This is a genomic window from Kitasatospora albolonga (genome assembly GCF_039535905.1).
In the GTDB taxonomy this organism is placed as follows: domain Bacteria; phylum Actinomycetota; class Actinomycetes; order Streptomycetales; family Streptomycetaceae; genus Kitasatospora; species Kitasatospora albolonga.
This window is the reverse complement of the sequence record NZ_BAAAYB010000039.1, coordinates 1-45,688: the sequence shown is the minus strand read 5'-3', so window position 1 is coordinate 45,688 and position 45,688 is coordinate 1. Positions and strand designations below refer to the sequence as shown.

37 protein-coding genes and 4 pseudogenes are annotated in these 45,688 nt (G+C 73.8%); 25 read left to right on the top strand and 16 right to left on the bottom strand.

Features of this window, described 5'->3' with window-relative positions; genetic code table 11:
• Window positions 1-86: 86 nt before the first annotated feature.
• Window positions 87-683 (bottom strand): hypothetical protein, encoded by a 597-nt coding sequence (locus tag ABD946_RS10690; protein ID WP_345282346.1) that lies wholly within the window; start codon window positions 681-683, stop codon window positions 87-89.
• Window positions 680-1,045: a DUF7507 domain-containing protein gene (locus ABD946_RS10685; protein ID WP_345282344.1), complete on the bottom strand. Its 366-nt coding sequence runs from the start codon at window positions 1,043-1,045 to the stop codon at window positions 680-682. The genes ABD946_RS10690 and ABD946_RS10685 overlap by 4 nt, the downstream gene beginning before the upstream one ends.
• 1,311 nt (window positions 1,046-2,356) lie before the next feature.
• Between ABD946_RS10685 and ABD946_RS10680 the strand changes: the two are divergent.
• Both ABD946_RS10680 and ABD946_RS10675 read left to right on the top strand, forming a co-directional pair.
• Window positions 2,357-3,201, top strand: a pseudogene (locus ABD946_RS10680) (alkaline phosphatase family protein).
• Window positions 3,202-3,315: 114 nt separating this feature from the next.
• Window positions 3,316-4,332 (top strand): annotated as a pseudogene (locus ABD946_RS10675) (TolB family protein).
• A gap of 21 nt (window positions 4,333-4,353) precedes the next feature.
• Here ABD946_RS10675 and ABD946_RS10670 read toward each other — a convergent pair.
• Together ABD946_RS10670 and ABD946_RS10665 are read right to left on the bottom strand one after the other, a co-directional pair.
• On the bottom strand, window positions 4,354-4,491 hold the full coding sequence (locus ABD946_RS10670) for a helix-turn-helix domain-containing protein (protein ID WP_345282350.1): 138 nt from the start codon (window positions 4,489-4,491) through the stop codon (window positions 4,354-4,356).
• Entirely contained in the window at window positions 4,461-5,306 is an 846-nt protein-coding gene (locus ABD946_RS10665; RefSeq protein WP_345282340.1) for an AraC family transcriptional regulator, read from the bottom strand. The genes ABD946_RS10670 and ABD946_RS10665 overlap by 31 nt, the downstream gene beginning before the upstream one ends.
• Window positions 5,307-6,041: 735 nt before the next feature.
• Here ABD946_RS10665 and ABD946_RS10660 point away from each other — a divergent pair.
• Complete coding sequence (locus tag ABD946_RS10660) at window positions 6,042-6,221, top strand: hypothetical protein (protein WP_345282338.1); 180 nt, start codon at window positions 6,042-6,044, stop codon at window positions 6,219-6,221.
• 492 nt (window positions 6,222-6,713) lie between these two features.
• Here ABD946_RS10660 and ABD946_RS10655 read toward each other — a convergent pair whose 3' ends face one another.
• Window positions 6,714-7,022, bottom strand: a complete 309-nt coding sequence (locus tag ABD946_RS10655) for a Rossmann-fold NAD(P)-binding domain-containing protein (RefSeq protein WP_345282336.1) — start codon at window positions 7,020-7,022, stop codon at window positions 6,714-6,716.
• Window positions 7,023-7,237: 215 nt separating this feature from the next.
• On the opposite strand from ABD946_RS10655, the gene ABD946_RS10650 reads away from it, so the two are divergent.
• The 4 genes from ABD946_RS10650 to ABD946_RS10635 all read left to right on the top strand — a co-directional run bounded on the left by ABD946_RS10650 (window position 7,238) and on the right by ABD946_RS10635 (window position 10,473).
• Window positions 7,238-7,540: a hypothetical protein gene (locus tag ABD946_RS10650; RefSeq protein ID WP_345282334.1), complete on the top strand. Its 303-nt coding sequence runs from the start codon at window positions 7,238-7,240 to the stop codon at window positions 7,538-7,540.
• Entirely contained in the window at window positions 7,521-8,438 is a 918-nt protein-coding gene (locus ABD946_RS10645; protein ID WP_345282332.1) for a serine/threonine-protein kinase, read from the top strand. Before ABD946_RS10650 ends, ABD946_RS10645 begins: the two co-directional genes overlap by 20 nt.
• 65 nt (window positions 8,439-8,503) lie before the next feature.
• Window positions 8,504-9,151, top strand: coding sequence for a helix-turn-helix domain-containing protein (locus tag ABD946_RS10640; RefSeq protein WP_345282331.1), 648 nt, complete (start codon window positions 8,504-8,506; stop codon window positions 9,149-9,151).
• Window positions 9,148-10,473 (top strand): MFS transporter, encoded by a 1,326-nt coding sequence (locus tag ABD946_RS10635; RefSeq protein WP_345282330.1) that lies wholly within the window; start codon window positions 9,148-9,150, stop codon window positions 10,471-10,473. Before ABD946_RS10640 ends, ABD946_RS10635 begins: the two co-directional genes overlap by 4 nt.
• 9 nt (window positions 10,474-10,482) lie before the next feature.
• On the opposite strand, the gene ABD946_RS10630 is transcribed toward ABD946_RS10635, so the two are convergent.
• A complete protein-coding gene (locus tag ABD946_RS10630) occupies window positions 10,483-13,782 on the bottom strand; it encodes a tetratricopeptide repeat protein (protein ID WP_345282328.1) in 3,300 nt (1,099 codons plus the stop codon).
• A gap of 107 nt (window positions 13,783-13,889) precedes the next feature.
• On the opposite strand from ABD946_RS10630, the gene ABD946_RS10625 reads away from it, so the two are divergent.
• Both ABD946_RS10625 and ABD946_RS10620 read left to right on the top strand, forming a co-directional pair.
• Entirely contained in the window at window positions 13,890-14,804 is a 915-nt protein-coding gene (locus ABD946_RS10625) for a hypothetical protein (protein ID WP_345282326.1), read from the top strand.
• A 73-nt stretch (window positions 14,805-14,877) separates the two neighbouring features.
• Window positions 14,878-15,258, top strand: coding sequence for a hypothetical protein (locus tag ABD946_RS10620; RefSeq protein ID WP_345282324.1), 381 nt, complete (start codon window positions 14,878-14,880; stop codon window positions 15,256-15,258).
• Here the strand turns inward: ABD946_RS10620 and ABD946_RS10615 are convergent.
• Window positions 15,251-16,816, bottom strand: a complete 1,566-nt coding sequence (locus ABD946_RS10615) for a dienelactone hydrolase family protein (protein WP_345282322.1) — start codon at window positions 16,814-16,816, stop codon at window positions 15,251-15,253. The genes ABD946_RS10620 and ABD946_RS10615 overlap by 8 nt on opposite strands.
• A 70-nt stretch (window positions 16,817-16,886) precedes the next feature.
• On the opposite strand from ABD946_RS10615, the gene ABD946_RS10610 reads away from it, so the two are divergent.
• Window positions 16,887-17,822: a MerR family transcriptional regulator gene (locus ABD946_RS10610; RefSeq protein WP_345282321.1), complete on the top strand. Its 936-nt coding sequence runs from the start codon at window positions 16,887-16,889 to the stop codon at window positions 17,820-17,822.
• A gap of 139 nt (window positions 17,823-17,961) precedes the next feature.
• Here the strand turns inward: ABD946_RS10610 and ABD946_RS10605 are convergent, their stop codons facing one another.
• Together ABD946_RS10605 and ABD946_RS10600 are read right to left on the bottom strand one after the other, a co-directional pair.
• The gene (locus ABD946_RS10605) at window positions 17,962-19,008 is read right to left on the bottom strand and encodes an acyltransferase family protein (protein WP_345282319.1); all 1,047 of its coding nucleotides are present in this window, start codon (window positions 19,006-19,008) and stop codon (window positions 17,962-17,964) included.
• Between the two features lie 62 nt (window positions 19,009-19,070).
• On the bottom strand, window positions 19,071-19,403 hold the full coding sequence (locus ABD946_RS10600; protein WP_345282317.1) for a hypothetical protein: 333 nt from the start codon (window positions 19,401-19,403) through the stop codon (window positions 19,071-19,073).
• 487 nt (window positions 19,404-19,890) lie between these two features.
• On the opposite strand from ABD946_RS10600, the gene ABD946_RS10595 reads away from it, so the two are divergent.
• The 3 genes from ABD946_RS10595 (at window position 19,891) to ABD946_RS10585 (ending at window position 23,806) form a co-directional block, all read left to right on the top strand.
• Window positions 19,891-22,497: a tetratricopeptide repeat protein gene (locus ABD946_RS10595; protein ID WP_345282316.1), complete on the top strand. Its 2,607-nt coding sequence runs from the start codon at window positions 19,891-19,893 to the stop codon at window positions 22,495-22,497.
• A gap of 139 nt (window positions 22,498-22,636) precedes the next feature.
• A complete protein-coding gene (locus ABD946_RS10590; protein ID WP_345282314.1) occupies window positions 22,637-23,410 on the top strand; it encodes an SDR family NAD(P)-dependent oxidoreductase in 774 nt (257 codons plus the stop codon).
• A gap of 51 nt (window positions 23,411-23,461) precedes the next feature.
• On the top strand, window positions 23,462-23,806 hold the full coding sequence (locus ABD946_RS10585) for a hypothetical protein (protein ID WP_345282312.1): 345 nt from the start codon (window positions 23,462-23,464) through the stop codon (window positions 23,804-23,806).
• A 21-nt stretch (window positions 23,807-23,827) separates the two neighbouring features.
• Here ABD946_RS10585 and ABD946_RS10580 read toward each other — a convergent pair whose 3' ends face one another.
• On the bottom strand, window positions 23,828-24,397 hold the full coding sequence (locus ABD946_RS10580) for a helix-turn-helix domain-containing protein (RefSeq protein WP_345282310.1): 570 nt from the start codon (window positions 24,395-24,397) through the stop codon (window positions 23,828-23,830).
• 153 nt (window positions 24,398-24,550) lie between these two features.
• Here ABD946_RS10580 and ABD946_RS10575 point away from each other — a divergent pair, with 153 nt between their 5' ends.
• The 5 genes from ABD946_RS10575 (at window position 24,551) to ABD946_RS10555 (ending at window position 28,962) form a co-directional block, all read left to right on the top strand.
• Window positions 24,551-25,321, top strand: a complete 771-nt coding sequence (locus ABD946_RS10575; protein WP_345282308.1) for an ABC transporter permease — start codon at window positions 24,551-24,553, stop codon at window positions 25,319-25,321.
• Window positions 25,318-26,046: an ABC transporter ATP-binding protein gene (locus ABD946_RS10570; RefSeq protein ID WP_345282306.1), complete on the top strand. Its 729-nt coding sequence runs from the start codon at window positions 25,318-25,320 to the stop codon at window positions 26,044-26,046. Before ABD946_RS10575 ends, ABD946_RS10570 begins: the two co-directional genes overlap by 4 nt.
• 28 nt (window positions 26,047-26,074) lie before the next feature.
• Window positions 26,075-27,064, top strand: coding sequence for an ABC transporter substrate-binding protein (locus ABD946_RS10565; protein WP_345282304.1), 990 nt, complete (start codon window positions 26,075-26,077; stop codon window positions 27,062-27,064).
• 32 nt (window positions 27,065-27,096) lie between these two features.
• Window positions 27,097-28,206 carry an aryl-sulfate sulfotransferase gene (locus ABD946_RS10560; RefSeq protein WP_345282302.1) on the top strand — a complete coding sequence of 370 codons (1,110 nt, stop codon included), beginning with the start codon at window positions 27,097-27,099 and terminating at the stop codon, window positions 28,204-28,206.
• Window positions 28,207-28,299: 93 nt separating this feature from the next.
• Window positions 28,300-28,962: a deoxynucleoside kinase gene (locus tag ABD946_RS10555; RefSeq protein WP_345282301.1), complete on the top strand. Its 663-nt coding sequence runs from the start codon at window positions 28,300-28,302 to the stop codon at window positions 28,960-28,962.
• A gap of 73 nt (window positions 28,963-29,035) precedes the next feature.
• Here the strand turns inward: ABD946_RS10555 and ABD946_RS10550 are convergent, their stop codons facing one another.
• Entirely contained in the window at window positions 29,036-30,295 is a 1,260-nt protein-coding gene (locus ABD946_RS10550) for an extracellular solute-binding protein (protein ID WP_345282299.1), read from the bottom strand.
• Window positions 30,292-31,170: a class II fructose-bisphosphate aldolase gene (locus ABD946_RS10545; protein WP_345282348.1), complete on the bottom strand. Its 879-nt coding sequence runs from the start codon at window positions 31,168-31,170 to the stop codon at window positions 30,292-30,294. Before ABD946_RS10545 ends, ABD946_RS10550 begins: the two co-directional genes overlap by 4 nt.
• 247 nt (window positions 31,171-31,417) lie before the next feature.
• Here ABD946_RS10545 and ABD946_RS10540 point away from each other — a divergent pair, with 247 nt between their 5' ends.
• From ABD946_RS10540 to ABD946_RS10525, 4 genes are all read left to right on the top strand, one after another.
• Window positions 31,418-33,964 (top strand): phosphocholine-specific phospholipase C, encoded by a 2,547-nt coding sequence (locus ABD946_RS10540; protein ID WP_345282297.1) that lies wholly within the window; start codon window positions 31,418-31,420, stop codon window positions 33,962-33,964.
• A 190-nt stretch (window positions 33,965-34,154) separates the two neighbouring features.
• The gene (locus ABD946_RS10535; RefSeq protein WP_345282296.1) at window positions 34,155-37,277 is read left to right on the top strand and encodes a TIM-barrel domain-containing protein; all 3,123 of its coding nucleotides are present in this window, start codon (window positions 34,155-34,157) and stop codon (window positions 37,275-37,277) included.
• A gap of 114 nt (window positions 37,278-37,391) precedes the next feature.
• Entirely contained in the window at window positions 37,392-39,347 is a 1,956-nt protein-coding gene (locus tag ABD946_RS10530; RefSeq protein WP_345282294.1) for a family 20 glycosylhydrolase, read from the top strand.
• 61 nt (window positions 39,348-39,408) lie between these two features.
• Window positions 39,409-40,629, top strand: coding sequence for an aminotransferase class V-fold PLP-dependent enzyme (locus tag ABD946_RS10525; protein ID WP_345282292.1), 1,221 nt, complete (start codon window positions 39,409-39,411; stop codon window positions 40,627-40,629).
• On the opposite strand, the gene ABD946_RS10520 is transcribed toward ABD946_RS10525, so the two are convergent.
• Window positions 40,626-41,810 carry a cytochrome P450 family protein gene (locus tag ABD946_RS10520; protein ID WP_345282290.1) on the bottom strand — a complete coding sequence of 395 codons (1,185 nt, stop codon included), beginning with the start codon at window positions 41,808-41,810 and terminating at the stop codon, window positions 40,626-40,628. The two genes, ABD946_RS10525 and ABD946_RS10520, sit on opposite strands and share 4 nt — an antisense overlap.
• A gap of 146 nt (window positions 41,811-41,956) precedes the next feature.
• On the opposite strand from ABD946_RS10520, the gene ABD946_RS10515 reads away from it, so the two are divergent.
• Window positions 41,957-42,514, top strand: coding sequence for a GNAT family N-acetyltransferase (locus ABD946_RS10515; protein WP_345282288.1), 558 nt, complete (start codon window positions 41,957-41,959; stop codon window positions 42,512-42,514).
• A gap of 118 nt (window positions 42,515-42,632) precedes the next feature.
• On the opposite strand, the pseudogene ABD946_RS10510 reads toward ABD946_RS10515, so the two are convergent.
• Window positions 42,633-43,261 (bottom strand): annotated as a pseudogene (locus tag ABD946_RS10510) (carbonic anhydrase).
• 67 nt (window positions 43,262-43,328) lie between these two features.
• Here ABD946_RS10510 and ABD946_RS10505 point away from each other — a divergent pair.
• Together ABD946_RS10505 and ABD946_RS42610 are read left to right on the top strand one after the other, a co-directional pair.
• Window positions 43,329-44,207 (top strand): hypothetical protein, encoded by an 879-nt coding sequence (locus tag ABD946_RS10505; protein WP_345282286.1) that lies wholly within the window; start codon window positions 43,329-43,331, stop codon window positions 44,205-44,207.
• Complete coding sequence (locus tag ABD946_RS42610; protein WP_425558581.1) at window positions 44,162-44,296, top strand: barstar family protein; 135 nt, start codon at window positions 44,162-44,164, stop codon at window positions 44,294-44,296. Before ABD946_RS10505 ends, ABD946_RS42610 begins: the two co-directional genes overlap by 46 nt.
• Window positions 44,297-44,481: 185 nt before the next feature.
• Here ABD946_RS42610 and ABD946_RS10500 read toward each other — a convergent pair.
• Together ABD946_RS10500 and ABD946_RS10495 are read right to left on the bottom strand one after the other, a co-directional pair.
• Window positions 44,482-44,912 (bottom strand): annotated as a pseudogene (locus ABD946_RS10500) (hypothetical protein); the annotation flags it as partial.
• 539 nt (window positions 44,913-45,451) lie between these two features.
• Window positions 45,452-45,688 (bottom strand): hypothetical protein (locus tag ABD946_RS10495; protein ID WP_345282284.1); only part of this gene is annotated, 237 nt, incomplete at its 5' end.

The following is a 45,688-nucleotide window of genomic DNA, read 5'->3' as shown; positions in this document are numbered from 1 at the left end:
GCGCGGCGCCCTTGTTGGTGACGGTGATCTCGTAGACCGCCTCCCACTGGCCGCCGCTGGTCGGCTTGCCCGAGACCAGGGTCTTCTCACTGGTGACGGCCGCGACCGGGCTGCAGGCGCCCTTGCTGGAGGTGGTGCCGCCGGAGGTGGCGCTGGCCTCGTTCCGGGTTCCGGTGCCGCTCTCCCCCGCGTCCAGGGTGGCAGTCGGTGGACTTGGAGGTGGCCTGGCCCGGGTCCACGGTGTACCGCACCGTCACCCGCCAGACGTGGGTGGCCGGGGCGGCCTCGGGTACCGGCCGCGATGGCCTGGTTCTGGGCCACCTTGACCTGGCCGCGCCCGTCCCAGCCGGCCACCGGCTCAGCCCGCCCGGGGTGGTGTTGGTGACGGAGGCGGAGGTGACGGTCAGTCCGGTCCGTACTTGAGGGCGTCGTGAGGTCGTAGGTGGTGCCGAGCCCGCGTTGCCGACCTTCAGCTCGTACTGGGTCTCAGTAGGTGCCGGGGCTGCCGGGCACCGGGGCGGGCGCCTTGGTGACGGTCTTGTCCAGGGTGACCCGGACGGGGCGGGCCCGGCCGGGATGGTGACCTGGCGCTGCGGGGTGGTGACCTCGGTGCCGTTGGGGTCCTTGCCCTTGGCGGTGGCGTGGTTGGTGACGCTGCCCGCCGTGGCGTCGGCGGCGGTCACGGTGTAGGTGGCGGTGCAGGTGGTGCTCTCGCCGACAGCAGGGTGGTCTTGGCGCAGCTGACCGCTCCCGGCGCGGTGATCTTGTCGTCCGCGACGGTGATCGAGCTCACGGTGATGTTGCCGGTGTTGGTGACGGTGTAGCCGTAGGAGATGGTCTCGCCGGGGTTGGCCTTGCCGTCGCCGTTGGTGTCGTTCAGCTTGCCGGTCTTGGCGATGTCGAGCTTGGGGTCGGCCTTCGGCTCGAAGGTGAAGCCGACCACGCCGTAGCCGATCTCCTCGATCGAACTCTCCCGGCCCTGCACGACGGAGAAGGTCCGGGTGGTCGGGGCGATGGAGGTGATGTCGATGGTGTCGACGTCCATGTCCGGGCAGGGCATCGCGACATTGCCCCAGCCGGTGCCGGAGCTAGGGTTCCGCCCGGGGATGTCGTTGGCCGTACTGGGTGCAGGTGCCGTTGGCCCAGTCGGTGGCCGGGTTGGCCGAGTCCGAGACCCGGCGGCGCGGCGACCTGGATGGAGTCGCCGTAGTTGACGTCGCCGTAGGTGGCGGTGGCGTAGATCGAGGCCCGCTTCAGCTGGGCGCCCGAGTAGGGGGTGACGCCGAGGTCGAAGGTGTTGCTGACGGCGGTGCCGTTCATCCGGGCCCACTGGTCGCAGAGCGCCACCTGCGTCATCGGCGCGCTCGGCGAGGAGTAGACGACGGCCAGCGCCCAGCCGCCGAAGCCGCGGCTGCCGTAGTTGGTGTAGTAGGGCGTGTCGCCGAAGCCGTAGCTGCCCGAACCCCCGGCCCGGGACCAGGGCGGTGACGTCGCGGTAGGCCTGGTGGTTGTGCCGTAGGTGCCGTTGTTGTACAGCACGTTGTCCACGCCGTCGGCGGTCAGCCGCTGGTAGTCGGCCGCCGGGGTGCGCATCTGGAAGGTGTCCGGGTTGGCGTAGTACGGGCTGCCGGCGCGTAGTACTGGCTGCCGTAGACGTAGGCCATCGCCTTGACCACCGTCGCGTCGGCCGGAAGCACCAGATCGGCGCGCGAGGAGTCGTTGCGGGTGGTTGTAGGCGTAGTTGGTGGACTACCCGGTGAGGTTGTCGAACGTTGGCCGGGCCCTTGCCGTTCTGGAACAGCAGGCCGTTGCCGGTCATCACCATCCCGCCCTGGAGCGTGTCCTTGTAGCGGCACGTCAGGCGGTGCGCTCGGGCGTGCGCGGGGAACGCGGGGACCATCACCGCCGCCACCGAGAGCAGGGTGGTGAGCAGCACGGAGAGGAACGCGGTGCAGCAGGTCCGCTACGGGCCGGGCGCGGTGTTCCATGGTCGATCGCCTCACTGACGACGGGGCAGCACGCAGGACGCCGCCGGTGACGGGGCGTCAGCCCAGAAATACGTCATAAACGATCAATCCGATCTACCGGACACCACACCATCGGGAGAGTCGTCCCCACGACCACCCGGACGGCCGCCCCCGGGCCCCGCGCAGGCTTTACCAGACCATGTACTCCGTTCTTCCTTCCTTCACCCGCGCAGCGGGTACGCGTCAACTGCAGCGCCCTAGGGTTACGCCCGCTCTCACCCCGTGCACCGTCACCCCCTCACCAGGAGACCGGCCATGACTGCTCCTCAGGCTCCGCAGGACCAGCAGACCGCGCAGCCCCCAAGCGCACCCGGCGCACCCTCACCGCCATCGGCAGCGCCGTCGCGCTGGCCGCCGGTTTCGCTCGGCGTCTGGGCCGCCACCGGAAACCGCCGCCCAGGCGGCCGCGCTCCCCGCCCCCGGACCACATCGTGGTCGTGGTGATGGAGAACCACGCCTACACCCAGGTGATCGGCAGCTCCAGCGCGCCGTACATCAACAACACCCTCAAGGCGGGCGGCGCCAACCTCACCCAGTCCTTCGGCTGACCCACCCGTCCGAGCCGAACTACTACATGCTGTTCTCCGGCTCCAACCAGGGCCGCACGGACGACAGTTGCGTGGGCGTCGGCTCGATCTCGGCACCGAACCTGGCCTCCGAGCTGATCGCCGCCGGCAAGACCTGGAAGAGCTACAACGAGGGCCTGCCGTCCCAGGGCTCCACCACCTGTTCCAGCGGCAAGTACGCGCAGAAGCACAACCCGTGGTTCGGCTTCTCCAACGTGCCGACAACACCGCGCTCACCATGACGCAGTTCCCGACCGACTACACCACGCTGCCGAAGGTCTCCTTCGTGGTGCCGGACCTGTGCAACGACATGCACGACTGCTCGGTCGGCACCGGCGACACCTGGGTCAAGAACAAGCTGGGCGCGTACGCGACCTGGGCGCAGACCCACAACTCGATGCTGGTCGTCACCTTCGACGAGGACAACCGCCTCTCGGGCAAACCGCATCCCGACCGTCTTCTACGGCCAGCACGTCACCCCCGGCAGCTCCACCGCCACCACCTACAACCACTACAGCGTGCTGCGCACCCTGGAGGACCTGGCGGGCCTGTCCACCCACGCGGGCAACGCCGCCTCCGCCACCACCATCACGGGCATCTGGAACTGACGCCCCGCCGTGCCGCCCCGGGCGCCGGCCCGGGGCGGCACACCCCCGTACCGCCGGCCTCCGACCTCCGACCTCCGACCTCCGACCTCCGACCGCTGACGAGGTGTCACCCGCATGACGCGCACCACCCGCCTGCTCGTCCTCCTGTTCGCCGTCCTGCTGCTCGGCGGGGTGGGCACGGAGGCCGTCCTGTACGCCGCCGACCGCGCGGACCGCAAGGACCAGGAGCAGGTCGGCGGCCCGCCCGTCCGCCCGGGCACCGTCACCCTGGCCGGCGGCCAGGGGCAGCTGCTCTTCCGCAACCTGGCCTGGGGGCCGCACCGGGACGAGATCGTCACGGTCCCGGCCGGTGAGCCGGGCTCCACCCGCACCTCCTCCGGCCTCAAATGCCTGCGCTTCCACGCCGCCGCCGGGACGGGCATCTGCCTCCAGGCCGTGCACGGCACGCTGGACGACACCTACCGCGCCGTCGTACTCGACGACAGGCTGCACGAGCTGCGCTCCTTCCCCGCCGCCGGCATCCCCTCCCGAGCCCGGGTCTCCCCCTCCGGCCGGCTGGCCGCCTGGACCGTCTTCGTCAGCGGCGACTCCTACGCGGGCTCAAACTTCTCCACCCGGACCGCGATCGTGGACACCCGTGACTGGCGGTTCGAGTCCAACCTGGAGGAGTTCGCCTTCCTGGTGGACGGCCGGCCCCAGCGCGCTCCGACCTCAACGTCTGGGGCGTCACCTTCGCCGACGACGAGCACTTCTACGCCACCGTCGCCACCGGCGGCACCACCCACCTGGTCCGGGCGACCTGACCGCCCGCACCCTGACCTCCCTGCACCAGAAACGTCGAGTGCCCCTCGCTCTCCCCCGACGGCACCCGGTCGCCTACAAGAAGCGCGTCCCCGGCGCCTCGCCGGACGCCCCCTGGCGCCTGTACGTCCTCGACCTGGCCACCATGGCCGAGACCGCCACCGCCGAGCAGCGCAACATCGACGACCAGGCCCTCTGGGCCGACGGCTCCACCCTGGTCTACTCCCTCCCGGCGAGTACGGCGCCGACCTGTGGACCGTCCCCGCCGACGGCACCGGCGCCCCGGCCACCCTGGCGGTCTCCGCAGTCGCTCCGGCCTACCTGCGCTGACGGCGCTCGGCCGACGGAGGATCAGGAGCGCAGCCGCAGGGTGGTGCTCGGCGCGGTGCGGTAGGCCGTGCGGTAGTGGGCGGCGAAGTGGCCGGGGTTGGCGAAGCCCCAGCGCATGGCGATCTCGGTCACCGTGGTGGCGCGGGGGTCGGCGGCCAGCAGGTCGCGGTGGGCGGCGGCCAGCCGGACCCGGCGCAGGTGGGGGCGAGCGGCGTGGTGTCCAGGTGGCGGCGGAAGGCGTACTGGAGCGGGACGGGCGTGACGTGGGCGGCCGCCGCGATCCGACCCAGCGTCAGGTCCCGGTCGGCGTGCGACTCCATGAAGGCGACCGCACGGGCGGACGGTGCCCGGGTGGCATCGGTGGAGTCGGCCCGGTGGGCCGTGTCGCGCGCGCTGTGCGGCAGGGCCGCCAGGGCGGCCGCGGCCAGGTGGCGGGCGGCGGTGCCGACCAGCAGCTCGTGCGCGTCGGCTCCCGGGGCCCCGAGCACGTGTCGCCCACGTAGGCGATGGCGGCGGCGAGTTGACGGGCGGCGGCGTGGTCGACGGGCCGGTGGCCGGTGAGCCGGATCGGCTCCTCCCCGGGCGCGGTGGGCGCGACGGCCTCCAGCAGCGCGGTGTCGAACAGGGCGATGGTGTAGCGGGCCGCCCTGACCTCGCCCCGGTACGGCTGGTCGGGCGGGGGCGAGCAGGAAGGTCTCGCCGGGCCCGTACACCTCCTCGCGGCCGCCGGTGAGGTCGGCGAGGGTGCCGTCGTGCATGCTGATCAGGCAGACCTGGCCGAGGTCGCGGGCGTCGTAGGCCATCGTGTAGCCGAAGTCCAGCCGGTCGATCGCCACCGGGCCGGCCGCCCGCCGACTGATCCGCACCCTGGCGTCCTCGACCGGGCCGCCGATCCGCATCGGCGTGTAGGCGGTGGACAGGAACTCCTCGGTGTCGTCCAGACTCGCGCTGTCGAAGTTCAGGGACTGCGTCATCACACCGCCTCGCGGGTAGGTCGGTCACTCGCTCCTGGCACCGACCGTACGCCCACGATCGCCCGGTGCCCAGCGTCCACTTCGTTTCCCGAGCCCCCGGCGCCGCGAGGACTTCGCTCCCGGGGCTGCGGGCCGGGCCCGGTGGACGGGAGCCTGGACGGAATGGACACCACGCGGCACGACCACGACGCCGACACCGGACCTGCGCACCGAGCACCGACCGGTCGCCGACGGAACGGCGGTGCTGTCCCTGATCGGTGCCGTCGACATGGACACCGCCCCGCTGCTCGCCCGCGCCCTGCGCCGGGCACTCACCGTCCGCCGCTCCCCCACCGCCTCGTCGTCGACTGCTCGGAACTGCACTTCTGCTCCTCCTCCGGCCTCAACGAACTCCTCCGGCCGCCGCACCGCCGCCTCGGCCGGCGTCGCCCTGCGGCTCGGCACCCCGAGCCCCCAGGTCCTCCGCCTGCTGGACATGACCGCACCGACAGCGTCTTCGAGCTGGCCTTCACCCGCCCGTCGCCGCCCGGTCCCAGGTCAGCGCCCCGTCGCGCCGCACCTCCGTCCGCTGAACCGCGCTCAACACCGCTGCTCAACACCGCTGCCCGACACCGCCGGAGGGCACGCCATGGCCATGGACGACAGCTTCCGCCCCCTCCCCGACGGAGCGGGCCTCACCGCACAGCTCACCCACCTGCTCGCGGAGGCGGCCGCCAGCTCGACCGGAGCCTCTGGGTGCCCGTACCGGATGACGCGGCGCTGGCCCGGAAGACCGCCGCCGGGCTCGCGGAATCCGTCCTCGACGGACCGCGTCAGGAGCAGCTCCCGGTGATCGACCGACTGGAGCGCCTGCGCGAGGCCCTGGCCTGTGACCGCGCTGGGCATCGCGCGCAGCCCACGGCCAGCTCGCACTAGGTTCCTCTCCCGCGCGCGGCACCGTCCTGACCGCCGGTCCTCACCTGGCGGGTCCTCCCGGCGGACGAACTCCGCTCCTTCGGCCTGACCGTCCCCGCCCCGGTACGAACTCGACCGACACCGAACGCGCCGTCCGCCTCCTGACCGCCGCCCTCGACCGGATCGGCGACGGCGGACCTGACGTCCGGTCACACGTCCTTCCAGCGCGCCGGCCCGGTTGATCTCGGGGCTGCGCAGGACGTGCTCTCGCCCGCGCCGTTCGGACGTCCGGCGCGCCGGCGATCATCGCGCGGTGCGTGCGATGTTCTCGGTGGTGCGTCACCCGGCCGGAGGCCAGGCGGCAGCAGCGGGAAGAGCAGCGAGAGCACCGGGTAGAGCCGCCGGATAGGCCGGGGTCCTGGAGACCCTCACCGTGCACGGCGTGGATGTACGCCGGGCGGAACATGTAGGCGTGGAAGTCCATCGCGAGCAGCTCGTTCTCGGTGCGGCCCTTCACCGGCCCACATCAGCCGACCCTGCTCGGTTGCTGTCGGTGCCGTCGCCGGAGACGTAGACGAAGGTGAGTGGGGCGTCCGGCCGCACGGGCAGCGCGCGGGCGGCGGCGAGCGTGTAGTCGTGGGTGATCCGGCGGTACTCGTACCTCCGCTTGCCGGCCGAGGTGACGCCCAGGCAGAAGAAGCAGGCGTCGACGTCCGGCGAACTCCCGCTCCAGGGAGCTGAAGTCGGTGAAGTCGGTGTGCACCAGCGAAGGTCAGCTTGGGGTGGCTCACCTCCAACGGCCCGCGACACCACGGCCTGCACGCCGGTGACCCGGTCGTCGAGCAGGCACTCGCGCAGACGCCCTGCCCGACCATGCCGGTGGCTGCCGCGAAGAGCAGCACGTTCACGGGGTTCTCCGTCCCTTCCCAGGTGTGGGCCCCCAGTCTGCCCGGTCCACGGCCCGGCGCCCGCCGACGGGGCCGACGCGCCGGCAATCAGGTGGCGGCGGCCTCGCCGACCGGGCATCGTGCGGGCCGATGACTGACGACGACACGATGCCCTACCGCCCCGTCAACTCGCTGGCCGGCATGCTGCAACGCGGCCACGGCAGTGGCGCCCGGTCGGCACTCGGCCACCCGGACCACGCCGCGCCGCTGGTCCTCGACATGATCCGCAGGGACTGGCGCTGGGACTCCACCGACGACCGCGCCCTCTACCTCGCCCGGCTGGTCCGCGACCTGGCACTCCCCCGGGGCCCCGATCGCCGCTCTGCTCGGGGAGGACGAGCAGCAGACCGAGCGGGCCTGCGAGGTCCTGGAGTTGCTCGCCCTGGACGGTGACGGGGAGGCCCGGGAGGCGCTCCGCTCGTACGTCCGGGCGGGGACGCACTGGGTACCGGTGCTGGAGTCGCTGGCCGGCCGGTGGCCGGTCACCTGGTGGGAGGAGTTCGGGGAGGTCGCGCGGGAGCGGATCGGCGCTCACCCCGATCCGCTCTGGATGACCGAGCCGTGGGCCCGGTTCGGCATCCCGACGGAGCGGTGTGCGGCGCGTCCGGCGGCACCGGACCTCTCCGGGCCGGCCGACGGCGAACTCCTCGCCCTGCTCGCCACCGGGGCCGGGGACAGGACGGCCTCCCTGCGTGAACTCGCCCGCCGCGCACCGACGGAGGAGCTGCTCCCGCTCGTCCCCTCGCTGGCCACCCCGGACGGCCGGCGCCCGCTCCCCCTGCTCCGCCGGGCCGTCGACCGCCTCGGCCCGGCGGCCGTCCCGGCGGCGCGGCGCTGGGTGGGCGACGAGCGGCCGTGGTTGGCCCGGCTCGGCGCGGACGTGCTGGCCGATCACCTGGGCCCCGAGGTGATCCCGCACCTGGTGGCCCAGCTGGCCGAACAGCGGGCGGCCCGCGCCTGGTGCGGGCCCGATCTGACGGCCCGGCGGCTGGCCCGGTTCGGGCCGGAGGCGGCCGGCGCGGCGGCGGACCTCCGGTGGTTCTGGCTGCGCACCCCGCACTCGTACGAGCGGGCCGCCTACCTGGACGCCCTGGCCGCGATCGTCCCGGCGGGTCTGCAGCAGGGGTACCTCCTCTCGCTCTGGGACTGCGAGGAGGCGTCCAGGCTGCTGGGCGTCGCCCACGCTCCGGACGGTCCCGAGGTGGCGGCACGGCTCGCCGAGCTGCGTGACGACCCGATGGAGGAGCCCGAGGTGCGGGCCTCAGCCCGGGCACGGCTGGCCACCCCCTGACTCTCCCGAGACTTTTTTGCAGAAACTCTTTGGCAAAGAGCCGGATGCCGACCTAGGCTGCCGATATGGAGAACGACGACCGGGCCCGGGTGCTCGACCCCGAACGGGACGCGGACGCGCTCAAGGCGCTCACCCACCCCCTGCGCATCCGCCTGCTCGGGCTGCTCCGGCAGGACGGCCCCGCCACCGCGAGCGAGCTCGCCGCCGCCACCGGGGAGTCCTCGGCCTCCACCAGCTACCACCTGCGGGTGCTGGCCAAGCACGCCTTCGTCGGCGAGGCCGAGCACCGCGACGGGCGCGAGCGGCGCTGGCGGGCCGTCCACGCGCTCACCTCCTGGGACTCCGCGGCGATGGCCTCCTCCCCGGGGAGCCGGGCCGTGCTCGGCTCGCTGCGCAGGCGTCAGGTCGAGCACCTGGAGAGCTCCTTGGCCCGCTTCGAGGCCGACGAGGAGGCCGGCCGGCTGGCACCGGGATGGACGGGGCCGGCCGGGATCAGCGACTGGCTGCCCCGCCTCACACCCGAGTCCCTCGCGGAACTCTGGGAGACCCTGGAGGGCAAGCTCGACGAACTGACGGCCCGTGACGCCGAGGACCCGAGGGCCGCCCAGGTCGTCCTCCTCGCCGCCGGACTGCCGCTGGCCCCGACGGCCTCGCCCGTCCCGCCGGTGCCGCCCGTCCCCGGGAGTGCGCGGGGCGCGGGGAGTGCGGAGTGACCGTCCGCCCGCTCGACGCCCGGACGGCCCGCCGACGCTACGTCACCACCTGCGCCCTGCTCTGGTTCCCGATCGGGCTGGCCGTCGCGCCGCTGATCCTGCTGCTCACCTCGCGCGGCCTGCCGCTGACCACCGTCACCCTCCTGCTGGCCGCCTACTCCCTCACCACCGCCCTGCTGGAGCTGCCCACCGGCGGCCTCTCCGACGTCCTCGGCCGCCGTGGCGTGCTGGCCTCGGCCGGCCTGCTGAGCACCGGCGCCCTCGCCCTGCTCGCCCTGGGCACCTCCGCCTGGCCGCTCGCCGCCGGGATGGTGCTGATGGGCGCCGCCCGCGCCCTGTTCTCCGGTTCGGTGGAGGCCTGGTACGTGGACACCGTCCGCGCGGCCGACGGCCCCGACGCCGAGCTGCGCACCGGCCTGGCCCGCGGCACCACCGCCACCTCCGCCGCGCTCGCCCTCGGCACCCTGCTCGGCGGCGCGATCCCCTGGGCACTCGGCCTCGGCCCCGACCCGGGCGCCGCCCTCATCCGCGCCACCGGCGGCCAGCTGCTGCCGCTCTCCGTCCCGCCCCTGACGGGCTGTCCGGTCGCGCTCGCCTTCGTGCTGTACGTGCTGACCGCCCTCCCCGAGCCGGCCCGCCCGTCGGCCACCCTGCGCGACGCGGTCCGTGACGTTCCCGCCACCGTCCGGACCGGCCTGCGCGTGGGTGGACGCGACGCGCTGGTGCGGCGCGTCCTGCTCGGCACAGCCGCCGCCGGCGGCGCGGTCGCCACCCTGGAGCTGCTGACGCCGGGCCGCGCGGCCGAACTCACCGGCGGCAGCGCCGCGTCCGGGGCCGTGCTCTACGCCGCACTCGCCTGCGCCGGATTCCTCTGCTCCGCCCTCGGCAGCCAACTCGCCCCGCTCACGGCCCGGTTGGCGGGCGGCGGTGAGCGCGCGGTGCTCCTCGGCCTCACGGTCGGGGCGACGGGCCTCGCCCTCCTCGGCGTCACCGCCGCGACCACCGGCGCCACCGCCCTGGCCGTCGGCGGCCTCGGCTACGTACTGGTGTACCTCGGCCTCGGCGCGGCCGGCCCCAACGAGAGCGATCTGCTCCACCACCGCATCCCCGACCGCACCCGCGCCACCGTCCTCTCCGTGCAGTCCCTCGCGCTCCAACTCGCCGGTGCCGCCATGGGCCTGTTCGTCGGGAGGCTTCCGGCAGGCCCGCTGCCCTGGCTCACCGCCGCCGCCGTCCTGCTCGCCGGAGCCCTCCTCTGGACACGCCGGGCCACGGCCGGGCGGCGGTCGGCCGTCGTCCCGACCTCCACCCACGCCCCGTAGGTCACACCATCAGCCGTCCGCACGGGCCGCGACCGCGGCCAGGCGCTCGCGGGTGGCACGGGTCTGCGGGTGGTCGGCGCCGCTGCGGGCCTCCTGGGCCGGGACGGTCACCCGGAGGAGTTCGGAGGCCTCGTGGAGGGAGGGGCCGCCGAGGAGGGTCAGCAGGTGGCCGAGGCGGGAGGCGGCGTCGAGCGTCTCGGGGTGGTCGGGGCCGAGGGCGCGGGTGCGGCCGGCCACCACGGCGCGCAGGAGGGTGACCCCGTCCTCGGGGGCGCCGTCCAGGGCCGTCCACCAGCCGAGGCCGAGCCGGAGGGTGAGCAGGTCGGGGTGGTCGCCCTCGCCGTGGTGGGCGAGGAGGACGCGCTGGACCTCCGCCAGCTCGGCCCGGGCGCGGCCGGTGTCCCCCAGGTCGCCGTGCAGCCAGGCCGCGTACTGCCGCGAGGTGAGCACCGCCGGGTGCTCGGGGCCGACCACCCGCTCCTGAACCCGCATCAGTTCGTCCAGCAGCTCCAGCGCTTCGGTCCGCCGCCCCACCTCGCCCACCAGCCGGGCGACGTACTGGCGCACCAGGAGCGTGTCGGGGTGCTCCGGCCCCTTGTGGCGGACGACCTCGGGCAGCAGCTGCCGGTAGGCCTCCAGCGCCTCCCGGTGGTGGCCCGCCTCGTAGGTGAACTTGCAGATGTTCATCCGGCTGTAGACCACCTGCTCGTGGTCCTCGCCGAACTTCGCGATCCGGTCCCGCAGCAGGACCCGGTGCCGCTCCAGCGCCTCGTGCGGCCGGCCGAGCCGCCCGTACCAGTAGGCGATGTAGTGGCGGGACTCCAGGACGTCCTGGTCCTGCGGTTCCAGGCAGCGCAGCTGGTCGGCGAGGAGTTCCTCGTGCATCCGCAGGCTGTCGGCCATCTCCCCGCCGCGGCCGGTCCAGTAGGCGAGGTGGTGCCGGGTCTCCAGGGTGCGGCGGTCGTCGGGGCCGAGCACCCGGGTCTGGTCGGCGAGCAGGGCCCGGTGCAGCTCGACCGCCCGGCGGAAGTGGGCGGCCTTCCCAGTGGCGTAGGCGATCCGGTGGCGGCTCTCCAGGACCTCCTCGTGGTCGGGGCCGAGCACCCGGATCTGGAGCGGCAGCAGCTCCTCGTACATCGCGCGGGAGCGGGCGTAGAGGCCGGCCCGCCCGGCCCAGTAGGCGGCGGCCTGCCGCGCCCGGAGGGTGACGGGCGAGTCCGGGCCGGGGCGGCCCGGTTCGGAGAGGCGGTCGCACCAGGCCAGCCAGCGTTCGGAGTTGACGGTCGCGTCGGGCGAGCGGCGGCGGGTCAGGACCTCCAGGACCCTTTCGTACTCGCCGAGCTCCCAGCAGTGCCGGGGCTCGGCGTCCTCGGCGTAGGCGTGCAGCGGGTCGGTGGCGTCGTGCTGGTCCATGGGAGCCAGTGTGGCAATCGCGCGGACCAGGGCGTGGTGGCCGCGCGCGGGTCGCACGTCCGGTTCGTGGCGCAGCAGGTGCTCCAGCAGCGACTGGTGGTGGATGCCCAGGTACTCCTGCACCTCCGCGTCGGGCACCCGGTCGAGCAGGCCCGGCAGCAGGGCCAGCAGGGCGTCGAGCGGGCCCCGGCCCGCCCCGGCGGCCGGGTCGGCCGGGGCGGCGAACTCGGTGGGGTCGGCGAAGTCGGCCAGGTCGGCGAGGGCCGCCTCCAGCAGCGGCCGGGGCAGCGCGGGGCCCTGGCCGGCGGCGCACAGCACGTCCAGCAGGGCGTCGACCCCGGCGGGGTCACCGTCCGGGGCGAGGCGGCGGGCCCGGTCGAGGTCCGCGTCGTACAGGGCGTGTGTGGTCGGTGCCTCGTCCGCGCTGGGCCCCGAGGCGGCCAGCAGCGCCGCCAACTGCCAGTGACCGGCCGCCTGGTGGCGGATGAGCCGGCGGTCCGCGGCCGACCAGGCCGAGTGCGCCTCGACGAAGGCCTCGATCTGCGCGTCCGAGGCGGCGGCCATCGCCACCGGGTGCCAGGGGCCGGGCAGCGGCAGGCCGGTGCGCGCGGTGGTGATCACCCCGAACCAGTCCGGCGACTCGGCGACCAGCACGCCCAGGCTCTCCAGCAGCCGGGGCGCGGTGCCGGGCCCCAGCTGGTCCAGGGCGTCCACCACCACGCGCACGGGCCGGCGCACGGCCATCCGCGCCAGCGGCTCGGTGACCAGCCGTCGGATGCCGGGCAGGGCGTTGCGCTCCAGCTCCGGCACCTCCTGTTCGAAGGCGGCGACCGCGGCGGCGAAGCCCGGCAGGTAGGCGGTGAGCTGGCGGCGCAGCTCGTCGGTCACCCGCTGCTCCAGCGAGACCTCGGACAGCTGGACCAGTCCGACCACCGTGAACTCCGGTTCCTTCACCAGGAGTTCGGGTCTGCACAGCGCCGCCGCCAGCACGCTCTTGCCCTGCCCGCTGTGCCCGACCAACACCACCGCGCGCCGCTCGGCCAGCACCTCTACCGTCCGCTCCAGGGCCGCCGAGGACTGGAACAGCCGCAGCTGCGCCAGCTGGGCCAGACCGGCCGGGGAGGCCGCCAGCAGGCTGAACGGCCGCAGGTGCGCCGCGTTCCGCGCCACCCAGACCAGCCCCTGGGGCCCGGCCGCCGGGCTCGCCAGGCCGGTGTGCCCGGCGCTCTGCGGCTGCTGCCCCGACACCTGGAGGCCCAGCACCCAGCGCAGCCCGTCCGGCTGCAGCAGGCGACCCAACCTGGCGTGACCGCCCGTCAGCACGCGGTTCAGGCCGCGGACGAACGCCAGGTCATACGCCCGCTGGTCGACTCCGGCCGAGGTGAGCAGGGCGACCTCGCGCCCCCGCTCCACCGAGGCGGGCAGCCACTCGGGCAGGCCCGTGAGCACCGTCGTGCCCGAGTCGCAGGCGTCGACGACCGCCACCAGGCCGAGCACGTCGCCGTGGCGCTCCAGGCCTCGGCGCAGCCCGGTCGGCACCGCGTAGGCGGTGTGCGCGTCGGGCGGGGACGGGCTGTCGAGGACGGGGAACAGGAAGTCGTCGGCCCGTACCGGGTGGCCGTGGCCCACGAAGGCCAGTAGCAGCGTGCCGGGCTCATCCGATCGCTCGCCGCCCGGGGAGGAGCCGCCGGACCCGTCACCGCCGGCCCGGGCGAACGCGGCGTCCACCGCCTCGGCCACCTCCGCGGCCGAGGCCGGGTTCAGCAGCAGGCCGTCGCCGTGCGCGGGCAGGCAGCCGCCGAGGGCCGGGTCCACCAGCGCGTCGCGCAGCGCTTCGGCCTGCTCGGCCAGCCGCGGCAACTCCACGCCCGAGGCCCGCCACTGGGAAGCGATCACCAAGGCATACCGGATCGTCACCGCACTACATCTACAATAGGCGCGCTCGAGAAGCCAGTTGACGGCACGTCAAGGGGCTCGCCGCACCGGTGAAGAGGAGTGTCCCTTTGGCTGAGGTGGTCTTCGTCCACGGCATCGGGCCGGTCGGCCAGAGCGCCGAGGACCTGCTCGCCGACTGGCGCATGGCCCTGGTGGCCACCCTGCGCGGGGCCGAGGAGCACGCACTCGCCGAGCGGCTGGAGGGCGGGGGCACCGACCTCGCCATGGCCTACTACCGCCACCTGTTCCGGCCGTACGACCCCGCCGACCAGTGGGACGTCAAGCTCTCGCCCGAGCAGGCCCGGACCGCCACCGAGGTCGGCGTCGGCCTGCTCGGCGGCATCGAGGAGCACGCCGGCCGGGAGCGCGACCGCGACGAGGCCGCCCGCGAACTCACCGCCTTCCGCACCGAACTCGGCCCCGCCCAGGGCCCGCCCGAGCTGCTCCGCCTGGCCGTCGGCGGCCTCGCCCGCTGCGGGGTGGTGGCCCGGGCCGGCTTCGCCGCGCTCAAGACCGTCCTGCTGCGCGACCTCTCCCAGGTCGCCGTCTACCTCGACGACGAGGACGTCCGCGAACGCGCCGTCGCCGCGCTGCTGGAGCTGATCGGCCCCGACACCCGCGCCGTGTACGCCCACTCCCTCGGCAGCGTGGTCGCCTACGAGGCCGTCCACCGCCTGGAGCACCCGCTCCCCCTGCTGGTCACCTTCGGCTCCCCGCTCGGGCTGCGCACCATCGTCCGCGAACGCCTGCGCCCCCAGCCACCCGCCGTGCCGCCCACCGTGAAGCGCTGGGTCAACCTCGCCGACCGCGACGACTTCGTGGTCGCCCTGCTCAACCTCGACAGGGTCTTCGGCGACGGCACCGGCGTGCTGGAGCCGACCGTCAAGGTCACCAACCCGGGCTTCGACGCCCACGCGGCCACCAAGTACCTCGGCCACCGCCAGGCCGTCGCACCGCTGGTGGAGGCCCTGCGCGGACTCTGACGCGGTGTCAGTGCCGCCTGGTACAACTGTGCCCGGGCCTGCTCCACGGACGGGGCGGGGGGAAGGAGTCGAGATGTCGACGGCGATGCGGCGTTCGATCGCGGCGGCGGCGACCGTGGTGGTCGCGGCGGGGACCGGGATCGTCACCAACGTGGCGACGGACAGCCCCAGCGCGGGGTGGTGGGTCGCGCTCGGGGTGCTGGTGGTGCTCGGGGGGATCTTGCAGGTGTACCTGACGACCTCTTCGGGCGGACCGGTGCCCGTGACCGCCTCCGGACCCGGGTCGATCGCCATCGGTGGCAAGGCGACCGGCGCGTTGAAGACGAAGGTGCGGGGCGCCTCCACCGCCGCCTCCGGCCCCGCCCCGGCTCCGGGCGGGGTCTCGGCCACGGGCGCGGGCACCATCGCGGTCGGCGAGGGCGCCGAGGGCCCGGTCGAGACCGACGTCACCTGAAGCGCACACCGGCCGTCCTGGCCGACGGCGTCGGCGCGGGCGTGCTCCTCACCTGAGCCTGAGCACCCGTCAGCAGGTGGCGCCGGACCGCCGCGTGGGCGTCGGTGACGGCTCGGCGTGACGCCGGGGTCGGGTCGGCCACGTCGAAGGCGTGGCCGCCGGTGGGGTGGTCGATCAGGTCGAGCGGGGTGCCGGCGGCCCGGGCGGCCGTCAGGAAGGCGTCGACGGTGGCGCCGATGGGTGGCTGCTCCAGGCCGGCGCGGGTGAGGACCAGCGGGAGGCCGGGGCCGGGGGTCGGGCGGAAACGGGGCGGGACGGTGGCCCAGCCGGGGAGCGGGGCCAGGACGGGGTAGCTGAAGGCGACGCAGCGCAGCCAGGCCGGGGGCGCGGCGAGGTGGTCGGCGGCGAGGAGTCCGCCGCCGGAGAAGAACCAGAGGGCGATCCGGTCCGGGTCCACCCGGGGGTCGGCGCGGAGGGTGTCGAGGGCGGCGCTCAGGTCGTCTGCGGCCTGCGGGTAGTCGGTGAGGGCGTGCAGGCAGTGGTCGAGCACGGCGCCGACCAGGCCGAGACTCGCGGCGTGGGCGGCGTGGCCGGTGTAGAGCGGCCAGTCCCGTGGGGTGGGGCGGGCGTCGGCGGGGAGCGGGCCGCCGTGGACCAGGAGGACGGCAGGGCGGGGCCCGTCCGCCTCCGGGAGGTGGAGGTCGAGCGCGCCGGTGCGGATGCGCGGGCGCGCGGGGACGTCCAGGACGAAGGGCCGCAGGTGGGGCGGGGCGGTGTCGGGAGCGGCCGTGATCCGGTGGCCCTCGTCGGCGGCGGCGCGCAGCAGCGCGGCGGACAGGGCCTGCGGGTCGGAGAGCATCGGCCAGTGTCCGGTGGGGAGTTCGAGGAAGCCGACCCGGGGATCGGCGAGGGCGCGCAGGTGCGGAGGGCCGAAGCGGACGGCGGTCTCCACGGTGGCGAGGTCGGTGCCGCCCCCGGCGGTGCAGAGGATGCCGGTGGTGGGCCAGGGCGCCGGGTCGCCGCCGAGGCGGAGCGGCTGGAGCAGGGTGGCGGCGGGCTGCGGTGCGGCGTACCGGTCGAGGAGGTCGAGCGCTTCGGGGGTGAGCCCGGCGGTGGAACCCCAGCGGTGCCACTGGTCCGGTTCGGGGACGGGGACGGTGGCCGTCGGCCTGCCGGGGGCGGTGAGCAGCTCGCGGGTGAGGTGATCGGGCGTCAGGGCGAGCGCGGTGTCGCCGTCCCGGGGCAGGCCGGCGTCGAGGTGGACGATCCGGCCGATGCGTTCGCGGCGGCGGTCGGCGGCGCCGAGCACGGGGTGGATGGCGTAGCCGTGGCCGACCAGGACGAGCAGCTCGGGGCCGTCCAGGTGGTCGATCTGCTGGACCACGTCCTCGACGTGGGTCTCCAGGTCGGTGCCGGGGCCGGCCAGGTGGCGGCGTTCGCCGAGGCCGGTGAGGGTGAGCGGGTGGGCCTGCGCGCCCGCGCGGCGCAGCAGTTCTGCGGTCTCCCGCCAGATCCAGCCTCCGGTGAAGGGGCCGGAGACCAGGACGAACACCGTCATGTGGGACCTCCTGAGGGACGGTTCGGGTTCGCCGGTACGGTAGGAACTCCCCCTGAGGGAGGTTCAACCCTTGTCCGCTGAAGGCGATGTGTGGAGCATCGGCGAGCTCGCCGAGCGGGCCGGTACCACGGTGAAGACGGTCCGGTTCTACTCCGACCGGGGTCTGCTGCCCGAGGCCGGGCGCAGCTCGGGCGGCCACCGGCGGTACGGGCCGGAGGCCCTGGAGCGGCTGCGGCTGATCCGTTCGCTGCGGGCCCTGGACCTGCCGGTGCCTGAGGTGGGCCGGGTGCTGGAGCACGGGGACGGGCTGACGGCGGGTCTGACGGACGCCATCGACGGGCAGTTGCGGGTGCTGGGTGGGCAGTTGACGGCGCTGCGCTGGCGGGAGGCGGCGCTGCAGCTGCTCCGGGAAACCCCGGTCGAACTGCGGGCGGAGCGGCTGCGGCTGGTCGGCGCGCTCTCCACCCCGCCGGGGACGACGGCACTGGCCCGGTTCTGGCGGGCGGCGCTGCCCGCGCGGCTCTCGCGGCCGTTGGTCGCGGCGGTGCTGGACCACGCCGTGCCGCAGCCGCCCTCCGATCCGTCCCCGGCGCAGGTGCTGGCCTTCGCGGAGCTGCACGCGATCGCGACCGCCCCGTGCGGGGAGGGCGGGCGCTCGGGGACGGTGTGGACGGACCGGGTGCGGCGGCCGGACGTGCTGTACGACGGCCTGTTCGAGGCGTACTCCCTGGCCGTGCCGGAACTGACGGCGGATCGGGCACCCGGCCGGGGAACGGTGTTGGAGCGTTTCGTCGCGGCCCACGCGGAGAGCCGCTCGGAGCCGGACGGGCCCGGCTTCCGGCGGCGCCTGCACGGCCTGCTGTCGGCCGCCACCGATCCGGCGGTGGAACGCTACTGGGCACTGACCACCGCGTTCGCCCCGGCCGGGCGGACACCGACGGTGGGCGCCGCGCACGCCTGGATGCGGGACGCCCTCGCCGCGGACGTGGCGGCCACCGGCGGCTGAGCGACTGAGCGGCTGAGCGGCTGAGCGGCACGGTCCCGCTGGACGGCACCGGCCCGGCGGGACCGCCCCTGGGGCGGCAGACCACGGTGCGGGTCCTCGGCGGCGCCGTGCCACCGGTGTCACCGCGAGCGGTACCGGGTCACCTCCCCCGAATCAGCCGCTCGGCCGGGCGTTCGACGGCGTGGTGGCAGAGCGCCGCCAGCGCCGTTCCGGCCGCCAGCCAGCAGAGCCAGAGGAGGGCGGACGGCCAGAGGCCGTACCCGGCCTCGCCGTACGGGCCGATGCCGAGGCTGCGGGCGGTCAGGTGCAGCAGCGGGTAGTGCACCAGGTAGAACGCGAAGGACCACTGCCCCAGCAGCACGAACGGCCGCCTCCGCAGACCGAGTTGCGGACGGCCGCGCAACTCGCCGGCTGCCACCGCCGCGATCAGCAGCGCGAAGCCGGGAGCCAGCGCCTGATCCGACCACCAGTGGCCCCACCAGCCGAGCACGCGGCCCGACCAGACGGCCGCCAGGGTGCAGGCGATCAGGCCGAGCGCGGTCGGCGCACCGCAGCGGGGCCGCCACCCGCGGCGCATCGCCAGCGCGGCCGCCACGCCGAGGACGAAGGCCGTGATGCGGTAGGCCGGCAACCGCAGCACGAGGACCAGAACCGGTGTCGGCATCGGCTCCAGCAGGTGGAAGGCCAGCCACCGGTAGACCCAGGCGACGGCTACGGCGGCCACCGCCACGGCCGCCAGGGAGCGGCGGGAGAGACGCAGTCCGCAGGCCGCGAGCAGCGGGAACAGCGCGTAGAAGTAGGCCTCGCAGGACAGCGACCAGCTGACCGGGTTGCCCGCAGGCGGCCCGCCCGGCAACCACGCCTCCAGCAACAGCAGGTTGCGCACGACACCTGGCCAGGCCGTCGACCACGCCTCGCCGAGTGCGGGCACGGCGAGCAGCGTGCCGAGCGCGAGCAACGGCCAGACCCGGGCGAACCGCCGGCGGTAGAAGGTGCCCACGGGTGTCCCCGGCCGCCAGGACCAGGCCAGGACGAACCCGGAGAGGACGAAGAAGAACGTGACACCACCGTCGGCACACATCTCGGCCAACGAGGACGGCGTGCTCGCCGTCAGTTCCCGGGCGTGGCAGGCGAAGACCGCCAGTGCCGCGAACCAGCGCAGCGCGGTGAGCGACTCCAGTCGCACGCCCGGCCCGGACACCTGGGCGCCCGGGTCTCGGACGACGGCGCCACGAAGGGTGGCCAGGCTCAGCGCGAGCCCGCCTCGGCGGCGACGGTGGCCTGCGGGGCAACGACCGCAACGGTGGCCTGCGGAGCGAGGACCGCGACAGTGGCCTGGGGAGCGACGACCGCGACGGTCGCCTGCGGACGCGGCGCAGCGACGGTGGCCTGCGGGCCCACGACCGCGACGGTCGCCTGCGGGGCGGCGACGGTGGCCTGCGGGCCCGGGGCACCGACCTGGGTGGCGCGCGGCTGCGGGCTCGTCGCACCGGAGGCCGACACGTTGCCTGCCAGGAAGCCGAGCGTGGCGAGGGCGGCCGTGCCGACCCCGGCCGTGATCAGACCGGCTTTGATGCGCATGGGAATTCCTCCGTCAGAAGTCGCCGGACGACGGCTCCGGGGCATGGTCCGCCCAGCCGTCGCGGCGTGTCGTACACGTATCGGCCCAGGTGAAGGGCGTTTGACCGCAGCATAGTTGATCATCAGGAAGGTTCCCGCGCCATTGCCCGCCCGGCACCGAAGGTCTGCCTGAAGAGGCAGTTCGTCCCGATCCGGGCCCGCGGTGACGGTGGTCCACCGGTCGACGGCCCCGGCCTTCCCGGACGCATGGCGGCCGGGACCCGCGTGGTCACTGCCTTTCCACGGCACGGCTTCTGACGGCATCTCACAGGGGTCAGGTCGGTGGCGGCTGGTAGAACTGGGGCGGGTCCGCTCCAGCGGGCGGGCAGAGGGGGTGCGGGATGACGTCGGGTGTGCGGCGTTCGATCGCTGCGGGTGGGGCGGTCGTGGTCGGTGTGGTCTCGGTGGGCGACGGGTCGACCGGGCCGATCGAGACCGGCGTCGCCGCATGAAGCGTGCGCCGACCGTCCGGGCCGACGGGACGAGCTCGGTCGCGGTGGGCGGGGACGCCCACGGGCCGATCCTCACCAACCCGGTGTTCAACGTCTTCGCCGCGCCGGGGCCGGAGCGGCCCTCGGCCCTCCCCCGCACCCTGCCGCCGCAACCGGCGGACTTCACCGGGCGGGAGGAGGAGATCGGCCGCATCCTCGGCCGGGCCGGCGACCGCTCCGTCAGCGGATCGGGAGACGGCTCGGGAGGCCACTCCGGCGATCGCCCCGGCGGCGCCGCCGGGGACGGCCCCGGCCCGGAGGGGGCGGATCGAGTGGTGGTGATCACCGGCAAGCCGGGGGTCGGCAAGACCGCCCTCGCGCTGCACCTTGCGCACCACCCGGACGGCGACTTCCCCGACGGTCGGCTCTACGCCGACCTGCGCGGCATGGCCGACCGACCGTCCACGCCCGAGGACGTGATGGCCCGCTTCCTGCTCGCCCTCGGCATCCCGCAGGCCGAACTCCCGGGCGATCCGGACCGGTTGCTGGACGCGTACCGGCTGGCGCTGTCCGGCCGCCGCCTGCTGCTGGTGCTCGACAACGCCACCGAGGAGCAGCAGGTCCGCCCGCTGCTCCCGCCCGGGGGCGACGGAGCTCTGGTGCTGGTCACCAGCCGCAGCCGGCTGGCCGGGCTGGAGGGCGCGGACCGGCTGGACCTGGACACCTTCACCCCGGGGACGGCGCTGCGCTTCCTCCGGCAGGTCTGCGGTGCCGAACGGATCGACCGTGACCTGCTCGCCGCCGAGGCCGTGGTCGGCTACTGCGGCGGCCTCCCGCTGGCGCTGCGGATCACCGCCAACCGGCTGGTCACCAACCCCCGGCTCAGCACGGCGGCCCTGGTCCGCGAACTGCGCGACGAGCACGACCGCCTGGAGGCCCTGAAGGCGGGTGACCTGACGGTCCGTGCGGCCTTCGGACTCTCCTACGGCAGGCTGAACAAGGCGGCGAAGAGCACCTTCCGACGGCTGTCCCAGGTGCCGGGCGAGGACTTCGGCCCCGGCGTCTGCGCGGCCCTCACCGGCTTCGGGCTCCGCGAGGCCGCCAAGGCGCTCCGCAGGCTGGCCGAGGCCAACCTGATCGAGCCCGCCCCGGGCGACGAACGCTACCGGCTGCACGACCTGCTCCGGCTCTACTCGAAGGAGCAACTCGCCGAGGAGGGTGCCGAGTCGGTCACCGCCGCCGCCCGGCGGATGCACGAGTGGTACTTCCACGCGGCCGAAAGGACGCTGTGCCACCTCAACGGAATGCCGATGCCGCAGGCCCTCCAGGAGGGCGGTGCACCGGAGATCGCTTCCTCGGAGGACGCCGTCCGCTGGGCCGAGGCGGACCTCTCCGGCGCGATCCCCGCCCTCCGGCAGTTGCTGCGGCTGGCCGCACCCGACAGCGTCGTCAGCTTCGCGAGCGCCTTGGCGGACGTGGGTGAGATGACCGGCCGCTGGCGCGAGTGGGACGAGGCGATCACGGTCGGCCTCGAAGCCGCCGAGCAGGTCGAGAACCAGGACTTCAAGGCCGTTCTCCTGCTGCAGCGAGCCGAACTGGCCCGGGCCCGCAGGCAGTTCCGGGAGGGCATGGAGATCGCCCAAGAGGTCAGCGCCCTCGCCGAGGCCGAGGGCAATGCCCTGCTGCTCGCCACCTCGGACAACCTGGTGGCCCTCCTGTACATGTCCCTCGGGACCCCGGCGCAGGCGCGTCCCCTGCTGGAGCGGTCCCTACGACTGTCGCAGGAGCTCGGAGACCACCGCCTGGCCAGCAGGGTGCTCTTCAACCTGGGCACCGTGCACAGGGCGCAGGGCGACTTCGAGACGGCCGTCGAGTACTTCCGCCGTGACCTCCGGTTCTGCGAGGAGGTGCAGGACACACCGGGCACCGCCGAGGCGCTCAACACGCTGGCCACCACCCTGGTGGAGGTCGGTGACCGGGCGGCCGCCGAGCCCTACCAACGAAGGGCCCTGGACATCTTCCGGCAGCTCGGCAACGGGTACAAGGAGAGCATGGTCCTCAACGACCTGGCGGTGACGATCCGTCACCAGGGCAGGTACGAAGAGGCGCTGGGCATGCATCTGGCGGACGCCGAGCTCTGCGCCGGTCTGGGGCACCGCTCCGGCGAGGCACTGGCCCAGTCGAACGCCGCGATCGTCCTCACCTCTCTCGGCCGCAACGAGGAGGCGCTTCCGCTCGCGGAGGAGGCCGTCGCCGTGCTCGCCGAGCTCGGTGACGACCAGTGGTTGGTGCAGGGCCTCGGCATCCACGCGGTCGTGCTCTTCGCCGTCGGGGAGGACGACGAGGCGGGGCGGTCGGCCGGGCGTGCGCTGGAGATCCTCGACCAGCACGGGTGGCGCAGGGGCCGGGCCGAGCTCCATTTCAACCTGGCGATCGGGTACGACAAGGCGGGCCGCCCCCGAGAGACCCTCGATCATGCCGAAGCCTTCCTCTCCCTGCGGGAACGGCCGTCCGAGCAGCTCCGTACGTCCGCCCTCGTGATGGCCCGTGGGGCCGCCGCCGAGCTCGGCGACGAGGCCAAGGCCCTTCGCTACGAGGAGTTGCTGTCCACCACCGGGCCCTGAGCCTCCGGCGGCCCTGCCGGCCACGGGTGTCCGACGGGCCGTCAGGTCCGTGACGGCCGTGTAGCAGACTGCTGGTGATCTAGGCGGCCGTGCCGGAGCTCCGGGGCGGCCGCCCCGCCGTCCTCGGAGGAGCACCGTCATGACCTTTCCCGCCACCAGCCGCCGCGTCCTGATCAGCGGGGCCTCCCGCGGCCTCGGCCGCGCCGTCGCCCGCGCCTTCGCCGCCAACGGCGACCGGGTCGCCGTCCACTACGGCTCCCGGGAGGAGGAGGCCCGGGCCACCCTGGACTCGCTCGACGGCACCGGGCACGTCCTGGTCGGCGGCGACCTGACCGATCCGGCCGGGGCGGGGGCCGCCGCGGTGGTGAGGGCCGCAGCGGAGGCGCTCGGCGGGATCGACGTCCTGGTCAACAACGCGGCGGTGAACACCCCGCACCCGCCCGCCACCACCCCGTACGAGGACTGGGTCGCCGCCTGGCAGCAGCACGTCTCGGTCAACCTGCTGGCCACCGCCCACCTCAGCCACCTGGCCGCCCGGCACATGATCGACCAGGGCGGCGGCGGACGGATCGTCAACATCGGCTCCCGCGGCGCCTTCCGCGGCGAGCCCGACCACCCCGCCTACGGCGCCACCAAGGCCGCCGTCCACGCCCTCGGCCAGTCCCTGGCCGTCGCCCTCGCCCCGCACGGCATCGCCGTCGCCTCCGTCGCCCCGGGCTTCCTCGCCACCGAACGCGTCGCCGCCCGCCTCGACGGCCCCGAGGGCGCCGCAATCCGCACCCAGAGCCCCTTCGGCCGCGTCGCCACCCCCGAGGAGATCGCCGCCGCCGTCGCCTGGCTCGCCTCCCCCGCCGCCGAGTGGTCCTCCGGCACCATCCTCGACCTCAACGGCGCCTCCTACCTGCGGACCTGACGCCCAGGAATGTCGAAGCGGGCCGGTGTGCACGCATGGCACCCTGACCGGATGGCAGCGGAAACGGAGCACACCACGGCAGCGGGCTGGATCTGGCGCGTCCATCTCCAGGCGTTCCTGGGCCTGGTGGCCCGGTACGTGGGCCACGACTTCGACGCCACCGACTGGCAGGCCGTGTCCGTCGGCCTCGAGTCCACCGACGACGACCTCCCCGATCGCTGGTTCGCCTACCCGTTGGCCGGCACGCGTCACCGGGTGGACGTCCACCTCGCCAACGCCGTCGGGGGTGACGAGGTCTCCGTCCGCGTCCTGGGCTCGACGGACCGAGAACTGGTGCTGCGCGTGGACACGTTGATGGCCGCGTACGCCGCCGCTCCGCCCTGCCGGCCCACCTGACGCCGCCAGGACGGCCGGGGTTCAGGGAGTGGCGATGACCAGGAGGGTGCGGGCGGGGGCCGGGGTGGCGAGGCGGCAGCGGTGGGGGACGTCGCCGCGGTGGTGGGCGCTCTGGCCGGCTTTGAGGGTGAGGGGTGGCTGGCCCTCGACCTCGAGGACGATCTCGCCCTCCAGGACGTAGAGGAAGTCCTCGCCGGGGTGTTCGAACCAGCCGCGTTCGCCGAGACCGGGTTCGAAGTGGTGCTCGTAGGCCTCCATCAGGGTGCTGCTGCCGCCGGGGATGAGGACGCGGGCGATCTGGCCGGCGGCCTCGCTGACGCGGATGACCTGGGGGTCGCTCTCGTGGCTGACGGTGCCGGGGCGCTCCGGCGGGCGGAGGAAGGCGCCCGGGGGGACGTCCAGGGCCTCGGCGATGCGGTAGATCGAGGTGAGGCTCGGGGTGGTGAGGCCGCGCTCGAGTTGGCTCAGGAAGGGCTGGGAGAGTCCGGAGCGGGCGGCGAGCACGGCCATGGAGACGCCGCTCTCCTTGCGGCGGCTGCGGACCAGCCGGCCGACGGCGAGCGCCTCGGGTGCGGGTTCGGGTCGGGACACGCTGGTGAACGTACCCCATCGGTTCCTGACGGTCCGTCGGCCCGGAGAGGTTTCGCACGGCCGCAACACGGCGTTGATAAGTGACGTCAATTATTGACCTCACTTATATCGGCCCCGGCGGACGACGCCGTGGCTCCCCGAGGAGACGTCCGCGTGCACCCCACCGCATCACCGCCGCTCGCCCGGCTCGCGCCGCCCCTGCTGGCCGCGCTCGCCGTGCTGGCCGGCTGGACCGCCCTGGCCGGCTCCGGCGCCCTGGCGCCCGGCCTGCTGCCGACCCCCGCCGCCACCTGGCGGGCGCTTGAGGAGAGCGCCCGCACCGGCACGCTGTGGAGCGACCTCGCCGCCAGCCTCGGCCGGGCCGGACAGGGCTTCGCCCTCGGCGCGGCAGCGGGCTGCGCGCTCGGCTTCGCCACCGGCTACCTGCCCCGGCTGTCCGCCGCCGTGACGCCGCTGGTCTCCTTCCTGCGCCCGATCCCGGCGATCGCGCTGGTGCCGCTGGCCACCGCCTGGTTCGGCATCGGCGAGACGGCCAAGCGCCTGCTGATCGCCTACGCCGTCCTGCTGGCCGTCTGGCTCTACGTCCACGACGGCGTCTCCCGGGTGCCCGCCGCCCACCTGCGCGCGGCCCGTTCGCTCGGCGCGCCGCTGCACCGCCGCTTCGCCGAGGTGCTGCTCCCGGCCGCCGCCCCGGCCCTGCTGGCCGCCCTGCGCTACGGCGCCTCGGTCGCCCTGCTCGCCCTGGTGGCCGCCGAACTGGGCGGCGCCCAGGCGGGGTTGGCGTACCGGTTGCAGGTCGACGGGCAGTTCCTGCGCACCGACCGGATGTTCGCCGGGCTGCTGGTGCTGGGCCTGCTCGGCGTCACCGTCGACCTGCTGCTGGCCGCGCTGGGCCGCCGCGTCGTGCACTGGAGCGCGGCATGAGCCAGTCCATCCGCCTCGACGCGCTGACCGTCGGATACGGATCCCGCCGCCGCCCCACGACCGTCCTCGACGCGACCGAACTCACCCTCCCCGCAGGCTCGTTCACCGCCCTGCTCGGCCCGAGCGGCTGCGGAAAGTCGACCGTGCTGAACGCCGTCGCGGGCTTCGTCCGCCCCACCGCCGGCCGGGTGCTGGTGGGCGGCGAGCCGGTCACCGCCCCCGGCGCGGACCGCGGCGTGGTCTTCCAGCACTACGCGCTCTTCCCCTGGCTCACCGCCCGGGGCAACGTCGAGTTCGCCCTCAAGCGGCTCGGCCTGCCGCGCGCCGAACGCAGGCGCCGCGCCCTCGAAGCCCTGGCCGAGGTCGAGCTGGCCGACGGTGCGGAGAAGTACCCCGCCCAGCTCTCCGGCGGGATGCAGCAGCGCGTCGCGCTGGCCCGGGCGATCGCCGCCGAACCCCAAGTCCTGCTGCTGGACGAGCCGTTCGGCGCGCTCGACGCGCTGACCCGGGCCCGGATGCAGGAGCTGCTCATCCGGCTCTGGCACCGCACCGGCCTGACGGTCCTGTTCGTCACCCACGACATCGACGAGGCGCTGGCCCTCGCCGAGCGGGTCGTGGTGCTGGGCGGCCGGCCCGGCCGGGTGGTCGCCGACCACACCGACCCGTCCGCTCCGGGGCTGCGCGAGCTGATCTCGCGGCAGCTCGGCCATGGCCACGAAGCCTGAACCCCCCTCCCCCGTAAGGAAGTCCACCGTGCTCCGCAGACCCCGTACGCTCGCCGCCGCCCTGCTCACCGTCCTGTTCACCGCCACCGCGTGCGCGGGGACGGAGCAGCCGACCGCCACCCCCGCCGTCACCATCGCCGGCAGCGACTACCTGGGCGGCGCCCCGGTCTACCTGGCGCAGGACCGCGAGCTCTGGCCGGCCGAGGGCGTCCGGGCCACCCTCCAGTCCTTCCCCACCGGCCGCGACGCGCTCAACGCCGTCCTCGGCGGCCAGGCCCAGCTCGGCGTGGTCGGCGACCTGCCCGCCGTCACCGCCGCGCTCTCCGGGCGCGACCTGCGCGTGGTCGCCGACCTGTCGCGCTTCGCCGACTGGCGGCTGCTCACCCGCACCGACCACGGCATCACCGGCTTCGACCGGCTCAAGGGCCGCAAGATCGGACTGCCGCAGGGCACCAACGTCGAGTACGCGCTCTCCCGGATGCTCGCCTCCGCCGGCCTGACCCCGGCCGACGTCCAGGTGGTCAACCTCGCGCCCAACCAGCTGCCCGCCGCCCTGGCCCGGGGCGACGTGGACGCCGGGCTGACCTTCCCCAGCTCCTACGGCGCCGTCCGCACCGCCCTCGGCGAGCGCTACGCCGAGCTGCGCTTCACCGGCTACACCGCCCGCACCCTGCTGGTGGCCGGCCCCGCCGCCACCGACGACGCCCGCACCACCGCCGTCCTGCGCACCCTGCTGAAGGCCCAGGGCGAACTCACCGCCGACCCGGCCGGTGCCCGCCGCGCCGTGCTGGCCCAGTCCAACGGCACCCTGCGGAGCGGGTACGTGGAGGCCTTCCAGCCCGCCTACGAGTACCGGCCGACCCTCTCCGCCGAGCTGCTCCAGCAGCTCCAGGACGAGGCCGCCTGGGCCAAGGCCGCCCAGGGCCTGCCCGGCTCCGCCGACCGCGCCGCGCTGCTGGCCCGGCTGCACACCGCCCCGCTCGCCGCGGCCGACCCGGCCGCCGTCACCGTCCGCTGAACACCGTCGAACTCCCGTCCAGGAGAAGGAACATGACCGTCGACCAGAACACCCTCCGCCGCCGCGGCCTCGGCCTGCGCGCCCACGACCCCGAGCGCAGCTGGGGCGGCTACACCCTCTACACCCCGATCGCCGGCCCCGGCGAGGTGAAGCTCCTCGACATCCACGGCGAGGCCGTCCACACCTGGACGCTGGCCCACCCGCCCGGCCGCCACGGCCAGTTGCTCCCCAACGGGAACCTCTTCTACCAGGGCAAGGACACCGAGGGCCCCAGCCTCTTCCCGATCTGGGACGTCTACCACGGCGGCATCCTCCAGGAGGTCGCCCCCGACGGCACCGTGCTGCGCGAGGTCCGCCACCCCTTCCACCACCACGACGCCTCGGTGCTGCGCAACGGCAACCTTCTGGTGCTCGGCGTCGAGCCGCTGTCCACTTCCGACGCGGCCCGCATCCGCGGCGGCATCCCCGGCTCGGAGGCGCCGGGCGGGGTGATCTACGGCGACGTGGTGTACGAGCTGACCTGGGACGGCGAGGTGCTCTGGCGGTGGGCCGCGATCGAGCACCTGGACCCCGAACTCACGCCGCTCAACCCGCACTTCGCCCGCGAGCACTGGCCGATGGCCAACACCGTCAACGAACTCCGGGACGGCGGCGTGGTGGTGGGCTTCCGCAGCGCCTCCACCGCCGTCGCGGTGGACCGCGCGGACGGCTCGGTGCGCTGGCGGATCGGCCCGGAGGTGCTGGCCCAGCAGCACTACCCGCACGAGCTGGCCAACGGCAACGTGCTGGTATTCGACAACGGCACCTACCGCGACACCACCTCGGTGCCGTACTCCCGGGTGGTGGAGGTCGACCCCGCCGACGGCCGGACGGTCTGGAGCTACGAGGACAACCCGCCGCAGAACTTCTACAGCCCCTACATGTCCAGCGCCCAGCGGCTGCCCAACGGCAACACCTTCGTGGCCGAGGGCTCCTTCGGCCGGCTCTTCGAGGTGACCCCGGACGGCGACGTGGTCTGGGAGTTCGTGGTGCCCGAGTTCGGGGCCTTCGGACGGGGCGTCGGGCTGGAGTCCTCCCGGGGTGCGCAGAACGCGGTGTTCCGCGCCTACCGGTACTCGGCGGAGCAGGTCCCCTGGCTCTGAGCGCTCCGCACGGACACGTATGATTCTCGCTTGCCCTGGTTGGGGCGCTCGCCCGGTCCACCCACGGACAGACCCCCCAGGGAGAAGTGAGGAATGCCAGTGATCTGCGTCGGAGGCATGATCGGCATCGGCAAGACCAGCGTCGCCGAGCTGCTCGCCAAGGAGCTCGGCAGCGAGGTCTTCTACGAGAGCGTGGACGAGAACCCGATCCTGCCGCTCTTCTACACGGCGAGCCCCGAGGAGATCCAGGCCAACCGGTACCCCTTCCTGCTGCAGCTGTACTTCCTGCAGACGCGCTTCGCCGCGATCAAGGAGGCGTACAAGCAGGGCGACAACGTCCTGGACCGCTCGATCTACGAGGACTGGTACTTCGCCAAGGTCAACCACGACCTGGGCCGGATCAGCTCGCTGGAGATGCAGGTCTACGAGGGCCTGCTCGCCGAGATGATGCGTGAGATCGACGGCCTTCCGTACCGCAAGGCGCCGGACCTGATGGTCTACCTGAAGGCGGACTTCGAGACGGTGCTGCACCGGATCGGGCTGCGCGGGCGGGACTTCGAGCAGGACGAGGGCCTGGTGGAGTACTACCGGACGCTCTGGTCCGGGTACGACGATTGGGTCAACAAGCACTACTCGGCGAGCGAGGTGCTGGTGATCGACATGAACGACACCGACGTGGTGCACATCCCCGAGGATGCCGCCCGCGTGGCGCAGCAGGTGAAGGACGCCCTCGCGGCGGTCCGTCAGCCGGTCTGACCCCCGCCTCGTCCCGCGTCCCGTCACCACCGGGCCCGGCCCGCTCCCCCGAGCCGGGCCGGGCCCGGTCGCTTTACTTGGCGGGCGCGGCGGCCTTCGTCCTGGCCTGGAGCGCGCCGAGGACCTTGGCCGGCTCGTCCAGGGCGGCGCCGACGTTCTTCTTGATGTCGGCCGAGACGCCGTCCCAGCCGGTGTCGCCCAGGGGGTAGAAGGCGGCCTGCGGGAGCAGGGCGAAGAAGGGCTCAAGGTCCTTGTGGGTGCCGCTGGTGGTCATCGCGTCGAGGGTGTCCTGGGTGACCGGCATCAGGTTGTAGAGCTCGTCGAACGCCAGGGTGTTCTCGGTGGCGTACACGAAGTCGAGGAACTGCTTGATCTGCTCCCGGTGGCCGTTCTTCCTGAACGCCATCGTCCAGTCGGCCACGCCCAGCGTGGACTTGAGCGCGCCGGAGCGCCCGGGGATCGGGGCGACGCCGTAGTCGACCTTGCCGTCGCGGGCCTGCTGGATCAGCGAGGGGTGGCCGTTGAGCATCGCGGTCCGGCCGGCCGCGAAGTCCGCGAAGGCGGTCTTGCGGTCGGTGGCGGCGGGCTTGGCGTAGGTCAGCCTGGGTGCCACCAGGTTGGACTTGAGCCAGCCGAAGGTCTCGATGTTGGCCTGGCTGTCGAGCGTGTAGCCGCCGGCGTCGGCGATGCCGCCGCCGTTGCCGAGCTCCCAGAGGGTGCTCTCGGCCTGGGCCTCCTCGGGGCCGAGCGGGAGGGCGTAGGGGACGACGCCCGGGACCTTCGCCTTGATCTGCTCGGCGGCCTTCCTGACGTCCTCCCAGCTCCTGGGGACCTCGGTGACGCCGGCCTTGGCGAGGAGCGCCTTGTTGTAGAAGAAGGCGCGGGCCGAGGAGACGAACGGGATGCCGTACTGGACGCCGTCGACCTCGCCGGCCTTGGCGAAGGTGGGGAGGATCTTGCCGAGCGTGCTGCCGGAGAGCACCTCGTCGGCCCGGTAGAGCAGCTTGTCGGCGACCTTGTCGGCGTAGCCCCCGGTCTGCACGACGTCGGGCTGCTCCCCGTCGCGGATCATGGTCTTGACCCGCTCGTCGATGTCGTTCCAGCTGACCACCTGGACGTGGACCTTGATCTTCGGGTGGTCGGCCTCGAAGCGCCGGGCGAGGTCGCCCCAGTAGACCTCGGAGCTGTTGGCCGCCTTGTCGCCGTAGTCGGCGGCGACCAGTTCGAGGGTGACCGTCCCGCCCGGGGTGGTGGCGCCTCCGCTGCCGCAGGCGCTCAGGGCGAGCGCGCCGACGGTGCCGCAGGCCAGCAGGGTCAGGAGTCTGCCGTTCACAGCGGGACGGCCTCGCCCTCGGGGGCGGTGGTGACGGTGGTCAGCAGCGCGGTGACCACCTCGGTGACGGCGCGCCGGCCGGCCGCCAGGTAGCCGCGCGGGTCGACGGCCTGCGGGGCGGCGTCGAGTGCGGCACGCACCGCGCCGGTCATCGCGATGTTGAGCGCGGTGCCGATGTTGACCTTGCTGATGCCGCCCCGGACGGCGCGCCGGATCTCCACGTCGCTGACGCCGGAGGAGCCGTGCAGGACCAGCGGGACGTCCAGCGACAGGCGTATCCGGTGCAGCAGTTGATGGTCGATCAGGGCGTCGCGCGAGGTCATGGCGTGCGAGCTGCCGATGGCGACGGCGAGGGCGTCGACGCCGGTCTCCTCGACGTAGCGCCGGGCCTCGGCGGGGTCGGTGCGGGCACCGGGGGCGTGGGCGTCGAGCGGGCCGTGGCCGTCCTTGCCGCCGACCTCGCCGAGCTCGGCCTCCAGCCAGAGGCCGTTGGCGTGCGCCCAGTCGGCGGCCTCCCGGGTGGCCTCGACGTTGCGCTCGTAGGACAGGTGCGCGGCGTCGTACATGACGGAGCCGAAGCCGCAGTCGGCGGCCTGCAGGAGCAGGGCCCGGTCCTTGACGTGGTCCAGGTGCAGGGCGACCGGGACGGAGCTGCGGCGGGCGGCGCTGACGGCGGCCGCCGCCAGCGGGTGCAGCTGTCCGCCGTGGTACTTCACGGCGTTCTCGCTGACCTGGAGGATCACCGGGGCGCCGACCGTCTCGGCGGCGGCGATCACGCCCTGGAGGTGTTCGAGGGTGATGACGTTGAACGCCGCGACGGCGCTGCGGTGGGCGGCGGCTTCGGCGACGAGTTCGCCGGAGGCGGCGAGCGGCATGGCGGGCCTTTCGTGGGCGTACGGGCAACCGATCATGATCATTTGCATGAACGTGATTACGGTGGGGCTCATTTAAGCAGTTTCGCGCACACATGCCCATGGCTTGGCAGATCGCGATCCCGTCACGGAGGCCCTACCTCTTGACTGAACACGGCCGCACTGCCACGGTTTGCGCAAAACTGCGCTTGATTGCCACGTATCGCGCAGTTTTGATCACCCCCACACCACGCAGTGACGAGGAGTCACCATGAAGCGTCGTGATCTGCTCCGGGCGGGCGCGCTGGCGTCCGGATTCGCCCTGCTCCCGGTGAGCGTGCGCAACGCGCTCGCCCTGGAGGCCCCCACCGGCGGGCTCGGAGCCATCGAGCACGTCGTGATCCTGATGCAGGAGAACCGTTCGTTCGACCACTACTACGGCACCCTGCGCGGGGTCCGGGGCTTCAACGACCCGGCGGCCGTCACGCTGCCGAACGGGAACCCGGTCTTCAAGCAGCCGAACGGCGCCGGATCGGTCCTGCCGTTCCGGGTCGGCGACCAGTTCCTCTCCGGCACCGCCCACGACTGGACCTCGGGCCACGCCGCGTGGAACAACGGCCGCAGCGACCAGTGGGTGGCGAAGAAGGGCACCCAGACCATGGCCCACTTCGACCGGGCCGCGCTGCCCTTCTACCACGCGCTCGCCGACGCCTTCACGATCTGCGACGCCTACCACTGCTCGGAGCTCGGCCCCACCAACCCCAACCGGCTCTTCATGTGGTCCGGCAAGCTCGGCTACGAGCCCGGCAGCACCACCACGCGCGCGATCGGCAACGCGGCCTGGCAGAACCCCGGCCACACCGGCTACACCTGGACCAGCTACGCCGAGCGCCTGGAGGCGGCCGGCCGCAGCTGGAAGACCTACCAGGAGTGGGACAACTACGGCGACAACAGCCTCGACTACTTCACCAGCTTCCTGAGCGTCGGCCGCAAGGCCGTCGCCTTCGCCCGCGACGACGCCGGCAAGCCCTTCCCCAACGTGGAGTACTTCCACTACGCGCTCCAGGCCGCCGCCCCGGCCCGGCAGAGCCAGCTGCTGGCCCAGCTCGACCAGGGCCTGACCACCCTCACCGCGGCCGAGCGCAGCCTGTACGACCGGGGCCTGGCCCGCCTGAGGCCCGGTCAGCTGGCCGCCGCCTTCCGCGCCGACGTCGCGGCCGGGAAGCTCCCGGCGGTGTCCTGGATCGTCGCCCCGGAGAACCAGTCCGAGCACCCGGACTGGGGCCCGAACACCGGGGCCGAGCTGGTGAAGCAGATCCTGGACGCCATCGCCTCCGAGCCGACGGTGTGGAACAAGACCCTGTTCCTGCTCAACTACGACGAGAACGACGGCTACTTCGACCACGTGCCGCCGCCCGCCCCGCCGGTCTCGGCCAACGACGGGCTGTCCACCGCCGCGCTCGGCGACGAGCTCTACGGGAGCGAGGTGATCGGCCTCGGCGTCCGCGTCCCGCTGCTGGTGGTCTCCCCGTGGAGCCGGGGCGGCAAGGTCTGCTCCGAGGTCTTCGACCACACCTCGGTCCTGCGGTTCCTGGAGAGGTGGACCGGCATCGCCGAGCCGAACATCTCGCCCTGGCGCCGGGCCGTCTGCGGGGACCTCACCTCGGCCCTGGACACCACCCAGGCCACCGCGAGCTACCCGAACCTGCCCACCCCGGTGCCCACCGGCGGCCCGCGCTCCACCAACCCCGCCCCGCCCGGCACCCAGGTGATGCCGGGTCAGGAGCCGGGCGTGCGCACCGCCCGGCCGCTGCCGTACGACCTCACCGTCTCGGCGAGCGCCACCGCCGCCTCGCTCGGGATCACCTTCACCAACAACGGCACGGCCGGCGCCCACTTCTACGTGCACGCAGGCGCCTTCCGGACCGACGGCCCGTGGCGCTACACGGTCGAGGCGGGCAAGTCGCTCAGCGACACCTGGCAGGCGGGCACCCCCACCGGCGCCTACGACCTCACCGTCACCGGCCCCAACGGCTACGTCCGCCGCTTCGCGGGCAACCGGGTGACCGCCACCACCTCCGGCAACGCCAACCCCGAGGTCACCCTGCGGCACGACCCGGCCGCCGGCCTGGTCTGGCTGCGGATGGCCAACTCCGGTTCCGCCGCCTGCACCCTCACCGTCCGCACCGGCAACCGCGGCGGCGGCCCGTGGACGTACCAACTCGCGGCGGGCGCGAGCACCGAGGACTACTTCTCGGCCGGCGGCACCCTGGCCGGCTGGTACGACCTGACGGTGACCGCGTCCACCACCGACGGATTCCTCCGGCGCTTCGCCGGCCACCTGGAGAACGGCGCCGAGAGCATCAGCGACCCCACCATGGGCTCCGCCCAACTCCCTTGCACCGTCAAGTACTTCGACAGCCAGGAGCTCACCGGCGAGAACGGCGCCGCGGTCAACGCCGTGGACGGCAACCCCGCCACCCTCTGGCACACCCGCTGGTCCGGCACCACGGACCCGCTGCCGCACGAGATCCAGCTCGACCTCGGCACCAGCCGCACCGTCACCGGCCTGCTCTACCTGCCCCGGCAGGACGGCGGCGCCAACGGCCGGATCGGCTCGTACGAGCTGCAGTTGAGCACCGACGGCACCACCTGGGGCACCCCCGTCGCGAGCGGGACCCTGGCCGACACCGCCGCCGCCAAGACCATCCGCTGCTGGCCCACCACCGCCCGCTACCTGCGCCTCCGGGCCCTGACCGAGGCCGGCAACCGCGGCCCGTGGACCAGCGCCGCCGGCCTCGCCCCGCTCGGCTGGTAGTGGCGGTTCTGCGCAATAGTGATTGAAACTGTGCACCTCTAAGCACGTTCGCACTCTTGACTGCACTTTTGGCGAATGATGTCATGCCGTGCGCAGCCCGCGATCCGGGCTGCGCCCATCCCCCCGTGAAGGACGTCGCATGCGCCTGAGCACAGCACGCTGGTTGGAACGATGGGGCAGGAAGCGGCCGTTGGCCGCCGGGTTGGCCGCCGCGATGCTGGGAGCCGTGCTCTCGGTGGCCGGGCCGGTCTCCTCGGCGGCGGCCGTGACCGCCGGAAACGCCACCGGAGTCACCCAGTCCGGGAACACCTACACCGTCAGTTCGTCGACCGGCGCCAAGGCCCGGGTGGTGATCGCCCGCGCCGACATCTTCCGGATCTGGCTCTCCCCCAACGGTGCCTTCACCGAGGACCCGGCCGGCACCGACCTGGCCGTGAAGACCGACTTCGGCCCGGTGACCAGCAGTTGGACCGACGCCGGGAGCTACTTCCGGATCTCCACCGCCTCCATGACCATCCGGGTCAACAAGTCCCCGATGCAGTTCGCCCTCTACCGGGCGGACAACACCACCCTGGTCTGGCAGGAGTCCCAGCCCACCAGCTGGACCGGCACCCAGACCACCCAGTACCTCGCCCAGGGCGCCGACGAGCAGTTCTACGGCACCGGTCTGCGCCTCGGCGAGTGGGCGCTGCGCGGCAAGACCGTGCCGATCTCGGTCAACAACAAGTGGCGCGAGAACGACAACGCCAGCCCGGCGCCGTTCTACATGTCGACCAACGGCTACGGCGTCATGCGCAACACCTGGGCGCCCGGCAACTACGCCTTCACCGCGCCGGGTTCGTTCACCCACGACGAGAAGCGCTTCGACGCCTGGTACGTGGTCGGCGACTCGCTGAAGGGCGTGCTCAACAACTACACCGACCTGTCCGGCAAGCCGTTCCTGGCGCCGATGTGGGGCTTCGAACTCGGCAACGCCGACTGCTTCAACGCCTCCAACCCGGACTACCAGGGCGACCACAACCGGGCCCGCCACCAGACCACCCCCGACGTGGTGGGCTACGCGACCGACGCCCGCAACGCCGACATGCCCTCGGGCTGGTTCCTGCCCAACGACGGCTACGGGTGCGGCTACACGGACCTGAAGAACACCGTCGACGGCCTGAAGGCCAAGGGCTTCCAGACCGGTCTGTGGACCTCCACCGGCCTGTCCGGCATCGACAACGAGGTCGGCGTGGCCGGCAGCCGGGGCGTCAAGACCGACGTGGCCTGGATCGGCGGCGGCTACAAGTACGCCTTCGACGGTGTCAAGCAGGCCGTCAACGGCATCGAGAACAACTCGGACGCCCGTCGCTACGTCTGGACCGTGGACGGCTGGGCCGGCACCCAGCGCAACGCGGTCGTCTGGACCGGCGACACCTCGGGCACCTGGGACGCCATGCGCTGGCACGTCCCGGCCATCACCGGCGCGGGCCTGTCCGGCCTCAACTACGCCTCCGGCGACATCGACGGCATCTTCGGCGGCAGCCCGAAGACCTACGTCCGCGACCTGCAGTGGAAGGCCTTCACCCCGGCGTTCATGACCATGTCCGGCTGGGGCCCGGTCAACCCGACCGCCGGGTACTCGGACAAGCAGCCGTGGCGCTTCGCCGAGCCGTACCTGTCGATCAACCGCAAGTACCTGCAGCTGAAGATGCAGCTGATGCCGTACCTCTACACCGCGAGCCAGACCGCCTCGCAGACCGGCGTGCCCTCCACCCGCGCCATGGTGCTGGAGTACCCGAACGACCCGGTCGCCCGCGGCAACCTGACCAGCGGTCAGTTCATGGCCGGTGACTCCTTCCTGGTCGCCCCCGTGGTCACCGACACCGCCACCCGGGACGGGATCTACCTCCCGGCCGGCACCTGGACCGACTACTGGACCGGCAAGGCCTACAACGGCCCGGGCTGGCTGAACGGGTACTCCGCCCCGCTGGACACCCTGCCGCTGTTCGTCAAGGGCGGTGGCATCGTGCCGATGTGGCCGAAGATGAACTACACCGGGGAGAAGCCGGTCGACACCCTGACCTACGACGTCTACCCGCGCGGCAACTCCGCCTTCACCCTCTACGAGGACGACGGCATCACCCGGGCCTACCAGAGCGGCGCCTCGGCCACCCAGGCGGTCACCGTCACCGCGCCCGCCTCGGGCACCGGCAACGTCACCGTCAACGTGGGTGCCAGCAACGGGAGTTACACCGGCAAGCCGGCCTCCCGCGGCTACCAGTTCTCGCTGCACGCCGCCGCGGCGCCGAGCAGCGTCTCGGTCGACGGCACCGCGCTGACCGCCCAGGCCTCGAAGAGCGCCTACGACGCCGCCGCCAGCGGCTGGTACTTCGACGCCACCGACCGCTCCGGCGTGCTCTGGGTGAAGACCGGCAGCAAGTCCGGTGCCTTCACCGTGACCGCCAACGGCCTTGCCGTGACGCCCGGTTCGGCCATCCCGTCCAGCTCCGCCCCGATCTCCCAGGCGGGGTGGACCCTGGTCGGCGCCGACAGCCAGGAGACCTCGGGCGAGAACGGCGCGGCCACCAACGCCTTCGACGGCAACACCGGCACCATCTGGCACACCAAGTGGTCCGGCACCGCCGACCCGCTGCCGCACGAGATCAGGATCGACCTCGGCGCGCGGTACGACGTCGACAGCGTCACCTACCTGCCCCGGCAGGACGGCGGCGTCAACGGCCGGATCGGGAACTACGAGCTCTACGTCTCGGACTCCCCGACCAGTTGGGGCACGGCGGTCGCCACCGGCACCTTCGCCGACACCGCCGCCGCGAAGGCCGTCACCTTCGCCCCGGTCACCGGCCGGTACCTGCGGCTGCGGGCGCTGACCGAGGCCGGCGGCCGCGGGCCGTGGACCAGCGCGGCGGAGATCACCGCCACGGGGAAGGCCACGCCGCTGCCCAGCAACGTCGAACTGGTCAACGGCGCGTCCTCCACCTGCGTGGACCTGCCGGGCAGTGCCACCACCCCCGGCACCCAGCCGACCCTCTACAGCTGCCACGGCGGCCCCAACCAGCGCTGGACCTTCCAGCCGAACGGCACCCTCACCGGCCTCAACGGCGTCTGCCTGGACGGCGGTTCGACCACCGTCGCCGTCCAGACCTGCGCCACCGGCGCGGCCGCCCAGCAGTGGAAGCCCGGCAGCGGGAACACCGTCACCAACGGCACCCGCTGCCTGACCACCGCCGGGGCGGCCACCGCCAACGGCACCAAGCTCCAACTCGCCACCTGCGACGGGAGCGCGGCCCAGCGGTGGACCCCCACCCCGTGACGCCGCACTGAACCCGACGCACCGACACCGGCCGGGCGGCCGCACCCCTTCCCCGGGTGCGGCCGTCCGGCCGGCCCGCACGCTCCTTCCCCCTCTTCCCCCAGGGAGTTCGGAATGAAGCCGAGCACCATCCTGGGCCGCGCCCTCGCCGCCGCCCTGCTCACCACCGCCCTCTCCCCCGTCGCCGTGTCGGCGGCGGCCGAACCCGTCAACCCCGCACCCGGCGTGGTCCCCGCCCTCCAGCAGTGGACCGGCGGCACCGGCCGGACCACCCTCACCGCCGCCACCCGGATCGTGGTCCCCGCCGGGGCCTCCCCCGCCGTCCAGTCGCTCGCCGCACAACTCTCGGCCGAGTCGGCGGAGTTGACCGGCCTCCGGCCCGCCGTGGCGACCGGCACCCCGGCCGCCGGGGACATCGCCCTGTCCGTCGACCCGGCGGCCGACTTCGGCACGGCCAAAGCCGAACTGCGCCCGGAGGCCTACCGGTTGAGCGCCGGTGCCGCCGTGAGCATCGTCGGCGGCGGTGACAAGGGCCTCTACTACGGGACCCGGACCCTGTTGCAGGCGATCCTCGGCTCCGCCGACAAGGCCAGCCTGCCGGTCGGCACCGCCGTCGACTACCCCGACTACGCGGTGCGCGGCTTCATGCTGGACGTCGGACGCCGGTACTACACCCCGGAGTTCATCAACTCCTACCTGCACTGGATGGGCTGGCTGAAGCTCAACACCCTTCAGCTGCACCTCAACGACAACGAGATCAGCCCGCCGAACGGCGACTGGTCCCAGGCCATCTCGGCCTTCCGCCTCAAGAGCACCAACCCCGCCTTCGCCGGCCTGGCCGACGCCCAGGGCTACACCCGCCAGGACTGGGACGGCTTCGAGTCCACCGCTGCCGCCAACGCCGTCACCCTGGTCCCCGAGATCGACGCCCCGGCCCACGCCCGCGCCTTCATCAAGTTCCGGCCGGGCCTCGGCCTCAACGGCGGCAACTCCGACCACCTCGACCTGTCCAAGCCCGCCACCACCGACTTCATGAAGAGCGTCTACGCCGAGTTCGCCCCGTGGTTCCGCGGCCCCGCCGTCCACATCGGCATCGACGAGTACCCGCGCGAGCTGACGGCCCAGTACAAGACCTACGTCAACGCCATCGCCCCGTACGTCCGTTCGCTCGGCAAGCAGGTCAACGCCTGGGGCAGCTTCACCGTGATGGGCGGCAGCGGAGCCGGCTACGACAAGGGCATGGCCGTCAACAGCTGGAACAACGGCTGGTACGGCCCCAAGGCGGCCATCGCCGACGGCTACAAGGTCATCAACTCCAACGACGGCCTGCTCTACGTCGTGCCGTTCGCCGACTACTACCACCCGCAGGGCCTCGACGGGCAGTCCATCTTCAGCAGTTGGGCCCCGAACGTCTTCGGCGGCGGCCAGGACCTGCCGGCCCAGGACCCGAACCTGCTCGGCGCCATGCCCGCCGTCTGGAACGACAAGGTCCGGCTGAGCTACACCGAACTCCAGACCCACACCCTGATCGAGAAGAGCTTCGCCGCCCTCGCCCAGAAGATGTGGTCCCCCGCTGCCGGGGGCAGCGACTACACCGCCTTCCTCACCAAGGTCGCCACCGTCGGCCAGGGCCCCGGCACCGCCTACCTCCCCGACACCGTCACCAGGCCCACCGGCACCCCGGGCGACCTGGCCTTCCAACGGCCCGTCACCGCGTCCTCGACGGAGACCACCGCCTTCCCGGCCTCCTATGCCGTCGACGGCAACGCCACCACCCGCTGGGCCAGCCAGTACAGCGACAGCCAGTGGATCCAGGTCGACCTCGGCTCGCCCCAGCGGATCGGCTCCGTCCGGCTCGCCTGGGAGGCCGCCTACGGCAAGGACTACGACCTCCAGACCTCCACCGACGGCACCACCTGGACGACCGTCGCCCAACGCCGCGGCCGCACCACCGCCGGCACCGACACCCTCACCTTCACCCCCACCGCCGCCCGCTACCTGCGTCTCCAGGGCATCACCCGCGGCACCACCTACGGCTACTCCCTCTACTCCCTGGAGGTGTCGGCCTGACAGGATGGCCCGGGGCGGCGGGAGGGCCGCCGGCGACGACAGCAGAGGAACCGAGCACGACATGACCACCGAAGCACCCAAGCCCCTGCTGCTGCCCGACGGCCGCCCCGCCGCCCACGCCTGGACCCTGGACCCGACGCTCCGTCACCTCAACCACGGCTCCTTCGGCGCCGTCCCGCTCGCCGCGCAGCAGGAGCAGCAGCGGCTGCGCGAGGAGATGGAGCGGGCCCCGGTGGTGTGGTTCCCCGCGCTGCCGGGGCGGGTCGCGGCGGCCCGTGCGGAGGTCGCCGGCTTCCTGCGGGTCCCGGCGCGCGACCTGGCCCTGGTGCCGAACGCGAGCGCCGGGGCCAGCGTCGTCTACGGCAGCCTCCCGCACCGGGCGGGCGGCGAGGTGCTGGTCACCGACCACGGGTACGGGGCGGTGACCATGGGTGCCGAGCGCCTGGCCCGCCGCTGGGGCGGGCGGGTGCGCACGGCGCACGTCCCGCTGGAGGCCACCGCCGAAGAGGCCGCCGCCGCCGTGCTCGACGCGGTCACCGACCGCACCGCGCTCCTCGTCCTCGACCACATCACCTCCGCCACCGCCCGGCGCCTGCCGGTGGACCTGATCGGCACGGCCGCCCGGGCGGCGGGCATCCCGCTGCTCGTCGACGGGGCGCACGTGCCGGGTCTGATCGAGGACCCGCTGGCCGGGCTGGAGTTCGACGCCTGGGTGGGCAACCTGCACAAGTTCGGGTGCGCCCCGCGCGGGGCCTCGGCCCTGGTGGTCCGCAGTGAACTCCGGGACGAGCTCTACCCGTTGGTCGACTCCTGGGGCGCGCAGGAGCCCTTCCCCGAACGCTTCGACACCCAGGGGACGCTGGACGCCACCAGCTACCTGGCCGCCCCGGCCGCCCTGGACTTCGTCGAACGGACCTGGGGCTGGGCCACCGTCCGCACCTACCTCTCCGACCTGGCCGACCACGCCGAGCACCTCATCGGCCGGGCCTTCGCCGAGCTGACCGGCGAGAGCGCCGCCGCCGAGGTCGGCATGCCGGTGAACGCCCTGCGGCTGGTCCGCCTCCCCGACGGCCTGGCCGGCACCCGCCTGGAGGCCGACGCCCTGCGCGACCGGGTCGCCGCCGAACTCGGCGTCGAGGCCGCCTTCACCAGCTTCGGCGGCACCGGCTACTTCCGGCTCTCCACCCACGCCTACAACACCGCGGCCGACTACGAGGACTTCGCCGAACGCTGCGTCCCCGTCCTCGCGGACTGGGCCCACCGGGCGCGGAACGCCCGCTAGAGGCGGACCGGCAGCGCCGTCAGGCCCCGGAACAGCCGGGAGTGACGCCAGGTCAGCTGCTCCGCGGGTACGGCGAGCCGCAGGGCGGGGAAGCGCTCCAGCAGGACCCGCAGGGTGATCTCCACCTCGGCGTGGGCCAGCGGTGCGCCCAGGCAGCGGTGGGCGCCGTGGCCGAAGCTGAGGTGTGCGGCGGCGTCCGGCCGGGCGAGGTCCATCCGGTCGGGGTCGGCGAAGCGGGCCGGGTCGCGGTTGGCCGCGCCCGGGCAGACGAAGACCGGGGTACCGGCCGGGACGGGGGTCGCGTCCGCGCCGAGGGTGGTGGCGGCCGGGGCCCAGCGCCAGGTGGCGATGGAGACCGGGGCGTCGTAGCGCAGCAGTTCGTCGACGGCGGCGGGGATGCGGCCCGGGTCCGCGAGCAGCTCGGCCCAGGCCTCCGGGTGGCGCAGCAGCGCGAGCACGCCGTTGCCGATCGCGGCGGTGGTGGTCTCGTGGCCGGCCACCAGCAGCAGGACGGCGAGGGAGAGCAGCTCGTGCTCGTCCAGCGGGGCGTCCTCGCCGTCGCGGGCGGCGATCAGTTCGGAGATCAGCGCGCCGTCTGGGGCGGTGCGCTTGGCGGCGATCAGCTCGGCCATGTACGCGGACAGCGCGTGCGAGGCGGCGTCGATCCGGGTGTGGTCCCCGGTGACGAACAGCTCCGCCGACCAGACGCCGATCGCCGGCCGGTCCCGCTCCGGGACGCCGAGCAGCTCGCAGATGACGGTGACCGGCAGCGGGGCGGCCAGGCCCTCCACCAGGTCGACCTCCTGCCCCGGCTCCCAGTGGGCGGTCAGCTGCCGGGCCAGCGCCTCGATCGCGGGGCGGAGCCGGTGGACGGTGGCGGTGGTGAACGCGCGGGTGACCAGGCGGCGCAGGCGGGTGTGCTCGGGCGGGTCGGTGGTGAGCATGTTGCGCGCGACGGCGGGGTGCAGGGCGCGGTCGGAGTCCTTGTCCGCGAAGTACGCCCCGGTGTCCTTGGACAGGGCCGCACCGGCGAGCGCCTGCCGCGCCTCCTGATGCCCCGTCACCACGACCGCCCCGTCCGGCGCCCCCGCGAACGGGATCGGGAGGACCGGTGCCTTCGCGCGCAGCGCGGCGTAGTGCGGGTACCGGTCGCGGTAGAAGGCCGGGTCGTTCAGCACCATGCGTCCGTCCGTCCCCCTCGGCGTCCCGGGCAGCACCGATCGTATCCCCCCGGGTCCCCGCCGCGTTCGATCCGCCGACACCCCGGCGCGGCAGACCGCCCGGAAAACCCGGTGGCGACAGCTCTCCGGATCCTTATGATCACCGGATGATCGAAGGCACGTTGGTACGACTGCGGGCGCCGCGCGCCGAGGACGTGGACGCCCACGTTCGGTGGCGCAACGACCCGGAGGTGGTGCACTGGGCGACCGGGGGTGACCCGCACTTCGGGCCGATCACGCGGGAGTCCATGGAGCGCTTCCACGACGCCAGGCTCCGTCAGGACCCGCGCGTGGAGGCCACGTTCACGGTGGAGGACCTGGCCGCGGGGCGCGTGATCGGCAGCATCGGCTACCGCGACCTCGACCCGTTCGCGGGGCGGGCCACCGTGGGGATCCTCATCGGCGAGCGTGACCGCTGGGGCGGCGGGTACGGCTCCGAGGCTCTGAACCTGCTGCTGGGGCACCTGTTCGGGTCGTGCCGGCTGCGGCGGGTCGAGCTGGACACCTGGAGCGGCAACGAACGGGCCGTCCGGGCCTTCCGCAAGGCCGGCTTCGTCGAGGAGGGGCGGCGGCGCGAGAGCGTGCGGGTGGGCGAGCGGTGGTACGACAGCGTCCTCTTCGGGCTGCTCGACCACGAGTGGGCAGCGCACCGCGCCGCCTCGTAGCGGCCGCTCCCGGCCGGAGACCGCCCGAGGTCGCGGTCGGGCCGTCGCTCCTCGGACCGGCTCCCGGTGGCGGAAGCGTCGGGAACGGCCCGAGGAGCGAGGTGGCGGTGAGGCCGCGTCAGGCGGCGTCGATGCCGTGGGCGGCGATCAGGTGGGGCGCTGCCGTCGACCAGGCGGTAGGAGAGGCCGACCACGGCGAGGCGGCCGGCGGCGATGGCGTCGGCGAGGATGCGGGAGCGGTCGACCAGCAGGTCGACGGTCTGGCGGATGTGCTCGGCTATGAACTCGCCGTCCTCGGTGTGGCCGGCCGCGCGGGCGGTGAGCACGCTGGGGGTGACGCGCTCGATCACGTCGCGGACGAAGCCCGGGGCCCGGGTGCCCGCCTCGACGGCGGCGCGGGTCGCGGCCACGGCGCCGCAGGAGTCGTGGCCGAGCACGACCACCAGCGGGGCGCCGAGCACGGCCACGCCGTACTCGATGCTGCCCAGCACCTCGGGGCCGACCACCTGGCCGGGCCGTGCGGACCACGAAGAGGTCCCCGAGGCCGCGGTCGAAGATGATCTCGGCGGCGAGGCGGGAGTCGGCGCAGCCGAACATCACCGCGAAGGGGTTCTGCTCGGGGGCGGTCTCGGTGCGGCGGGCGGCGTCCTGGTTGGGGTGCTCGGGCTCGCCGGTGACGAACCGTTGGTTCCCGGACATCAGCATCGCGAAGGCGTCGGCGGGGGTGGTGGGGAGCGTGGTCGACATGACCGCAGCCTACGGCGCGGATCGGACGCGTGATCGAACGGGTCCGCCAGTCGGGCAGGATGACGGCGTGAACGGGCGTGGAGAGGGGCCTGGGGTGGCGCGGTACGCGTTGGTGGGGTGGGACCGGAGCGAGGTCTGGGGCACCTGCGAGGAGGTGACCGGACTGTCCGGGGAGGACCGGCGCGAGACGTACGAGCTCTTCGGCTGGGTCCCGGAGCAGGGCACGGCGGCGGGCTGGCTCGGCGACCGGGTCTGGCTGGTGCCGCAGGGCCCCGGCGTCCAGGACCCCGAGCACGACGACCCCTGGCTGCTGGAGGACGTGCTGAGCCTCGGCGGGCGCGCCGGGGCCCTGGCGGTCTCCGCCAGGGCCGCGTACCTGGCCCCGCCCGAGGACCACGAGGGCCCGGTCCGGCTCACCGACGGGCACCGGTGGCTCGGCTCCTGCGAGGGCTTCACCCGGATCGTCCCGGCCGAGGAACCGCGATCCCCCGTGGTGCTGCGGGGGCTGGCCCCGGGTGCAGGACTGCGGGCAGCCCTGGCGAAGGGGACCCGGCAGGCGCTCCACCTGGACGAGACGTACCTGGAGATCCGCGACGACCGCGGCGAACTGCTGACGGACCGTCTGATGTGGGCCACCGTCACCGCGTGGCATCCGTCCGCCGCCGGGCCGGGGCTCATCGACCTGGAGCTGGACGGCGGCGACTTCGAGCCGCTGCCCGAGCACGCCCGGCCGCTCCTGGAGCGCTGGTTCACCCGGCCCGCCGGCCACCCCCCGGCACCTGGGTCGGCCTCGGCCCCAGGGAACGGCAGGCCTGGCTCGACCTCGTCCGCGAGCGCGGCTGCCGGATCCACCACCAGCCCCGCCCACCCGGCCGGGCCTATGAGCTCGACGGCCGCCACATCACCGACGCGACCTCCCTGTACCTCGCCCTCGGCGAGGCGGTGAACGGCCCGGGCGGCTACTTCGGCGCCAACACGGCCGCCGTCGACGACTGCCTCTGCGGCTCCTTCGGGCACACTCCCCCGCCACCCTGACCTGGCACTCCTCCGCGACCGCCCGCGAGCACCTGGCGGCGGAGCTCGACTCGGACGGAACGCGGTACGACCTCTTCGCCGTGATCCTCGAGATCATGGCCAAGCACCGAGTGACCGTCACCCTCGCCTGAACGGACACCCCGTCGGACGAGGGTGAACTCGGGGCGTCGGCGGTCAGCGGCGGCGGTCGACAGGACGAGGAGGAACTGGCCGCCGCCCCGGTTCGACGGTGGTGGTCAGGGGGAGCTCGGGGGTGAGGGCGGGTGAGGCGGTCGGCCAGCCAGTCGGCGGCCTGCTGGGCGTCCTTGCGGGTGGGGCAGCGGCCGACCACTTCGCGGCCGCCCTTGCGTTCCAGCCGGGCGGTCACGGCGATCAGCGCGGCGGGTTCGGAGACGTAGAGGTGGTCGGGCCAGGCGATCTCCACCTTGACCGCGCCCTTGCGGGTGTTGCAGCCGCGGTGGGCGAGCCGTTCGGGGATCTTGGCCTTGCGGTCGGCGGTGGCGGCTGTCGACGCTCGGACCGCGGGGGTCGTTCACGGACATGTCGGGGTCGACCGGCTCGTCGCACACCAGCACCGCCAGCCGTCGCGCTCGGCCACGTCGTCAAGAAGAGTCACCCGGGTAAAGCTAGCCTGCCCCGAAGCCGTCCGGCCCACCGGGACCCGGCGCGATCACTCGTCCGTGGGCGCCGGCGCCCGGCGGTGACGGTCGGCTCGGGGACGGCGACGTAGGCCTCCTCCGTCGTCGTGCGCTGCGGTCCGACCGAGATCGAGCAGCTCGTCATGTCGCCCCCCGGGTGGGTCGGTGCGATCACCGTACCGGTCGCGTGCCCCGGTCAGCCGAGGCCGGCCAGGACTTCGCGGGCGGCGCGGGCGCCGGAGGCGAGGGCGCCCTGGACGGAGGCGGTGGCGGCGTGCGAGCGCCGAAGCCCTGCGGTTCGTGGTGGGAGGGGGAGGTGCCGGTGCGCGCGCCGGCACCCGCGGAGCCGGAGGCCGAGGGCGTGGCGGGGGCGTGCGCGCCTGACCGCCGCCGGGCAGGCCCGGTATGTGCGGCAGACCGCCGGTGCCGGCCGCCACCGCGACGCCGCCCAGCGCGGTGGCCGCGCAGGCGGTCAGCAGGGCCTTCGCGCTGAAGGCCCGCACGCGGACGGTGGTGCTCACGGTCGTTCTCCGGCGGTGGTCGCGGTGGACGGGTCGGAGCGCACCGCCCGGAAGGCCGCACAGCGCCGCCTGCTCGCCGGCTGTTCACCACCGCCGGCTTCGGGGGCAGCCGCGGAGGCGAGCAGCCCGGCCAGCTCCGCGTGGCCCGGCGGGGGCCGTGCGGTCGGCGAGGCGCTCCGGACCGGTCGCGCGGGGCGCCCGAGGCACCGGCGAGCAGCTGCTCGGCGGTGCGC

Coding starts and splice junctions, on each gene's coding strand:
- ABD946_RS10685 (WP_345282344.1), bottom strand. CDS start 1,045: ATGGACGTCGACACCATCGACATCACCTCCATCGCCCCGACCACCCGG.
- ABD946_RS10665 (WP_345282340.1), bottom strand. CDS start 5,306: ATGACGCAGTCCCTGAACTTCGACAGCGCGAGTCTGGACGACACCGAG.
- ABD946_RS10650 (WP_345282334.1), top strand. CDS start 7,238: ATGACTGACGACGACACGATGCCCTACCGCCCCGTCAACTCGCTGGCC.
- ABD946_RS10640 (WP_345282331.1), top strand. CDS start 8,504: ATGGAGAACGACGACCGGGCCCGGGTGCTCGACCCCGAACGGGACGCG.
- ABD946_RS10620 (WP_345282324.1), top strand. CDS start 14,878: ATGTCGACGGCGATGCGGCGTTCGATCGCGGCGGCGGCGACCGTGGTG.
- ABD946_RS10615 (WP_345282322.1), bottom strand. CDS start 16,816: ATGACGGTGTTCGTCCTGGTCTCCGGCCCCTTCACCGGAGGCTGGATC.
- ABD946_RS10600 (WP_345282317.1), bottom strand. CDS start 19,403: ATGCGCATCAAAGCCGGTCTGATCACGGCCGGGGTCGGCACGGCCGCC.
- ABD946_RS10595 (WP_345282316.1), top strand. CDS start 19,891: ATGAAGCGTGCGCCGACCGTCCGGGCCGACGGGACGAGCTCGGTCGCG.
- ABD946_RS10590 (WP_345282314.1), top strand. CDS start 22,637: ATGACCTTTCCCGCCACCAGCCGCCGCGTCCTGATCAGCGGGGCCTCC.
- ABD946_RS10585 (WP_345282312.1), top strand. CDS start 23,462: ATGGCAGCGGAAACGGAGCACACCACGGCAGCGGGCTGGATCTGGCGC.
- ABD946_RS10570 (WP_345282306.1), top strand. CDS start 25,318: ATGAGCCAGTCCATCCGCCTCGACGCGCTGACCGTCGGATACGGATCC.
- ABD946_RS10560 (WP_345282302.1), top strand. CDS start 27,097: ATGACCGTCGACCAGAACACCCTCCGCCGCCGCGGCCTCGGCCTGCGC.
- ABD946_RS10555 (WP_345282301.1), top strand. CDS start 28,300: ATGCCAGTGATCTGCGTCGGAGGCATGATCGGCATCGGCAAGACCAGC.
- ABD946_RS10545 (WP_345282348.1), bottom strand. CDS start 31,170: ATGCCGCTCGCCGCCTCCGGCGAACTCGTCGCCGAAGCCGCCGCCCAC.
- ABD946_RS10540 (WP_345282297.1), top strand. CDS start 31,418: ATGAAGCGTCGTGATCTGCTCCGGGCGGGCGCGCTGGCGTCCGGATTC.
- ABD946_RS10530 (WP_345282294.1), top strand. CDS start 37,392: ATGAAGCCGAGCACCATCCTGGGCCGCGCCCTCGCCGCCGCCCTGCTC.
- ABD946_RS10525 (WP_345282292.1), top strand. CDS start 39,409: ATGACCACCGAAGCACCCAAGCCCCTGCTGCTGCCCGACGGCCGCCCC.
- ABD946_RS10520 (WP_345282290.1), bottom strand. CDS start 41,810: ATGGTGCTGAACGACCCGGCCTTCTACCGCGACCGGTACCCGCACTAC.
- ABD946_RS10515 (WP_345282288.1), top strand. CDS start 41,957: ATGATCGAAGGCACGTTGGTACGACTGCGGGCGCCGCGCGCCGAGGAC.